56 protein-coding genes and 3 pseudogenes (1 of these 59 only partly in view) are annotated in these 55,893 nt (G+C 62.3%); 40 read left to right on the top strand and 19 right to left on the bottom strand.

Annotated features, from left to right (window positions below; genetic code table 11):
- The 10 genes from BC360_RS27845 to BC360_RS27800 form a co-directional block, all read left to right on the top strand.
- Positions 1–554 carry the end of an amino acid ABC transporter permease gene (locus tag BC360_RS27845; RefSeq protein ID WP_065785691.1) on the top strand. Its footprint begins 1,102 nt before the window's first position, so only the last 554 of its 1,656 coding nucleotides appear in the window; its start codon lies off the left edge, out of view; its stop codon occupies positions 552–554.
- 25 nt (positions 555–579) lie between these two features.
- A complete protein-coding gene (locus tag BC360_RS27840) occupies positions 580–1,242 on the top strand; it encodes an SDR family oxidoreductase (RefSeq protein ID WP_065785849.1) in 663 nt (220 codons plus the stop codon).
- A gap of 17 nt (positions 1,243–1,259) precedes the next feature.
- Positions 1,260–4,292: an aminotransferase class III-fold pyridoxal phosphate-dependent enzyme gene (locus BC360_RS27835; protein ID WP_065785690.1), complete on the top strand. Its 3,033-nt coding sequence runs from the start codon at positions 1,260–1,262 to the stop codon at positions 4,290–4,292.
- 202 nt (positions 4,293–4,494) lie between these two features.
- Positions 4,495–5,643: an ABC transporter ATP-binding protein gene (locus BC360_RS27830; protein ID WP_065785689.1), complete on the top strand. Its 1,149-nt coding sequence runs from the start codon at positions 4,495–4,497 to the stop codon at positions 5,641–5,643.
- 20 nt (positions 5,644–5,663) lie between these two features.
- Positions 5,664–6,896 carry an ABC transporter substrate-binding protein gene (locus BC360_RS27825; protein ID WP_065785688.1) on the top strand — a complete coding sequence of 411 codons (1,233 nt, stop codon included), beginning with the start codon at positions 5,664–5,666 and terminating at the stop codon, positions 6,894–6,896.
- 19 nt (positions 6,897–6,915) lie between these two features.
- Entirely contained in the window at positions 6,916–7,872 is a 957-nt protein-coding gene (locus BC360_RS27820; RefSeq protein WP_065797626.1) for a carbohydrate ABC transporter permease, read from the top strand.
- The gene (locus tag BC360_RS27815) at positions 7,865–8,677 is read left to right on the top strand and encodes a carbohydrate ABC transporter permease (protein ID WP_065797625.1); all 813 of its coding nucleotides are present in this window, start codon (positions 7,865–7,867) and stop codon (positions 8,675–8,677) included. The genes BC360_RS27820 and BC360_RS27815 overlap by 8 nt, the downstream gene beginning before the upstream one ends.
- A 3-nt stretch (positions 8,678–8,680) precedes the next feature.
- Positions 8,681–10,429 (top strand): amylo-alpha-1,6-glucosidase, encoded by a 1,749-nt coding sequence (locus BC360_RS27810; protein WP_065797624.1) that lies wholly within the window; start codon positions 8,681–8,683, stop codon positions 10,427–10,429.
- 80 nt (positions 10,430–10,509) lie between these two features.
- Positions 10,510–11,544, top strand: a complete 1,035-nt coding sequence (locus BC360_RS27805) for a LacI family DNA-binding transcriptional regulator (RefSeq protein WP_065797623.1) — start codon at positions 10,510–10,512, stop codon at positions 11,542–11,544.
- A 128-nt stretch (positions 11,545–11,672) separates the two neighbouring features.
- Positions 11,673–13,685 (top strand): beta-galactosidase, encoded by a 2,013-nt coding sequence (locus BC360_RS27800; protein ID WP_065797725.1) that lies wholly within the window; start codon positions 11,673–11,675, stop codon positions 13,683–13,685.
- Between the two features lie 45 nt (positions 13,686–13,730).
- Here the strand turns inward: BC360_RS27800 and BC360_RS27795 are convergent, their stop codons facing one another.
- From BC360_RS27795 to BC360_RS27775, 5 genes are all read right to left on the bottom strand, one after another.
- Positions 13,731–14,225 (bottom strand): SRPBCC family protein, encoded by a 495-nt coding sequence (locus tag BC360_RS27795; RefSeq protein ID WP_065797622.1) that lies wholly within the window; start codon positions 14,223–14,225, stop codon positions 13,731–13,733.
- A gap of 1 nt (position 14,226) precedes the next feature.
- Positions 14,227–14,610, bottom strand: coding sequence for an ArsR/SmtB family transcription factor (locus BC360_RS27790; RefSeq protein ID WP_065797621.1), 384 nt, complete (start codon positions 14,608–14,610; stop codon positions 14,227–14,229).
- Between the two features lie 342 nt (positions 14,611–14,952).
- The gene (pcaF, locus tag BC360_RS27785; RefSeq protein WP_065785682.1) at positions 14,953–16,158 is read right to left on the bottom strand and encodes a 3-oxoadipyl-CoA thiolase; all 1,206 of its coding nucleotides are present in this window, start codon (positions 16,156–16,158) and stop codon (positions 14,953–14,955) included.
- Entirely contained in the window at positions 16,159–16,941 is a 783-nt protein-coding gene (locus BC360_RS27780; RefSeq protein WP_065797620.1) for a CoA-transferase subunit beta, read from the bottom strand.
- A 10-nt stretch (positions 16,942–16,951) separates the two neighbouring features.
- Positions 16,952–17,812 (bottom strand): CoA transferase subunit A, encoded by an 861-nt coding sequence (locus BC360_RS27775; protein ID WP_065797619.1) that lies wholly within the window; start codon positions 17,810–17,812, stop codon positions 16,952–16,954.
- Between the two features lie 252 nt (positions 17,813–18,064).
- On the opposite strand from BC360_RS27775, the gene BC360_RS27770 reads away from it, so the two are divergent.
- A complete protein-coding gene (locus BC360_RS27770) occupies positions 18,065–18,820 on the top strand; it encodes an IclR family transcriptional regulator (protein WP_065797618.1) in 756 nt (251 codons plus the stop codon).
- A gap of 26 nt (positions 18,821–18,846) precedes the next feature.
- Positions 18,847–19,002 (top strand): annotated as a pseudogene (locus tag BC360_RS32905) (sulfite oxidase-like oxidoreductase); the annotation flags it as partial.
- A gap of 80 nt (positions 19,003–19,082) precedes the next feature.
- Here BC360_RS32905 and BC360_RS27765 read toward each other — a convergent pair.
- From BC360_RS27765 to BC360_RS27755, 3 genes are all read right to left on the bottom strand, one after another.
- Positions 19,083–19,286 (bottom strand): hypothetical protein, encoded by a 204-nt coding sequence (locus BC360_RS27765; RefSeq protein ID WP_065785680.1) that lies wholly within the window; start codon positions 19,284–19,286, stop codon positions 19,083–19,085.
- Between the two features lie 426 nt (positions 19,287–19,712).
- Positions 19,713–20,174 (bottom strand): acyl-CoA thioesterase, encoded by a 462-nt coding sequence (locus tag BC360_RS27760; RefSeq protein WP_065797724.1) that lies wholly within the window; start codon positions 20,172–20,174, stop codon positions 19,713–19,715.
- A 196-nt stretch (positions 20,175–20,370) separates the two neighbouring features.
- Positions 20,371–20,649 carry a GNAT family N-acetyltransferase gene (locus BC360_RS27755; protein WP_065797617.1) on the bottom strand — a complete coding sequence of 93 codons (279 nt, stop codon included), beginning with the start codon at positions 20,647–20,649 and terminating at the stop codon, positions 20,371–20,373.
- Positions 20,650–21,041: 392 nt separating this feature from the next.
- Here BC360_RS27755 and BC360_RS27750 point away from each other — a divergent pair, with 392 nt between their 5' ends.
- The 6 genes from BC360_RS27750 (at position 21,042) to BC360_RS27725 (ending at position 27,088) form a co-directional block, all read left to right on the top strand.
- Complete coding sequence (locus tag BC360_RS27750) at positions 21,042–22,301, top strand: ABC transporter substrate-binding protein (protein ID WP_065797616.1); 1,260 nt, start codon at positions 21,042–21,044, stop codon at positions 22,299–22,301.
- 190 nt (positions 22,302–22,491) lie between these two features.
- Entirely contained in the window at positions 22,492–23,415 is a 924-nt protein-coding gene (locus tag BC360_RS27745) for a carbohydrate ABC transporter permease (RefSeq protein WP_065797615.1), read from the top strand.
- Between the two features lie 2 nt (positions 23,416–23,417).
- Positions 23,418–24,287 carry a carbohydrate ABC transporter permease gene (locus BC360_RS27740; protein ID WP_139110235.1) on the top strand — a complete coding sequence of 290 codons (870 nt, stop codon included), beginning with the start codon at positions 23,418–23,420 and terminating at the stop codon, positions 24,285–24,287.
- Positions 24,288–24,292: 5 nt separating this feature from the next.
- On the top strand, positions 24,293–25,354 hold the full coding sequence (locus tag BC360_RS27735) for an ABC transporter ATP-binding protein (protein WP_065797614.1): 1,062 nt from the start codon (positions 24,293–24,295) through the stop codon (positions 25,352–25,354).
- Positions 25,355–25,361: 7 nt separating this feature from the next.
- Positions 25,362–26,111, top strand: coding sequence for a formylglycine-generating enzyme family protein (locus BC360_RS27730; RefSeq protein ID WP_065797613.1), 750 nt, complete (start codon positions 25,362–25,364; stop codon positions 26,109–26,111).
- Positions 26,090–27,088, top strand: a complete 999-nt coding sequence (locus BC360_RS27725; RefSeq protein ID WP_065797612.1) for a ScyD/ScyE family protein — start codon at positions 26,090–26,092, stop codon at positions 27,086–27,088. The genes BC360_RS27730 and BC360_RS27725 overlap by 22 nt, the downstream gene beginning before the upstream one ends.
- A 131-nt stretch (positions 27,089–27,219) precedes the next feature.
- Here the strand turns inward: BC360_RS27725 and BC360_RS27720 are convergent, their stop codons facing one another.
- Positions 27,220–28,455 carry a sugar MFS transporter gene (locus BC360_RS27720; protein WP_208858223.1) on the bottom strand — a complete coding sequence of 412 codons (1,236 nt, stop codon included), beginning with the start codon at positions 28,453–28,455 and terminating at the stop codon, positions 27,220–27,222.
- A 411-nt stretch (positions 28,456–28,866) separates the two neighbouring features.
- Complete coding sequence (locus tag BC360_RS27715; RefSeq protein ID WP_065797723.1) at positions 28,867–29,754, bottom strand: helix-turn-helix domain-containing protein; 888 nt, start codon at positions 29,752–29,754, stop codon at positions 28,867–28,869.
- A gap of 114 nt (positions 29,755–29,868) precedes the next feature.
- Here BC360_RS27715 and pobA point away from each other — a divergent pair, with 114 nt between their 5' ends.
- Entirely contained in the window at positions 29,869–31,041 is a 1,173-nt protein-coding gene (gene pobA / locus BC360_RS27710) for a 4-hydroxybenzoate 3-monooxygenase (RefSeq protein ID WP_065797610.1), read from the top strand.
- Here the strand turns inward: pobA and BC360_RS27705 are convergent.
- Together BC360_RS27705 and pcaQ are read right to left on the bottom strand one after the other, a co-directional pair.
- Complete coding sequence (locus BC360_RS27705; RefSeq protein WP_083222762.1) at positions 31,020–31,574, bottom strand: GNAT family N-acetyltransferase; 555 nt, start codon at positions 31,572–31,574, stop codon at positions 31,020–31,022. The two genes, pobA and BC360_RS27705, sit on opposite strands and share 22 nt — an antisense overlap.
- 87 nt (positions 31,575–31,661) lie before the next feature.
- Positions 31,662–32,588, bottom strand: a complete 927-nt coding sequence (gene pcaQ, locus BC360_RS27700; RefSeq protein ID WP_065797721.1) for a pca operon transcription factor PcaQ — start codon at positions 32,586–32,588, stop codon at positions 31,662–31,664.
- A gap of 93 nt (positions 32,589–32,681) precedes the next feature.
- Between pcaQ and pcaD the strand changes: the two genes are divergently transcribed.
- The 5 genes from pcaD to BC360_RS27675 all read left to right on the top strand — a co-directional run bounded on the left by pcaD (position 32,682) and on the right by BC360_RS27675 (position 36,439).
- Positions 32,682–33,494, top strand: a complete 813-nt coding sequence (gene pcaD, locus BC360_RS27695; protein WP_065785669.1) for a 3-oxoadipate enol-lactonase — start codon at positions 32,682–32,684, stop codon at positions 33,492–33,494.
- Positions 33,487–33,891: a 4-carboxymuconolactone decarboxylase gene (pcaC, locus tag BC360_RS27690; RefSeq protein ID WP_053250145.1), complete on the top strand. Its 405-nt coding sequence runs from the start codon at positions 33,487–33,489 to the stop codon at positions 33,889–33,891. The genes pcaD and pcaC overlap by 8 nt, the downstream gene beginning before the upstream one ends.
- A 12-nt stretch (positions 33,892–33,903) precedes the next feature.
- Positions 33,904–34,653, top strand: coding sequence for a protocatechuate 3,4-dioxygenase subunit beta (pcaH, locus tag BC360_RS27685; protein WP_065797609.1), 750 nt, complete (start codon positions 33,904–33,906; stop codon positions 34,651–34,653).
- Complete coding sequence (gene pcaG, locus BC360_RS27680; protein ID WP_065797608.1) at positions 34,653–35,267, top strand: protocatechuate 3,4-dioxygenase subunit alpha; 615 nt, start codon at positions 34,653–34,655, stop codon at positions 35,265–35,267. Before pcaH ends, pcaG begins: the two co-directional genes overlap by 1 nt.
- Positions 35,268–35,383: 116 nt before the next feature.
- Positions 35,384–36,439 (top strand): 3-carboxy-cis,cis-muconate cycloisomerase, encoded by a 1,056-nt coding sequence (locus tag BC360_RS27675; protein ID WP_065785666.1) that lies wholly within the window; start codon positions 35,384–35,386, stop codon positions 36,437–36,439.
- 122 nt (positions 36,440–36,561) lie between these two features.
- On the opposite strand, the gene BC360_RS27670 is transcribed toward BC360_RS27675, so the two are convergent.
- The 3 genes from BC360_RS27670 to BC360_RS27660 are packed head-to-tail and all read right to left on the bottom strand — an operon-like array spanning position 36,562 to position 38,184.
- Positions 36,562–36,891, bottom strand: coding sequence for a tetratricopeptide repeat protein (locus BC360_RS27670; RefSeq protein WP_065785665.1), 330 nt, complete (start codon positions 36,889–36,891; stop codon positions 36,562–36,564).
- 33 nt (positions 36,892–36,924) lie between these two features.
- Positions 36,925–37,515 (bottom strand): flavin reductase family protein, encoded by a 591-nt coding sequence (locus BC360_RS27665; protein WP_065797607.1) that lies wholly within the window; start codon positions 37,513–37,515, stop codon positions 36,925–36,927.
- Between the two features lie 60 nt (positions 37,516–37,575).
- Positions 37,576–38,184, bottom strand: coding sequence for a superoxide dismutase (locus BC360_RS27660; protein ID WP_065797606.1), 609 nt, complete (start codon positions 38,182–38,184; stop codon positions 37,576–37,578).
- Positions 38,185–38,289: 105 nt separating this feature from the next.
- Here BC360_RS27660 and BC360_RS27655 point away from each other — a divergent pair, with 105 nt between their 5' ends.
- Positions 38,290–38,976, top strand: a complete 687-nt coding sequence (locus BC360_RS27655; protein ID WP_083222761.1) for a helix-turn-helix transcriptional regulator — start codon at positions 38,290–38,292, stop codon at positions 38,974–38,976.
- 114 nt (positions 38,977–39,090) lie between these two features.
- Here the strand turns inward: BC360_RS27655 and BC360_RS27650 are convergent, their stop codons facing one another.
- Positions 39,091–39,858, bottom strand: a complete 768-nt coding sequence (locus BC360_RS27650) for an SDR family NAD(P)-dependent oxidoreductase (protein ID WP_065797605.1) — start codon at positions 39,856–39,858, stop codon at positions 39,091–39,093.
- The gene (locus BC360_RS31965) at positions 39,852–40,061 is read right to left on the bottom strand and encodes a hypothetical protein (RefSeq protein ID WP_139110234.1); all 210 of its coding nucleotides are present in this window, start codon (positions 40,059–40,061) and stop codon (positions 39,852–39,854) included. Before BC360_RS31965 ends, BC360_RS27650 begins: the two co-directional genes overlap by 7 nt.
- Before the next feature lie 103 nt (positions 40,062–40,164).
- Between BC360_RS31965 and queC the strand changes: the two genes are divergently transcribed.
- The 9 genes and pseudogenes from queC (at position 40,165) to BC360_RS27610 (ending at position 47,539) form a co-directional block, all read left to right on the top strand.
- The gene (gene queC, locus BC360_RS27645; RefSeq protein ID WP_065797604.1) at positions 40,165–40,875 is read left to right on the top strand and encodes a 7-cyano-7-deazaguanine synthase QueC; all 711 of its coding nucleotides are present in this window, start codon (positions 40,165–40,167) and stop codon (positions 40,873–40,875) included.
- Positions 40,875–41,231, top strand: coding sequence for a 6-carboxytetrahydropterin synthase QueD (gene queD / locus BC360_RS27640; RefSeq protein WP_065797603.1), 357 nt, complete (start codon positions 40,875–40,877; stop codon positions 41,229–41,231). Before queC ends, queD begins: the two co-directional genes overlap by 1 nt.
- Positions 41,228–41,956: a 7-carboxy-7-deazaguanine synthase QueE gene (queE, locus tag BC360_RS27635; protein WP_065797602.1), complete on the top strand. Its 729-nt coding sequence runs from the start codon at positions 41,228–41,230 to the stop codon at positions 41,954–41,956. The genes queD and queE overlap by 4 nt, the downstream gene beginning before the upstream one ends.
- A gap of 96 nt (positions 41,957–42,052) precedes the next feature.
- Positions 42,053–42,301 (top strand): annotated as a pseudogene (locus BC360_RS32900) (glycosyltransferase family 2 protein); the annotation flags it as partial.
- A gap of 460 nt (positions 42,302–42,761) precedes the next feature.
- The gene (locus BC360_RS27630) at positions 42,762–43,934 is read left to right on the top strand and encodes an ABC transporter substrate-binding protein (RefSeq protein WP_065785658.1); all 1,173 of its coding nucleotides are present in this window, start codon (positions 42,762–42,764) and stop codon (positions 43,932–43,934) included.
- A 276-nt stretch (positions 43,935–44,210) separates the two neighbouring features.
- Positions 44,211–45,077, top strand: a complete 867-nt coding sequence (locus BC360_RS27625; RefSeq protein ID WP_065797601.1) for a branched-chain amino acid ABC transporter permease — start codon at positions 44,211–44,213, stop codon at positions 45,075–45,077.
- Positions 45,074–46,078 carry a branched-chain amino acid ABC transporter permease gene (locus BC360_RS27620; protein ID WP_413813791.1) on the top strand — a complete coding sequence of 335 codons (1,005 nt, stop codon included), beginning with the start codon at positions 45,074–45,076 and terminating at the stop codon, positions 46,076–46,078. Before BC360_RS27625 ends, BC360_RS27620 begins: the two co-directional genes overlap by 4 nt.
- Positions 46,078–46,842, top strand: a complete 765-nt coding sequence (locus tag BC360_RS27615; RefSeq protein ID WP_065797600.1) for an ABC transporter ATP-binding protein — start codon at positions 46,078–46,080, stop codon at positions 46,840–46,842. Before BC360_RS27620 ends, BC360_RS27615 begins: the two co-directional genes overlap by 1 nt.
- Positions 46,823–47,539: an ABC transporter ATP-binding protein gene (locus BC360_RS27610; RefSeq protein WP_065797599.1), complete on the top strand. Its 717-nt coding sequence runs from the start codon at positions 46,823–46,825 to the stop codon at positions 47,537–47,539. Before BC360_RS27615 ends, BC360_RS27610 begins: the two co-directional genes overlap by 20 nt.
- Before the next feature lie 179 nt (positions 47,540–47,718).
- Here BC360_RS27610 and BC360_RS27605 read toward each other — a convergent pair whose 3' ends face one another.
- Positions 47,719–48,405, bottom strand: a complete 687-nt coding sequence (locus BC360_RS27605; protein WP_065785839.1) for a GntR family transcriptional regulator — start codon at positions 48,403–48,405, stop codon at positions 47,719–47,721.
- A 205-nt stretch (positions 48,406–48,610) separates the two neighbouring features.
- On the opposite strand from BC360_RS27605, the gene BC360_RS27600 reads away from it, so the two are divergent.
- From BC360_RS27600 to BC360_RS27575, 6 genes are all read left to right on the top strand, one after another.
- A complete protein-coding gene (locus BC360_RS27600) occupies positions 48,611–49,654 on the top strand; it encodes a 4-hydroxythreonine-4-phosphate dehydrogenase PdxA (protein ID WP_065785654.1) in 1,044 nt (347 codons plus the stop codon).
- A 74-nt stretch (positions 49,655–49,728) separates the two neighbouring features.
- Positions 49,729–50,715, top strand: a complete 987-nt coding sequence (locus tag BC360_RS27595) for a tripartite tricarboxylate transporter substrate binding protein (RefSeq protein WP_065785653.1) — start codon at positions 49,729–49,731, stop codon at positions 50,713–50,715.
- A 105-nt stretch (positions 50,716–50,820) separates the two neighbouring features.
- Positions 50,821–51,321 (top strand): tripartite tricarboxylate transporter TctB family protein, encoded by a 501-nt coding sequence (locus tag BC360_RS27590; protein WP_065797598.1) that lies wholly within the window; start codon positions 50,821–50,823, stop codon positions 51,319–51,321.
- Between the two features lie 35 nt (positions 51,322–51,356).
- Complete coding sequence (locus BC360_RS27585; protein WP_065797597.1) at positions 51,357–52,913, top strand: tripartite tricarboxylate transporter permease; 1,557 nt, start codon at positions 51,357–51,359, stop codon at positions 52,911–52,913.
- Positions 52,914–52,954: 41 nt separating this feature from the next.
- A complete protein-coding gene (locus BC360_RS27580; protein WP_065797596.1) occupies positions 52,955–53,893 on the top strand; it encodes a sugar phosphate isomerase/epimerase family protein in 939 nt (312 codons plus the stop codon).
- Between the two features lie 13 nt (positions 53,894–53,906).
- Complete coding sequence (locus tag BC360_RS27575; protein ID WP_065797595.1) at positions 53,907–55,625, top strand: dihydroxyacetone kinase family protein; 1,719 nt, start codon at positions 53,907–53,909, stop codon at positions 55,623–55,625.
- A gap of 87 nt (positions 55,626–55,712) precedes the next feature.
- Here the strand turns inward: BC360_RS27575 and BC360_RS27570 are convergent.
- A pseudogene (locus BC360_RS27570) lies at positions 55,713–55,893 on the bottom strand (acetyltransferase); the annotation flags it as partial.

Genomic DNA, 55,893 nt, shown 5'->3' with positions numbered 1-55,893 from the left:
GCTATCTGCACCAACGCCACCCGCTGGCCGTCGGCTCCGAATTCATCGTCGATACCATTCGCGGCATTCCGATGCTGGTCATCGTGCTTTATGTCGGCTTGCCGCTCAGCGGCGCTTTGAAGGACGCCACGCAAGGCGTGCTCGATCCGCCCAATCTGGTACGCGGCATCGTCGCCATGGCGCTGGCCTATTCGGCCTATCTCGCCGAAATCTTCCGCTCCGGCATCAACGCCATCCCGGTCGGCCAGGTGGAGGCGGCGCGCAGTATCGGCCTCAATCGCTGGCAGACGGCGCGGCTCGTCATTCTGCCGCAGGCTTTCAGGATCATCATTCCGCCGCTCGGCAACGAACTGATCGCGATCCTCAAGGACACCTCGCTGTTGTCAATCCTGTCGATCCGGGACATCACCCAGCGCATGCGCGAGTTCCAGTCGGCGAGTTTCCTGCCGTTCGCGCCCTATAACTCCGCCGCGATCTTCTACATCTTCCTGACGCTCGCCGCGGCAAGCCTCGTGAACATGGTCGAGAGAAAATATGACATCAAGCATCGATAAAGCGGCGAAACAGACCCGCCGCACCGTGCTGATCACCGGCGCCTCGCGTGGTCTGGGTCGCAAACTCGCGGAGCTTTATGCGGCCGGTGGCTGGCGGGTCATTGCCTGTGCCCGAGGGGAAGCGACTTTCGACGGTGCGATTGAAGCGCTGTCGCTCGACGTCTCCGACCCTACGTCAATCGCAGCCCTCGGCAGCGCGCTTGAAGGCGTGGCCATCGACGTTCTGATCAACAATGCCGGCATCCGTGGCGACATCGGCGGGCTGGCAACGCTCGACTGCGACGATTTCGTCGCGGTGATGCGCGTCAACGCGCTGGCGCCTCTGCTTCTGGCGCGCGCCCTGCATGCGAACCTCCTTGCCGGCGAGAGCCGGATCATCGCCAACATCTCCAGCCGCGCCGGCTCGCTTGCCGAAGGCACGCTCGACGACGATGACGGCGACTACGCCTATCGCTGCTCGAAGGCGGCGTTGAACATAGCGACGGTGAAGCTGGCGCAAGACTTCCGCAAGGACGGCATTGCCGTTTTGTCGCTGCATCCCGGCTGGGTGAAGACCGACATGGGCGGGGACGAGGCGAATGTTCCGGTGGCAACCAGTGCCGCCGGGTTGAAAGCAATGATCGACGAAGCGGACATGGCCGATAGCGGCAGCTTCCGCAGCTACGACGGACGACGGATTTCATGGTGACGGGACAAGCAGCGGGCATGACACAGAATGACTTGAACGCAGAGCAGGAACTGGCGGCAATCCGGGCACTGCTCATCGAGGCCTACGGCATTGAAGGGGACGTGTCGCCACTGCCGGGCGAACACGACCTCAACTATCGCATTCGTGCGCAAGACGGCGAGCAATATCTCCTGAAGCTGCACGCGCCAGGCGATGCCGATGACCTCGACATGCAGGTCGCGGTGCTCGACCAGCTTGCGAAAACGGCGGCCGACCTGCCGGTCTCGCGGCCAGTGCCTAGCCGCGCCGGTGCGGCAACCGTCAAGGCGACGGTCCGCGGTGAGCGCACCGCGCGGCTCCTGACCTGGTTGCCGGGCGATATCTGGGCGAAATCTGCCTCCCGCGGTCCGGCGAGCGCGGAAACGCTCGGACACCTGCTCGGTCGGCTCGATCACAGCCTCAAGGGCTTTGCCCATGCCGGCACGAAACGCGTCTATGCCTGGGATATCGGCCGCGCCGATATGCACTTGCAGCATGTGGATCTGATCGAAGGCGACGACAAGCGGGCCGCGGTTCGCGCCATCCTCGAACGGTTCGCTTCGTCGGTTCTTCCGAGCCTCGAAGGCTGCCCGCGTCAGGTCATCCATAACGATGCCAACGACTACAACGTGCTGCTGGTCGATGAGGGGCATGTCAGTGGGCTCCTGGATTTCGGCGATATGGTCGAGACCTGGCGCGTCGTCGAGATTGCCGTCGCTGCGGCCTATGCGCTGATCGGCACGGCGGATGCGGTCGGCACCATCGTGGTGCTCGCGGGCGCCTATCACCGCCCGAACCCGATCAGCGAGACCGAGGCCGGCCTGATCTTCGACCTCGTTCGCACGCGCTATGCCGTCAGCATGTGCATGGCGGCCAAGCAGATCCGCGACAACCCTGAGAATACGTACCTGCTCGTCAGCCAGGAGGATGTCTGGCGCGAGCTTCAACGTCTGGAGCGCGAGAACCGCACGATTGCCATTGCCCGCATCCGCGACGCCTGCGGCTTTGCGCCGATCGCACATGCGGCTGCCGTCGCGCGCTGGCTGGAGCAGAATGCCCATCACTTCTCCGCCATCGTCAAGCCGTCGGTCGCCAAGCCCGAAGTCGCCGTCTTTGATTTCTCTGCATCCGGTCCCGAGGCAGCGCAGTGGGCGACACTGGACGCCAGGGGTGCCGAGGCGCGGATTGTGGCCCGTATCCGCGAGCAGAACGCGGATTTCGGCATAGGCCTTTATGGCGAGGATCGCGCGATCTATCAGGGCGAGGCCTATGAAACGGCAATCGCCGGCGAGCGCCGTTCGATCCATCTCGGCGTCGACATCTTCGCGCCGGCATTGGAGCCGGTACATGCGCCATTCGCCGGCAAGGTCGCCTTTCTTCACGACGATGCCGTCGCCTTCGGTTTCGGCCCGACGGTCCTGCTGGAACATGCAACCGATACAGGCGACATCTTCTGGACGCTCTACGGCCATCTGTCGCGCGACACTATCGCCACGTTGGCGATCGGCCAGCGCATTGCCACAGGCGAGAGGTTCGCTACGCTTGGTGCCACTGAGGAAAACGGCAACTGGGCGCCGCATCTTCATTTCCAGCTGGTGACTGACCATCTCGGTCTTGAGGGACGCATGTTCGGCGTCGGTGTCCGCGATCAGTGGCAGGTCTGGCGCGATGTCAGCCCCGATCCGAGCGTCGTGTTTGGGTTGCCTGTACCAGCCTCCGTTATCGTGGCGCGCGACAAGGATTTTCTCGTGCGCGAGCGTCATCGGCGCATCGGCCGTTCGCTCAGCATCGCCTATAGAGCGGCACCTCTGAAGATCGTCGGCGGCGAAGGCGCCCACCTGATCGACGAGGATGGCACACGCTGGCTCGACATGGTCAACAATGTCTGCCACGTCGGCCATTGCCATCCGCGCGTCGTCAAGGCGGCGCAAGCGCAGATGGGGCGGCTCAACACCAATTCCCGTTATCTGCACGATTCGCTGGTCGAATATTCGCGGCGGCTAGCCGCACAGTTCCCCGACCCGCTCAACGTCTGCTTCTTCGTCAATTCCGGCAGCGAAGCCAATGACCTGGCGCTCAGGCTTGCGCGCGCCTACACGGGAAACCGTGACGTCATCACCGTCGATCACGCCTATCACGGGCATCTGTCGAGCATGATCGACGTCAGCCCCTACAAGTTTGCCGGCAAGGGCGGCGAAGGGCGTCCCGCCCACGTGCAGGTGGCGGAAATGCCGGATCTCTATCGCGGCCGTTATCGCTACGGCGACGTTGAAGCCGGCCATAAATATGCCGACGATGTACGCAATCAGGTGCTGGCGCTGGCCGCCACCGGCCGTCGCCCGGCGCTGTTCTTCAGCGAAGGCATTCTGGGGACCGGCGGGCAGCTGACATTGCCGGAAGGCTATCTGCACGAGGCCTATGCCCATGTGCGCGCCGCCGGCGGCCTGTGCCTGGCCGACGAAGTGCAGGTCGGCTTCGGCCGTGTCGGCAGCCATATGTGGGCGCACCAGACGCAAGGGGTGGTCCCTGATATCGTCACGATGGGCAAGCCGATCGGCAACGGACACCCGATGGCCGCCGTCGTCACCACCGAGGCGATTGCCGCATCCTTTGCCAACGGCATGGAATACTTCAACACCTTCGGCGGCAATCCGGTTTCGGCCGAGATCGGCCTTGCGGTGCTGGACGTCATTCGCGACGAGCGGTTGATGCACCATTGCCAGGTCGTCGGCGACCGGCTGATGGACGGCGCCCGTGCGCTGGCAAAGCGCCATGCCATCATCGGGGACGTACGCGGCTACGGTCTTTTCAACGGCATCGAATTGGTGCGCAACCGCGAGACTCTGGAACCGGCCGCAAGCGAGCTTGACTTCGTCATCGCCGAAATGAAGCGCAGGCACCGGATCCTGCTCAGCAGCGAGGGGCCGCACCACAACGTGCTGAAGGTCAAGCCGCCGGCACCGTTCAGCGCCGCCGATTGCGACCATTTCCTTGATGCGCTCGACGAGACGCTCGGGCGCCTAAACCATTGATCCAGAAGCGGTACGGCCGGTCATGCACCGGCCGTATCGGTTTTATGCCCCTTGTCGTGCACAGCAATTTCCCCGGGGTCGATTTTTCCTCTTTACAACGAAGTTAAACGTTTTTATCGTTCATATAAACGTTTAACACGAGCGTGTGGTAAGTTGGCCGTCGAGCCTTGTGCCGCAACGTTCGCCATCAGGGGAGGGCCCGTTGGCAGCTATCCGTATTGAAAATCTGCGCAAAGGCTTTGGTTCGCTCGAAGTCTTGAAGGGCATCAATCTCGATATCGCCGACGGCGAATTCGTCTGCTTTCTCGGGCCGTCGGGTTGCGGCAAGAGCACGCTTCTGCGTTCGATCGCCGGCCTGGAAGAACTCGATTCCGGCTCGATCCGTCTCGGCGATCGCGATATCACCGATCTGCGCTCGGCCAAGCGCGATATCGCCATGGTCTTCCAGAATTACGCGCTCTATCCACACATGAACGTGCGCAAGAACCTGTCCTTCGGTCTGGCGCTGAACGGCATGAAGCGCGACGAGATCGAGCGCCGCGTCAATAACGCTGCCGACATTCTGCGCATCTCCGAGCTTCTGAACCGCAAGCCCCGCCAGCTTTCCGGCGGCCAGCGCCAGCGCGTCGCCATCGGCCGTGCGATCGTTCGCGAGCCGAAGCTGTTTCTGCTCGATGAACCGCTGTCGAACCTCGACGCCGGCCTGCGCGTCACCATGCGCGTCGAGCTTGCCGCACTCCATGAGCGCCTTGGCGTCACGATGATCTACGTTACCCACGATCAGGTCGAGGCGATGACGCTCTCCGACCGCGTCGTCGTCCTGGACAAGGGCAAGGTCAGCCAATTCGGCACGCCGCTCGAACTCTTCTACCAGCCGGCGAACCTCTTTGTTGCCGGCTTCATCGGCTCGCCGCGGATGAATTTCGTCACCGCAAATCTGGTCCGTCAGGACCGTTCCGAATTGACGCTTGCCAGTGGCGGCCTGGTGCGGGACCTGGCGCTCGAAACCCTATCCTCGGCCGTCATCGCCAAGGATAAGCCGGTGACGATCGGCATCCGCCCGGACAAGCTCGAGCTGGTTTCGCCTGAGGAAGCGCACTTGATCGGCGATGTCCGCCTGGTCGAGCGCCTCGGCACCGAGAGCCATGTTCACATCGGCCTTGAGAACGGCGCTGACATGACGGCAGTCGTGCGCGGCACGCACCCGGTCGCCAACCGCGAGCGCATCCATCTGCGCATTCCGCCCGAGCATTGCCATCTGTTCGATGCGGACGGGAAGGCCATTGCCAGGGCGCTCGATCCCGAGACGCAGATGCTGATCAATCAGGAAAAGAGCAAAAGGGTCGCGTGACCCGAATGAGGAGGAGAAGCATGCAGAACAAGACGAAGTCGCTCATCGGCTCGCTCATGGTATTGGCGATGACCGGAGCTGCCACGGCCCGCGCGGAAGAGACCTTGCGCTTTGCCACCTGGGACACGGATGAAAGCCTGGCCATCCAGCAGGCGATCGCCAAGAAGTTCGAGGAAACGCACCCGGGCGTGAAGGTTCAGGTCGAGCCTTACGCGGATGGTTACGATCAGAAGCTGATCGCCGCCTTCGGTGCCGGCAGCCCGCCCGACGTCATGTATATGTGGAATTTCCCGCAGTATTACACCTCGCTGATGCCGCTCGACGACCTGATCGCGCGCGACGCCGCCGAGGTGAAACCCGACGACTTCCCCAAGGGTCTGATGAACACGACGCGCGTCGAAGGCAAGACCTACGGCATGCCGTCGGGCTTCACCACCCAGGTCGTCTTCTACAACAAGGACATGTTCGCCAAGGCCGGCGTCGAAGAGCCGAAGGATGGCTGGACCTGGGACGACCTGCGCGCCAAGGCCGCCAAGTTCCGTGACGAGAAGAACAAGGTCTACGGCTTTGCCGTCGACGCCAAGCCCGATCCTTACGATTTCGAGCAGTTCCTGTGGTCGAACGGTACCAAGTACATCTCCGACGATGGCAAGCAGATCGACGGCTACATGAACAGCGATGCGGCCGCCCAGGTCCTCGACATGTTCGGCGACATGGCCAAGACGCAGGAAGCGATCACGCTCAACCTCGGCGACGACACCTCGGGCAGCACGCTGTTCAAGGGCGGCAAGATCGCCATGTTCCAGAGCGCCATGTGGTCGAAGGCAGGCATCGATACCGCCGGCTTCAAATATGGCGTCGCACCGCTGCCGAAGTTCGGCGACAAGACGGCGCATTCCGCGCTTGGCGTCTCGGCGATCTCGATCGCCAAGGATGCGGCGCATGCCGACCTCGCCTGGGAGTTCGTCAAGTTCTTCTCCTCACCTGAAGCCGTTGCGATGCGCACCAACGACCTGCCGGTTCGCACCAGCGTTGCCGAAGAAAAGGGCATGACCACGGACCCGATCTACAAGCCGTTCTTCGACGTTCTCGCGACTTCGAACACCGAAACCCATGCGTTCCTGAAGAACGCCAACTGGGGCAAGGTGCAGGACAATCTCGCGCGCGCCATCGAAGCAACGATGATCGATCAGGGCAACGCCAAGCAGCATCTGGATGATGCGGTCAGCCGTTCCAAGCGGTTGATCAAGTAAGCGAAGGGAGTACGGGGAGATGGATATGACCTATGCCGGGGCAGAGCCCAAGGTGGCAAGGCGCAAGCGCTCCGCCATCGCGCACTATGCAGCGCCCTATCTGTTCATCTCCCCGTGGATCCTCGGGTTCCTGTTCTTCACGCTCGGCCCGCTCGTCTTCTCCCTGACGATGAGCTTCTACGATTGGCCCGTGGTCGGCGAGCGAACCTTCGTCGGTCTCGACAACTACCGTTCGATGCTGTTCGACGATCCGCAGTTCTGGGAGAGCCTCTGGATCACGGTGAAGTTCGCGGCGATCTATGTGCCGTTCAACATCATCATGTCGTTCCTGCTGGCGCTGATGCTGCACAACATCACCTTTGCCAGCGGTTTCTTCCGCACCGCCTTCTATCTGCCGAGCGTCATTTCCGGCGTCGCCCTGGTGACGATCTGGAGCTGGATCTACAGCAAGGAATACGGCCTCCTGAACTTCATGCTGTCGCTCGTCGGCATCGACGGGCCGAACTGGCTCGGCGACCCGAACCTGGCGATCGTCGCGATCATCATCGCCAGCCTCTGGGGGCTCGGCGGCACCATGCTGATCCTTCTGACCGGCCTGAAAGCCATCCCGAAGGAGCTGTACGAGGCGGCGACTGTGTCGGGCGTTCCGGGCTGGGCGCAGATGCTGTTCATCACCCTGCCGATGCTCGGGCCGATGCTGCTCTTCACCTTCATCACCTCGATCATCTCCGCCTTCCAGCAACTGACCATCGCCCTGCTTCTGACCAAGGGCGGCCCGCTCGGCTCCACCTATTTCTTTGCCATGTACATCTACGACAACGCCTTCAAATATTTCGACATGGGTTATGCCGCCGCCGGCTCGTGGGTGATGTTCATCATCGTGCTGTTGCTCAGCCTCGGCGTCATGCGCTGGTCAGCCGCCTGGGTCTACTACGAAGGCGAAGTTCGCCAGAACGATGGAGAAGGCCATGCGTAAGACGCTGCTCTATTCCGCGCTGATCCTGCTCTCGGCGCTCTTCATCGCGCCGTTCTACTGGACCTTCATGACGGCGATCAAAAGCACCGCCGACCTTTACCAGTTCCCGCCGGTCTTCTGGCCGTCGGAATGGCATTGGGAGAACTTTGCCGCCGCCTGGAACAAGCAGCCCTTCGGCACCTATCTCACCAACTCGGTCATCGTCGTCGTATTCTCGACCATCGGGCAGCTGATCTCGAGCTCGCTGGTTGCCTATGGCTTCGCCCGCTTCCGCTTCCCCGGTCGCGACCCGCTGTTCATCGTGCTTTTGGCCACCATGATGATCCCGTGGGACGTGAAGATGATTCCGCTCTACATGGAATTCAACATGCTGGGCTGGATCAACACGCTGAAGCCGCTGATCGTGCCGGCGTATTTCGCCGACGCCTTCTTCGTCTTCCTGCTTCGCCAGTACATCATGACTGTGCCGATGGAGATCGACGAAGCGGCGCGTATGGATGGGGCCAACGCCTTCGACATCTATTGGCGCATCCATCTGCCGCTGATGATGCCGGCGCTGGTGCTGGTCGGCACCTTCCACTTCATGAACGCCTGGAACGACTATCTCGGTCCGCTGATCTTCCTCAACGACCAGTCGAAATACACGCTGACGCTCGGGCTTTCGATGTTCAAGGGGCTGCATGAGGTCGACGTTACCTCGATCGCCGCGATCACGGTGGTCCTCTGCCTGCCGCCGCTCGCGCTCTTCTTCGTCGCCCAGCGCTACATCATGGACGGCGCGGTCGGCTCGTCGGTGAAGGGATAAACGATGCTGTTCGATATCGATCATATCCCCTTCAGTCGGAGGGGGCGGTTTCTGACGCTTTCGATGATGAAGGTGCCGGGTGGCGACGGCGCGCGTGCGCTTTATCTCCGCTTCGTTGCCGGCGGTGACGAGCGGCCCTCGCTTGGGCGCCTCTGCCGGGTCGAGTTCCTCGACGCTTCGGGCAAGCCGGCGCAGGCGACCTTCGAATTGACGCCGGAGCGCCTGGTTGCCCGCATCGGCACGGGATCGCTGACCTTCGTCATCGGCGAAGGCGAGCGGCTGCATGTCCGTGGTGAGAACGCCGGTGTGCGCTTCCATCTCGAAGGGTCGCGCTATGACTATGTTTATCGCACGCCGGCGGGCGTCGATTGCCTGGTGGCCGCCGTCGAAAACGTCAAGTTCATCCCCCGCGCGGTGTCGGGCGCCCTTGAAGTCTCCGGTGCCTGGCAGCGCGACCACTCGGCCGACGTCTCCTTCGCCTTCACGGGCACAGGCGTTTTCGAGGGCAATGTCGACTTCTTCCGCACTGTGCCGCCGACAACGCCGCTTGAGAGCTTCGCCGACGCGCTTTCCGGCGTCACTGTCGAGTTCGAGCAGTGGCATGGAAATGTGCCGAGCGGCGCGCGCGGACAGGACGAGGCGCATCGGCTGGCAAGCTATCTGCTGTGGGCAAACGGCGTTCCGGTCGGCGGTCAGCTGACACGGCCGGCGATCTACATGTCCAAGAACCACATGATCAACATCTGGAGCTGGGACAACGCCTTTTCAGCATTGGGTGTGGCGGCTGTTGATCCCGAACTCGCCTTTGATCAGTTCGCCGCGATTTTCGACCATCAGGACGCTTCCGGCCTTCTGCCCGACTACATCAACGATCGCGACGTGCTCTTCGCCTTTACCAAGCCGCCGGTGCATGGCTGGGCGGTGTCGCTGATCGCGGCAAGGCACCCGGATTTCCTGACGGCGGAGCGCAAGGCCTATCTGCGCGATGCGATCGGCAGGCAGGTCGATTACTGGCTGACCTACGCCCGTGCGAACGCAACGTCGCTGCCGAGCTATTTTCACGGCAACGACAGCGGCTGGGACAATGCGACCTTCTTTGCCGAGGGCGGTCCGGTCATCTCGCCCGATCTGCCGGTGTTCCTCATTCTAGCCTGCGAGGCGCTTGCGACCTTGCTTGAGAGCGATCCGGCGCGTGGCGCGGAATGGAACGCCAAGGCGGATGCTTTGCAGGCGCTGCTGTTTGATCGCCTCTGGACCGGTGAAACCTTCGGCGCCCGGCTCGCCGGTGCACCGGATCGGGTTCTGCCGGGCGAAAATCTGATCCAGTTCATGCCGCTGCTGCTTGGCACGCGTCTGCCGAACGAAATGCGCGAAAAGCTTGTTGCCCGTCTCGTCGCGGGCGGTTTCTTCACCGCGTGGGGACCGGCAACGGAAAGCCCGAAAAGTTCGTTCTATGAGGATGACGGTTATTGGCGCGGACCGATCTGGGCACCGACGACATTGCTCCTCTGGGATGGTCTTCGTCGGCAAGGGGAGATTGAGCTGACGCGCGAAATCGCGGAAAAGTTCTGTTCACTTGCCAGCAAAAGCGGTATGGCCGAAAACTTCGATGCGCGGTCGGGGAGGGGCCTTCGCGATCGGGCGTTCGCCTGGACATCCGCAGTCTATCTCCTGCTGGCGGCATCGCTCAGCACAGAGCGGGATGAGGAAAGTGTGTGCGGTTTTCCGCCCGCATCCCGCTCTAACTTATGAGGATCGATCACGTTTATGATTTTGGGTCGAGCCGACCCAAAATCATCGTGATCTAGCAACCCGTGACGAGCCAAGACGCCATGCAGAGACCGACGATCAAGACCATTGCGCAGGAAACGGGGCTGTCGATTGCCACCGTTTCGAAGGCCCTGAAGCATTCGCCTCAGGTTCGCCCGGAGACGCGCGCGATCGTGATCGAGGCCGCGGAGCGCGTCGGCTACGAACTCAACATGCATGGCGTGCAGTTGCGCACCGGCAAGACCTATCAGGTCGCGGCGATCATGACGGCGCCCGGCCCGAAGCAGAACGAGTGGGAAGGCGTGGAATACGCCCAGCTCTTGAGCGGCATTTCCTGGGCGCTGGAAGACAGCCCCTATCGGGTCTCGCTCTATGCAGTCAGGAATTTCGAGGAAAGCCAGGCGGTCATTAAGCAGATCGTCTCGCTGAAGAAGGCCGACGGCATCATCATCTCGGGCACGCGCGCCGACGATCCGCGTATCCGCACGATGCAGGCGGCGGACTTTCCCTTCGTCACCTATGGCACGAGCATTCACAACGCGCCGCATGCCTATGTCGATGCCGACAACGAGCAGATGATCCGCGTTTCGATGGCGAGACTGATCGAGCGCGGCCACCGCCGCATTGCCCTGCTCAACCCATTGTCGGATCTAAGCTATGGCATAACCCGGTTTGAAAGCTACAGGCGCGCGCTCGAAGTTGCCGGCCTGCCCTTCGACCCGGCTCTGGTCGCGCATGGGCGGCTGACGCCGGCCTTCGGGCGGGAAAACGTGCTGACAATGTCGGATCTTTCCAATCCGCCGACCGCCTATATCTGCGCCAATGAGGCCTCCGCGCTCGGCGCCTTCTCGGGCTTCCACGAACGCGGCCTCGTGCACGGCCGCGATGCAGTCATCAATGCTACCGACGATCTGAACGTCAGCCAGTATTTCGCGCCGCCGATCACCACCTACTACCTGCCGATCAGCGAACCGAGCAGCCTGCTCGGAACCTACATCCTTCGCCGGATGGAGGGAGAGCCGCCGGAGGCGCTGCAGACGCTGCTGATGCCGAAGCTGATCGAGCGTTGCGACGACCGCCTGACCCCGAGACGCTGAAGACGAAGAACGACCCGACGGCAACACGACTGCGCCTGGTGATATAAACGTTTATATCTCCAAGGGCGCTCGCATCGAAGACGAAGTGCCGGGTGAAACCGGCCAAAAGCATGACGAAGGACCCGATCTTGCATATGCCCCTGACGAGACCGAACCGTTTCAACGCCGACCAGCAGGAGACCGATATGCTCGAACTCGGCGTCTGCTACTATCCGGAGCAATGGCCGCGCGAGAAATGGGAAGAGGACGCCCGCCGCATGGTCGAGCTCGGCCTGACTTGGGTGCGCATCGGCGAATTCGCCTGGGCGAAGATCGAACCGAGGTCCGGTGAGTTTCATTGGGAGTGGCTCGACGACGCGATCGACGTGCTCGGCAGCGCCGGCCTGAAGGTCATTCTCGGCACGCCGACCGCCGCGCCGCCGAAGTGGCTGATCGATCGCCACCCCGACATCCTGCCGGTCGACGTCAAGGGCGTGGTGCGCAAGTTTGGTGCCCGGCGCCATTATTGCTTCTCCAGTCGCACCTACCGTGCCGAGGCCGCACGCATCTGCGAGGCCATGACTGAGCGCTACGGCAAGAACGCCTTCGTCCATGCCTGGCAGACGGACAACGAATATGGCGACCACGATACGATCTACAGCTATTCGGACGAGGCCGAGCGGGCGTTTCGCCTGTGGCTCGCCGAGCGCTACGGCACGACGGACGAGCTGAACCGGGCCTGGGGAACGGCTTTCTGGGCAATGAACTACAACAGCTTCGACGAAGTCGAGCTGCCGAACAATCTCGTCGAGGAGCCGAGCCCGACGCATATCGTCGACTTCATCCGCTTCTCGTCCGACCAGGTGAAGAGCTTCAACAAGGCGCAGGTCGACATCATCCGCAAGCATTCGCCGGGTCGTCCGGTGACGCACAATTTCATGTCGCAGAACACCGACTTCGATCACTACAAGGTCGGCGAAGACATCGATGTCGCGTCCTGGGACGTTTATCCGATGGGCGGGCTGTTGAACGGCCGCCTCTCGCCGGAGGACAAGGGGCGCTATCTGCGTGTCGGCGACCCGGACCAGCCGGCCTTCAACCACGATCTCTACCGTGCCGTCGGCCGCGGCCGCGTCTGGGTGATGGAACAGCAGCCGGGACCGGTCAACTGGGCAGCGCACAACCAGTCGCCGGCCGACGGCATGGTGCGGCTCTGGACCTGGCTTGCCTATGCGCATGGCGTCGACATGGTCTCTTATTTCCGCTGGCGGCAGGTGCCGTTTGCGCAGGAGCAGTTCCATGCCGGCCTGCTTCTCCCCAACAGCGAGCCCGACCAGGGCTATCTCGAAGTGGCTCAGGTTGCAGAGGAGATGAAGCGGCTGCCGAAGGGCGAGGCCCGCGGCAAAGCCAAGGTCGCGATCCTGCTCGACTACAACTCGCGATGGGCGACGCGCGCCCTGCCGCAGGGCCGGACCTACTCGGCCTCGGCGACGGCGCTCGACTGGTATTCGACCGCCTCGCGCCTCGGCGTCGACGTCGATTTCATCGGCCAGCACTCCGACCTCGACGGCTACCAACTGGTGCTGGCGCCAGACCTTGTCATCGCCACCCAGACCTTCGTCGAGAAGCTGGCGAGGTCGCAAGCCAAGGTGTTGTTCGGACCGCGCAGCGGCAGCAAGACCGAGAACATGCACATTCCCGAGGGATTGCCGCCGGGACCGCTCGCGGCACTCATCGACGTCAGTGTCTCCCGTGTCGAGTCGCTGCCGGAATTCCATGGCGAGGCGGTGCTTTACGGCAACGAGACCTATCCGGCCGGCATCTGGCGGGAAACCGTGCGCACGAGCGAGACGGTGCTGGCGACCTTCGAAGGGGAGTACCGCAATGGCGCACCGGCACTCGTCGGCAACGACAAGGCACGCTATATGGCAGCGGCTGCCCGTGGCGATCTGCTCAAGAAGGCGATCAATGACGCGCTGGGCTGGGCTTCGGTCGAAGCGCTCGCCGATCTCGGCGATCTGCGCATCGCCCGCCGCGGCAAGCTCAACTTCGCCTTCAACTACGGCAAGGGGGTGGCCGAAGTGCCGGCCGGCGCCGGCGCGACCTTCCATGTCGGTGCACGCAAGCTCGGTCCCGTCGACGTCGCGATCTGGACGGAATAAATATCGGGCCGTGGGCGGATCACTCCGCCCACGGCCGTTGCATGACTATTTTGCAAACTCGGTGGTGAGAATTCCTTCGAGGCGGTCATAGCCTATGGCAATGCCGCTCTCCATCGGCGACTTGAGGACGGCATCGCGCGTCTCCGTCGAGGAGTAGACGACGGCAGTCGTCACCGTGGTGCGCCCGCCGTCCTCGACGAAGTGCGTGGTCACCAGTGTCTGACCACCGGTCCAGTCCTCGTCAAAGAGTTCCTCATGCACGATCCGGTCCGGCGCATCGATCTCGCGATAGGTACCGCCCATGCCCATCTCGGTGCCTTCGGTGTTCTTCCAGACATAACGGAAGGTTCCGCCGGGTCTGAGATCGATCTCGCAGACGGGCAGGGACCAGCCGTCCGGGCCGGTCAGCCAGCGCTTGACGAGAGCCGGCTTGGTGAAGGCGTCGAAAACCAACCGACGCGGTGCGTCAAAAGTGCGAATGATGCGAATTTCGCGGTCGCCATGGGCGGTGACGGTCAGTTTGTTCGAGGCGGCATTCATGTCATTCCTCCTTCGTGGTGAAATCGGTGGGTTGCGCGGCCGACGCCTGTGTCGCGCCGCTGGCCTTCAGTTCCTCAAGCAGCGTGTCGAGCCGGGAAAAATTCGCCTCCCAAAGCTTGCGGTATTCCGCCAGCCAGTCGGTCGCCTCAGTGAGCGGATGGATCTCGATACGGCAGGGCCGGCGCTGCGCGTCGCGGCTGCGCGAAACCAGCCCGGCGCGTTCCAGGACCTTCAGGTGCTTTGACACCGCCGGCTGGCTCATGGCGAAGGGTTCCGCAAGTTCCAGAACCGACGCCTCGCCTAGTGCAAGACGGGCAAGGATGGCGCGCCGTGTCGGGTCGGCGAGAGCCGCAAAGGTTGCGTCGAGGCGTTCGGATGGGGTCATTTATATAACCAAATAGTTTTAGAACTTATTGGTTATCTTATGATGTTGTACGAGAGTCAATACGCAGCCTGGGAACGCGATGACACAGGTCCCGCCTATGGCGGGCCAGGTTCATATCAGGTTCTGGCGAATGGTTCGGTTTGTGGATGTCGAAACAACGGAACCGCGTTCCGCTTCTTCGTCACGATGCCACTGCAGCTGATCGTCATGGCGCGGCGCGAAGGAGGGTCGTGTGAGGGGAAAAGGGGAGCCGTCATCGAACGGCTCCCTGTCTGACTTTCAGTTCCGCTTACTGCGCATGCCGTTGCCGCAAAACCGCTGCGCACTTTTGCGCGATATGCTTCAGACTCGCTCGAGCGCCACCGCGATGCCCTGGCCGACGCCGATGCACATGGTTGAAAGGGCGTAGCGGCCGCCGGTTTCTGCGAGCTCAAGCGCCGCTGTTCCGGTGATCCGGGCGCCGGACATGCCGAGCGGGTGACCCAACGCGATGGCGCCGCCGTTGCGGTTGACGCGGCCATCGTCGTCGGCAATGCCGAGATCGCGCAGCGTCGCCAGCCCCTGCGAGGCAAAGGCCTCGTTGAGTTCGATGACATCGAACTGCTCCTGCGTCAGGCCGAGACGCGCCATCAACTTCTTCGAGGCTGGAGCCGGGCCGAAACCCATGATGCGCGGCGCAACGCCGGCGGTTGCTCCGCCGAGGATACGGGCGATAGGCCTGAGACCGTATCTTTTGGCCGCCGCCTCGGAGGCGATGATCAGTGCCGCTGCGCCGTCATTGACGCCGGATGCATTGCCTGCGGTGACCGTCCCGCCTTCCTTCTTGAAGGGTGTGCCGAGCTTGGCAAGCGCTTCCATCGTCGTGGCGCGAGGATGCTCGTCTCGCTCGACGACAGTCGGATCGCCCTTGCGCTGTGGGATGGTGACGGCGACGATCTCCTTTGCCAGGCGGCCGTTGCTCTGGGCGGCCGCTGCCTTCGCCTGGCTGCGCAGCGCAAAGGCATCCTGGTCTTCGCGGCTTACCTTGAAGTCTTCGGCGACGTTTTCGCCGGTCTCCGGCATGGAATCGACGCCATATTGCTTCTTCATCAGCGGGTTGACGAAACGCCAGCCGATAGTGGTGTCATAAATCTCGGCGTTGCGCGAAAAGGCGCTTTCCGCCTTCGGCATGACAAAGGGCGCCCGCGACATGCTTTCGACGCCACCGGCGATCATCAGCTCGGCTTCGCCCGACTTGATGGCGCGCGCGGCCGTGATGACGGCATCCATGCCTGAACCGCAGAGGCGATTGATGGTCGTGCCCGTTACGCTTGCCGGCAGCCCGGCCAGAAGCAGCGACATGCGCGCGACGTTGCGGTTGTCTTCGCCGGCCTGATTGGCGCAGCCGAAGATGACGTCATCGACCGCTTCCCAATCGAGTGACCGGTTACGTTCCATCAGCGCCTTCAGCGGGATTGCGCCGAGGTCGTCCGCCCTGACCGAGGAGAGCGCGCCGCCGAAGCGGCCGATCGGTGTGCGGATGTAATCGCAGATATAGGCATCGGCCATTTATGCGGCCTCCTTGTTGCCCTGGTGGGCCTTCTTCGTGCGGGCATTGATGTCGCGAAGCGTCGCCAGTTCGATCTCGGTCGGCACCGGTGTATCGATCACGTCTTCGGCGAACTTGATCGGCCAGCCGCAGTTGTCGACGATCTGCTCGCGCGTCACCCCTCGGTGGATCGAAACGACCGTCAGCTCCTTGGTTACCGGATCGGGCTCCAGAATGCAGAGGTCGGTGATGATGCGGGTCGGCCCCTTGGTCTTCATGCCGAGGCGTTCGCGATGATCGCCGCCTTCGCCATGGCCCATCGAGGTGATGAAGGGCAGTTTTTCGACAAAGCCGCGTTTGGAGAGCGCCATGGTGATGAAGATGCGGCCGCAATTCGACGCGATCTCCGGAGCGCCGCCGCCACCCGGCAGGCGGACCTTCGGATGGTCATAGGGACCGACGACCGTGGTGTTGAGGTTGGCGAATTTGTCGATCTGCGCGCCGCCGAGAAACCCGGTGGTGATGCGGCCGCCCTGCAGCCAGTAGCGGAACATCTCCGGCACGGAGACGGTGAAGAGTGCCGTATCGCAAAGCTCGCCGTCGCCGATCGACAACGGCAGCACATCCGGCTTGGTGCCGACGGTTCCGCTTTCGTAGATCAGGGTGATATCGGGCGCGTGTGTCAGCCGCGCCACGTTGCAGGCGGCCGATGGCGCACCGATGCCGACAAAGCAGACGTCGTCGTTGGAGAGCTCGCGAGAGGCCGCGATGGTCATCATTTCGTTGGGGGTGAAATCGGTCATCTTCGCCTCCTTAAGCGGCTTTCGCCGGCTTCTTGCCGGCGTGTCGTGCAAAATCTTCCGGCCCAGCCTCGAGCACGTTCTCCTTGATCCAGGCGGTAAAGCTTTCGCGGTCGCGGGCGATTTCATCCCAGCCGATGTAGAAGGCATTCGAGCGTGGATAGTAGCCGTGGGCGTAGGAGGGGAAGGCGCCGCCTGGTACCTGTGAGACCGCGGTGACAGCCCAGGTGGGCAGGACAACCGAGTTGGGCGACGGTGGTGCAAGCTCGTCGACGATTTCCTCGACCGTGACGATAGAACGCCTGGCCGCAAGCACCGCCTCCTTCTGCACGCCGACGATCCCTTCGATGAGCACATTGCCCTTCCGGTCGGCACGCTGGGCATGGATGATGGTCACGTCGGGCCGGATCGCCGGAACGGCGGCAAGCACTTCTGAGGTAAACGGGCAGGTGACCTGCTTGATGTTCGGGTTCACCTTCGGCAGGTCGGCGCCGATATAGCCGCGCAGCATCGCAAACGGCAGGTTGGCGGCACCAGCCTCGTAGGCATTGGCCATCGCCGCATGGGAATGTTCTTCGATTTCCAGCGGGCGCGGCCACTGGTTTTCAACCGCATCGCGGAAGCGGTGCAGGGAGCCGACACCCGGATTGCCGCCCCAGGAGAATTTCATGCCACGCGCAGCGCCGACGCCGATCAGCTGATCATAGAGAATGTCCGGCGTCATGCGGACGAGAAACAGGTCCTTGCGACCCTGGCGGATCACCTCATGTCCAGCGGCATAGGGGATCAGATGGGTGAAGCCCTCCATGGCAACGGTGTCGCCATCTCTGACATTGTCGCCGACGGCCTCGGCGAGTGAAACGATCTTCGCCATGTTTCCTCTCTTCTGATTTGAGCGCTGCCGCCAAGTCGGCGGGAGCATGGTTGTCTGCCGACGGATGGAAAGAGCCGTCGCGTCGTCTCCGGTGGTCTCCATTGCTCGAGCGTGAGCCGGCGGGAGGCCTCCCCTTGCCTGCGATGGCCCGAAATAGGCTCTCAAAAAAGCCGAGCGTCAAACACTTTGTGCGTTATTTGACATTTGTTCGTATATCGCACACGATGAATGCTGTTAGATTGGGGAAGAACGATGAGAGAAACCGATTTCGTCAGCGGTTTTGCCCGCGGGTTGACCGTCATCGAGGCATTTGGCGAGACGCAGCAGAAGTTGACGATCACCGAGGCGGCAAAGATCACCGGACTGGACCGGGCGACCGTACGCCGATCGCTGCTGACGCTCTCGGAACTCGGCTATGCCGACTACGACGGAAAGTTCTTTTCGCTGACGCCGAAGATCCTGCGGCTCGGGCATGCTTATCTCTCGGCGACGCCCTTGCCGGCGATTGTCCAGCCCTATCTCGACCAGCTCTCGGAAAGGGCCGGACAGAGTGCCTCTGCCTCGGTGCTCGACGGCACGGAGATCGTCTACATCGCGCGCGCCTCGCAGAGGCGGGTGATGTCGATCAGCCTGATGCCGGGCTCCCGGCTTCCCGCCTATTGCGCCTCGATGGGGCGCGTGTGGCTCGCCGCCTTGCCCGAGCCGCAGGCGAGGGAGGTGCTCGCCCGCTCCGACCTCAAGGCGAACACGCCTTACACGAGGACTGACACGGAGGAACTGATGGCCGAGATCGGCCGCGTGCGTCACCAAGGCTATGCCATCATCGACCAGGAGCTGGAAATCGGCCTTTGCTCCATCGCCGTTCCGCTTCAAAACGACCGCAACCAGATCGTGGCGGCACTCAACATCGGTGCGCCGGCCGCCCATGTGCCGGCTGCCGAAATGGTCGAGCGCTATCTGCCGCTCCTCAAGGAGACGCAGGCGGCTTTGCGGATCGTGCTGCGCTGAAGCGTGTCGCGCAAAAGTGTTCAGCGGTGCGGCTCGTCGTGCCGCATCGCTATCTCTGGAAGGGCGCGAAATAGCGGACGCGCATTGATTTTCGAGCCGGCGACGAGGCCGGCTTCTGGGAGCGCAATGGTTACCACATGCGTGGCGACCCCTGGCTTGAGGAGCGTTATTCCGCTGACTGACGACCGGGCGTTGTTCTCGGTTTAGCGAGGCGCCCGTTGCGCTCCGCTATCCGCCGCAACCGGGGGCGAGGTAGCAGGCTTTACTTCATCAAATCCATATGCTGTTCGGCCCGGGCCTTGATCAAAGGGTCAAGGTCCGACTTGTAGGGCCCGTATTTCGTGAACATCTCGTAGGCCTCGCGCGGCGGAATGCCGGACGCCCGGATGAAATCCTCCAGATCGTAGCGGACCTCGCCGTTGGCGACACCCTCTGTAAACTGAAGTCCCGTCTGCGATGTGGACATTTGAATCTCCTATATCTGGAGCCCGCAACGACGGTGTTGGTTTCCCGCGGCGGCAGGCGTTGCTAGGTGGCTTCGCTTGTTCACGAAAACGGCGCCAGATGCAGAACTCGGCGCGATGACTTTGAACGCGTCACTGTGGTCTTCAGAATGCGGTGGCGTGCTCTCGGCAAATATACGCGGGAACCACACCGCCGAAGACGCCGAACATACACTAAGGGCTTCAGCAGGTTTGAGGGGCCAGCCGCCTGCCCATGCGCAGGCTATGAGGCGTGCCACTCCGCCTGGCATTCAACTTCGGCCGGCGAAACATACACCATCAAGCTGCCGGCCCAAACTCAGGAGTGGCCTTTACAGGGCATTGTTGCAAAAAGTGACCTTGGCTCCGACGCAGGGCGAAACCGATAAGTCAGGACACGGAATGGGCGGTCAGCATTCGGTGGGCGAACCGGCGGCTTGAAAGCGGGCCTCGAACTCACGCCGCAAATTTCTCCTGACCTCCGCCGCACGCTGGCGTCGTCTTCGGATGCTGGTTGCGGGATTATAAGGCGGAACATTGGTCGGACGCCCCTCGGCATCGACGGCAACCATGGTGAAATAGCAGGAGTTCGTGTGTCTGCGCTCGCCGGTCCGGATGTTTTCTGCTTCGACGCGGATCCCGACTTCCATCGAGGTTCGCCCGGCATGATTGATCGAGGCGCGAAAGGTCACCAGTTCCCCGACGTGGATTGGCTGGCGAAAGACGACCTGGTCCACCGACAGGGTCACCGCATACTCCTGCGAATAGCGCGAGGCGCAGGAAAACGCGACGCGGTCGAGAAGATTGAGCAGGGCGCCGCCGTGGACCTTGCCGCTGAAGTTGGCCATGTCGGGCGTCATCAAGACGACCATTTCAAGCTCGCTGGTGTCATGCCCGGCTTCCACGGCAACTCCCTCTAAGATAATCGCAGCCCTTCTGGACCGATGCACGGGCGACGATGCCAGCATTCCAAGCCATGGTCCAGCGGTCAGTGAGGCGTCCGGCTCGCTCGGCAACCGTAGGACCGAAGCTGGCCAATCGCACGCGGCGGGCCAGCATGGTCGACATCTAACCGTCGAGCATCGTGCTATATTCCGGATGCTTTACCGCGAAGGCGGCCATGAACGGGCATTTGGCGATAATGCGAGCTTGCCTTTGGCGGAGCGTCTCGAAGACCTCACGGGCCAGCCGTGTGCCGAAGCCCTGTCCGGAAAGCGCCGGCGGAACCTCCGTATGGGTCAGGACGATCCTGCCGTCCTCCTTGCGATAATAGGCAACAGCCATCTCGCCGCCGATGGCAAGCTCGAAGCGTGATGCCGCGACATTTTCCCGAAGTTGATCGTGCATTTCCTATCTCCAATCGCACCGGGGATGATCCGGATCTCGGCCGGTACAGTCCCTGCATTCCTATCGATTGAGATCACATTCCGACCTGGGCGAACGTAAGACGGTGTTCGGGAATTGAGAATTGCGATGTTGTCCTGCCAATTCCGAACCTCCTTGATCACGCAGGATGCAATCGTAGCGAACGCTAATGCAACCTCTCTAATTAATGCTCCTGATGTGGTAAAATCGGCTTTGGGAGCAGCGTCGGCACGAGGAAATGCCGGACAACGTTTCAACTTGTCGCATGTCGGTTCGCATGGACGTTGAGATCGCATCTCCGCCATGCCGGATAGGGTGAGGCCCCCCTACGCGAAAGTGGCCTTTCGATAACAACTGGGAATGGGAGGTGTACAATGGTTCGCAAACTGTTTCTCACCTTGGCTGCTGCAGCGTCTGCAATTGCAATCGCTGGAGCCGCGTGGGGCGACATCACGATCCTCGTGCCGTCGGGCAGCGAGGGCGACGGCCTTAGAGCCGCCGCCGCCGACTACTCGAAGATGAAGGGCGCAAAGGTGGAGGCCGTCCAGGCGCCTTATGCCAATGTTTTCGAACAGGGCGCCAATGCTGGCGCTACCAAGTCTGGCGTCTTCGATATCATCCTGATGGACGACCCGTGGATTCCGTTTTTTGCCGAGAACGGACATCTCGAGGATCTGACGGTTTTCTTCAAGAACGCCGGAATGGAGGGACCGGACAGCGATTTTCTTTCGAAGTCGCTAGCGGTATGCCGCAACCCCTACAATACAGGACCCTATGTGTGCCTGCCCTATGTCGGGAACGCGCAGATGTTCTTCTACGACGCCGCCAAGTACAAGGAAGCCGGGGTCGAGGCCCCGAAGACCTGGGATGACGTGCTGAACGCAAGCCGCAAGCTGACCGAAGGCGGAGGTGGCCGTTACTTCGGCTACGTCTTCCGCGGCGGCCAGGGCAATCCCGTGGTTGCCGATTTCATGCCGATCTTCTGGTCCTATGGCGCCGATCTGTTCAATGCCGACCGAACCAAGGTAACGATCGACACGTCCGAAGGGGCCACGGCCATGAAGACATTCATGGCGCTGCGCGACGTCTCGCCGAAGGGAGTCGAGAGCTACAATGCCAACGAGGTCGGCACGGCGCTTGCCGCCGGTGCGGCCGCCTCATCGATCAACTGGCCGAATTGGGTTGCGACCTTTGAAGATCCTAGCCAGTCGAAGATGGTCGGCAAGATCTCTTACAGCCCCATTCCCGCTGGAACGAAACCGGGCAGCTCGGAAATTGGCCACTGGACCATGGGCATAATGGCGGCCTCCAAGAACAAGCAGGAAGCCTTCGACTTCATGGTGTGGGCGACCTCGCCTGAGCAGATCAAGATTTCCGCCACGCGCGGCAATCCGCCTGTCCGAGCCTCGGTCTTCACCGATCCGGAACTGACCTCGCAGGAACAGTTCCGGCATTATCCGGTCTTGATGGAGGCGATCCAGGCCTCGACGCCTCGTCCACGTCATCCGAAGTGGCCGGAGATCGAGAATGCCTTCGGCATCGAGCTTTCCAAGGCCGTCGCGGGTACGATCACACCGGAAGAGGCCCTTAAAAACGCCCAGGCGGCAGTCGAACAGATCACCGGGCTTAAATAGGCAGCGGCTCATGCGGAGCGGGGTCTTCCGACCCCGCTCTCGTGTCACGGCGCCGGCAATCGTCTGCGGTGAGCATACCGCTTTCAAGTGGAATGATTGAAAGCGGATGAGATGCCCTAGATTCAAGGTGCCCGATCGTCCTCAGCGCGTTCAATTGAACGCGCTGAGGACGATCGGGCGGGAGGGACCAATGTTGAAGTCCGAAAAGGAAACATTGGCCGCGCAGCTTCGACCAGGTGGTGGTCTGGAGCGGTGGGCAGAGCGCCATTTGCGCTTCCTCATGCTTGCGCCGACGGTCCTGATATTGCTCGGGCTGACGATCTTTCCCAGCCTCTACATGTTCTATGCCGCGGTTCACAAAATCAGCCCGAACCCCGATCTGCCCTGGGAGTTCGTCGGCGCCGACAATTTCGCCCGACTTCTTTCCGACGCCCAATTTCACGTCGCGCTCTGGAACACGACCGTCTTCACAGTCGTGGCAGTGACGACCGAATTCCTCCTCGGTCTCGGCCTGGCTCTGCTGCTCGATAAATTCATCCGCCGGCTGACCTTTCTGAAAACTGTCCTGATGGTTCCCATGATGCTGCCGCCGGTCGCCGTCGCGATCACATGGAAGCTCATCTATGAGCCTCAGTTCGGCGTCCTCAACGAAATCATGTATCGCCTTGGCCTTCCATTGCAGGCCTGGGCGGGTGACGTGAACCTCGCGATGTTCTCGATCATCGTCGCCGATGTCTGGCAATGGACACCGTTCATATTCCTCCTGATGTTGGCGGGGCTAGCCAGCCTGCCGGTCGAGCCTTACGAGGCCGCCGCACTCGACGGCGCCTCGTCCTGGCGGCAGTTCTGGGATCTGACGCTGCCCTTCCTCAAACCGGTCATCGCCATTGCCTTGCTCCTGCGCGTCATGGATGCGCTGCGTCTGTTCGATCTGGTCTTCATTCTGACGGGAGGAGGCCCGGCCGACCGGACCAAGGTCTTGAGCCTCTATATCTATCAGGTTGCCTACCGTTTCGCCGATCCCGGCTACGCGGCGGCGATATCGCTGTTCGTGCTGTTCGTGACGATCGTTCTCAGCACCTGGTTCATGAAGCGCATGCGGCTGGCGGAATAACCATGACGATAGCGACAACCATACAAGCACACAGCCGCGCCAGGGAGGTGTTCATCCGTCTGGCGGCCTATCTGACGATCCTTGCCGCGCTGGTCATCACGCTTTTTCCCGTCTATTGGATCGCGGCGAACTCGTTCAAATTTGATATCGACATCTTCGCCGTGCCGCCGGAGTGGCTGCCCCGGAACCCGACGCTGAAGCACTATGACGAGGCGTTCATCCAGCGCCCGTTCTTGCGCTACGCACTGAACAGCTTTCTCGTGGCCGTTGGAACGACCATTGTTTCCGTGGTCTTCGGCACCATGGCCGGCTATGCCTTGGCGCGGTTCAGTTATCCATGGCAGTGGCGAAAGCAGATCTCGTTCTGGATACTCTCGACGCGCATGATGCCTCCTATCGTCAGCATCATTCCGCTCTACCTGTTCTTCAACTACTTCGACATGCTCAACACGAAGTCGGCGCTCATTGTCGCCTACACCGCCTTCAATCTGCCGTTTGCGACCTGGATGATGAAGAGCTACTTCCAGGACCTGCCGGTCGAGCTGGAGGAGGCCGCGATCGTCGACGGTGACACCCGGTGGGGCGCGTTCCTGCACGTGGCGTTGCCTCTCGCCAGGCCGGGGCTTGCGGCCACCGCCATCTTCTGCCTGATCATCTCGTGGAACGAGTTCCTGCTTTCCCTCATCATCACGCTCACCGAGCAGTCGCAGACCCTGCCGATCGGCATTGCCGGGCGGGTGACGCAATACAGCACCTATTGGGGCGAAATCAGCGCGGCGGGCTTCATGGCCTGTGTGCCGATCGTCATCTTCGCCTTCATCGTCCAGAAGCATCTCGTCCGGGGACTGTCCCTGGGCGCCGTCAAAGGTTGAGACCTATGGCGTCCGTCACGTTCATCAACGTCTCTAAGAAGTTCGGCGAGTTCGTCGCCGTGAGCAATTTCAACCTCGAGATCAAAGACAAGGAGTTTCTCGTTCTGCTCGGACCCTCCGGTTGCGGCAAGACGACGACAATGCGCATGGTCGCGGGTCTCGAGGAGGCCACGTCCGGCGATATCTACATCGAGACCGACCGCATCAACGGTGTCCTGCCCAAGTACCGCGACGTCGCGATGGTCTTCCAGTCCTATGCCTTGTATCCGCACCTCACTGTCGAGGACAATATCGGCTACCCGCTGAAGATCCGCAAAGTGCCCCCGGCCGAATACAAGCGTCGAATAGCCGAGGTCGCGCGGCGCGTGGAACTCGACTCGATGTTGTCGCGTCTGCCGAAGGAGCTCTCCGGTGGCCAGCGCCAGCGCGTCGCACTCGCCCGCGCCATCGTCCGCACGCCACGTGTCTTTCTGATGGACGAGCCGCTTTCCAATCTCGATGCCAAGCTTCGCACCCAAATGCGTGCGGAGCTGAAACACCTACAGCATGAGCTGCAGGTTACGACGATCTATGTCACCCACGACCAGATAGAGGCGATGACACTCGCTCACCGCGTGGCCGTGATGAACAAAGGCGTGATCGAGCAGCTCGGAACGCCGAAGGAAATCTACAACGATCCGCGCACCCTCTTCGTTGCCGGGTTTATCGGCTCGCCGCCAATGAATCTGATTCCGGGGGAAGTGAAAAACGGTGTGTTCGTTAGGGCCGGCCTCAGGGTGGCGGGTCTCGGCCGGGCAGACATCTCGCGCGCCGTCCTCGGTGTCCGCCCAGAGGATGTCCATGCGGCCGGAGCCGAGGATGCCGACATCAATCTGGTCGCGCCGATCTATTCGGTGGAGCTCACCGGCGAGAACACGCTTGTCAGCCTGCAATTGGGCGGCCAGCTGATGACCTTGCGCGCCGACAAGAACTTCGCAGGCCAGATCGATCAGCGGATCGGCGCGAAGGTCGCGACAGACCGCGTGTTTCTGTTCGACGGAGAGACTCAATACCGTGTCGACTTCTGACATCTGGATGGTGATCGTGATCACCGTGACATTCCGCGCGGCCGCGGCCGATGCCGGCGGCCCCATCGACGGCAATCCGCTGATCGAAATTCCTGCCGGCGCGTTCGTCTTCGGTCGCGACGACGGCCCCGAAAACGAACGCCCGCGCCGCGTGCTGGAGGGTCGGGCGTTTGCGATCAACCGTACCGAGATCACGAACCGGCAATACGGACGCTTCGTCGGTGAGACCGGTCACCGCCCGGCCTTCTACGCAAATCACCCGGTTCTGGGATTGGACAACCGGCCGGTCGTCGGGGTGAACTGGGGAGACGCCGATGCTTTTTGCCGTCACTACGGGTTGGCGCTGCCGTCGGAGCAACAATACGAGAGAGCGGCACGCGGAACGACGGGCAGCGCATTTCCGTGGGGCTCGGCCCCTAGGGACTTGGTGCGGGCAAATTCCGGCGCAGATATCTGCTGCTCCGGCGACGCGCGCGACGGTTATCCGATGACCGCGCCAGCGGAGTCCTTCGCTGATGGCGCAAGCCGAGAGGGTGTCCTCAATCTCGTCGGCAATGTCTGGGAGTGGACCAGCGATATTTACGCGCCCTACGAAGGTTGGCCCGCCGCGAAAGGTGCGGGACTATACCGGGTGCTTCGCGGTGGCTCCTGGAACAGCGATGCACGCCACCTTACGACGACCTATCGCCTCGCCTATAATCCGGAATTCCGTTTCTCGGCCAATGGTGGCTTCCGATGCGCCCGCTCCGCGACTTGATATTCGCTGCTGGTCTTCTGCTCCTGGCAGCCGGCGCCGGCGCCGAGCCGGCAGTGGCGCCCGGCTACCGGCTAGAAACCGCCCGCGTGCCGGGCGCCGCGTTCGCCGGCATGTCACGCGACGGCGAGGCCCTGCTCGTCACCGATCTCGCCAGCGGCCGGCTTTACCGCCGCGGCGCCGAGGGCAAGCTCGTCGCATTCGGTCCGGTCTTTTCGCATGGCCTCGACGTGATCGGCGACCCGACCGGTCCCTACCGTGTCGTGCGCGCCGGCGACGTCCTCGTCGTCGCCCAGGGGTGGACGCCTGCCAACTCCGACGCAGGCCCCTATGACCACGCCCTCATTGCGATTGATGGTGCTGGCGCGGTCCGCGTCATCAGCAGCGATTTCTGGAACCCGTTCGACTTCATCGTGGCGGGCGGTACCTACTACGTGATCGATGCCGCGCGAAACAGTGTCGAGCGGGTGCAACCGGACGGCAAGAAGAACACGATCATGACGTTCCGCCGCATGGACGAGGCGGCGACGGCGCTGCAGGATCTTTCACCGACGGAGTTCGCGAAAGGGAACAGCTATGAGGTCGATGCGGTGCCGACCGGAATCGCGCTGCGTGACGGGCGCCTCTATGTCGCGCTGTTTGGCGGCTTTCCCTTTCTTGCCGGTGCCGGAAAGATCGTCTCGATCCCCGAGGCCGGCGGCGCGTCAAGGCCGCGGCTCGACGTCGAAGGGTTGAATGCGCCCGTGGCTGTCGCCTTCGACAGCGATGGGGAGATGCTCGTTCTCGAACACGGTGTCTACGATCAAGGGGAAGGCTTCCGGAAGGGCAGCGGTCGATTGGTCAGGCTCGACACACGGACGGGAAGCCGAAAGATCATTCTCGACGCCCTGACCCGACCGGTCTCCGTCCTTGTCTGGGACGAGCGACGGCTCGTCGTTTCCGATCTGGGCGGCAACCTCCATTTTCTGACACGTGAATAGGCGCACTGACCACCAGAAAATGCTCATCGGCCGATGCGGCCGCACCACAGACGGCCGGGCACCGAGCATTGAAGAGATGGTGGCAAAGACGTGTCGCCGTCAGTGCGGCGACACGTCTTTGCCCGTTCAAATCAGGTGGGCCTGTGTCCCCTCAGTCCGTAGAAGGCGATATAGGCATAACAAGCTACGGGCATCAGGAAGGCGAGGTGAATGCCGATCGTGTCGGCAAGGGCGCCTTGCAACAGCGGGAGCAGTGCGCCGCCGACGATCGCCAGGCACAGGATTCCGGAGCCTTGGCTGGTGTATTTTCCAAGTCCGTAAAGCGCGAGGCTGAAGATCGTCGGAAACATGATCGAATTGAAAAGCCCGATCGCCAGCACCGACCACATTGCAGTGTCGCCATTTGAAAAGACCGTCAGCAAAAGCAGGGCAATTGCCGCTGCCGCGTTGAGGGCGAGCGCTTTGCCGTCGTTGACATAACGCATGGCGATCGCGCCGATAAAGCGACCGACCATGGCGCCGCCCCAGAAATAGGACACGTAATGCGCGGCCTCTGCCTCGGAAAGACCGGCGATGTCAGGCTGGCTGAGGAAGTTGACGAGGAAGCTGCCGATACTCACTTCGGCGCCCACATAGAGGAAGATGCCCACTGCGCCGAGCACCAGGTGACGATACTGCCAAGCCGATTTACCATCCGTAATGGGCTCGATCTCGTCCTGAACGTCGACGCCTGGCAGCTTCAAGGCTGCGAAAAGGGCGGCAAGTAGCAGAAAGGCGGCGGCCAGCAGCATGTAAGGCGCTTTGACGGCATTTGCTTCCGCCAACCGTATCACGCCGAGCTGCTCAGGCGCGAGATCTGTCGTGGCAACGGTCGCGGCCGACAGTATCAGCAATGCGCCGAACATCGGCGCGAGTGTCGTACCGAGCGCGTTGAACGCCTGGGTCAAGGTCAGACGGCTTGCGGCGGTATCCGGCGGGCCAAGGACGGTCACGTAGGGGTTGGCCGCGACCTGCAACAAGGTGATGCCGGATGCGAGCACGAACAAGGCGCCAAGGAAGAGTGTGTAGAGTTGATAGCTCGCGGCTGGAACGAAGAGCGCGCAGCCGATCGCCGCAATCACCAGGCCAAGGACGATGCCCCATTTATAGGAGATGCGTTTGACCAGCGCGCCAGCAGGCAAGGACACGATGAAGTAGGCGCCGAAGAAGCAGAACTGAACCAGCATCGACTGTGTGTAGTTCAGCGCAAAGACATTCTTCAGGTGCGGTATGAGAATGTCGTTCAGGCACGTGATGAAGCCCCACATGAAAAAGAGGGACGTAAGGGCGAAGAGGGCGAATTTGTAACCGGTTGCGCCGGATTCCATGGGCGGAGCCGCGCCCGCGGCTTGAGCGCCGGTGGTGATGATACCTGCCACTGTGATAACCTTCTGTTGTTGTTGACGCCGGGGACGTTGCTTGGGAACCGTCGAAGGACGAGCCGGCGGCAGCCCGGGAGACGCTTGGGAGGCATGAAGACCCCGGGGCTGCGGGGCGCTATATACAGCGAGATATCGATTTTGGTAGCGTTTAAGCGATTTCTGCTGCGTATTATGATCGACTTTTGAACGGGCGACACAAGTGCCGAACGGATATTAAGCCGGTGCTGCCGCCGCGTTGTATCGCGGTTCTCCGCATCGGCGAGATCATGCCAGCGCTCCGTGCCACCAGTGACACAAGTCTTGCGCGACCGCCTCATTTGACGGTGCCCCGGGATGGTCGCACCATTTGGTCAGCGCTCAGGCTCCCAGTTTCTCCCGCTCTGCAAGCCGCCAAGCCCTGGGCGTCATTCCGGTCTGGCGCAGGAAGAAGCGAGAGAAATAGGCGGGATCGGCAAAGCCGAGCCGGAAACTGATCTCCTGCACGCTGCCACGGGTGAAGACGAGCTCGCGCCGTGCTTCGTCGGTCAGCTTGCGCGCGATGATCTCGTGGGCGCTTTGGCCGGTGACGCTGCGGGCGATACGATTGAGATGCGTCGGCGAGAGGCCGAGTTCGCGCGCATAAAATGCGGCCGGCTTGTGCGAGCGATGGTGTTGCTGGACGAGGCCCAGGAAATGTTCGACGCGTCGTTCGTTCTCCGTGTCGGCGGCATCATCCTCGACGGGGTACGCTTCATCGAGGCGGGCGCCCAGCGTCAACGCCGACGTCAGATAGGCATCGAGCAGGTCGGTGCGGTGGCTCCGGCTGGCTTCCCATTCTGCACCCAGCCGGGCTAGGGTTAGCGCCACATAGCGGCCGTCGTCGCTGCCGTCGAGGCGGGTAAGACGCGGCGTCGCCATCCAGGCGCCGAGACGGCTGCGTTCGCCGGGCGATACCCTGAGATGTGAGGCGAGAACGGTGAACACGAAGCCGTCGATATCGCGGGAGAAACGGAAACCATGGCTGGTCGATGGCGGCACGGTGATCATCACCGCTGGGCGAATAGCGTGCACCCTTTCGCCGAACACCGCATCTCCCGATCCGCCGGCAATGTACAAGATCTGAAAGAAGCTCTCGTGCCGATGCAGCCCGATCTCCCAATGATGCAGGCTGCTGCGCGACGGGATCGTTTCGCAATGCAGCCAGAAATCGGGCCGTTCTCGCAACTTTTCGCCGTAAAGCTCGTAGGTCGGGACCGCTCTTTTCATCACGTGCATCCATTGGCGCTGTTCGATTAGTGCAATTTCTTGACCGAAATGTCCATTGAGCCGGATGGCTTGCCCGCGCAGAGTTTTGTCAAAAGCCAGTTTCGGGAGGAAAGCATGCGCACACAGGTTGTCATCATCGGTTCGGGCCCATCGGGTCTTCTCCTCGGGCAATTGCTAACCGGTGCCGGCATCGACAACGTCATCCTCGATCGCGTCAGCAAGGATTACATTCTCGGGCGCGTGCGGGCTGGCGTGCTCGAGGAGGGAACCGTCGGCCTGATGGACCGGGCGAAGGCCGGCGCCCGCATGCATGCCGAAGGCCTGCCGCATGACGGCTTTTCGTTGGCCTTCGATGGTCGGGATCATCGTATCGACCTTTACGGCCTGACCGGCGGCAAGCGTGTGATGGTCTACGGCCAGACGGAATTGACGCGCGACCTGATGGAGCAGCGGGCGCTGACCGGCGCGCCATCGATCTACGCGGCGGCAAATGTCGCACCGCATGATTTCGATGGGCAAAACCCCTATGTGACCTATGAACGGGATGGCATAAACCAGCGTATCGATTGCGATTTCATTGCCGGCTGCGACGGATTTCACGGGATAAGCCGAAAGTCCGTTCCTGAAAAGGCGATCCGCACCTTCGAAAAGGTCTACCCCTTCGGCTGGCTCGGCATTCTTGCCGATGTCGCGCCGGTCAGCCACGAACTGATCTATGCCAATCATCCGCGCGGGTTTGCCCTTTGCTCGATGCGCTCGCAGACCCGCAGCCGATATTACCTGCAGTGCGCGCTCGACGAGAAGCTCGAGGACTGGACGGATCAGCGCTTCTGGGACGAACTCAGGCGGCGGCTGCCGGCCCACCACGCCGAGGCGCTCGTAACCGGGGCGTCGTTCGAAAAGTCGATCGCGCCGCTCCGATCCTTCGTTAGCGAGCCGATGCGCTTCGGTCGGCTGTTCCTGGTCGGAGACGCCGCCCATATCGTGCCGCCCACCGGAGCCAAAGGCTTGAACCTCGCGGCAAGTGACGTGCACTACCTCTTCGAAGGGCTGCTGGAACACTATCAAGACCGTTCGAATGCCGGTGTCGACGCCTATTCCGCGCATGCGCTGGCGAGGGTGTGGAAGGCGGTGCGTTTTTCCTGGTGGATGACAACCATGCTTCACCGTTTCCCTGATACCGGCGATTTCGACCAGAAGATCCAGGAGGCCGAACTCGATTATCTCACCCATTCGCGCGCGGCCGCGACGGCACTTGCCGAAAACTACGTCGGGCTGCCGTTCTGAGGCAGGCTCTTCGCGGAGAGATCGCTGCGCAGCATGCCGTAGATGGCGGTGTCCCACCTGACATCGCCAACTCTCGCTGAAGACCGCCGAACACCTTCCTCGACAAAACCCAGTTTGAGATAGGTGCGGATCGCCGCCGTGTTGAACGTATAGACGTTGAGTTCCAGCCGCTCGAAGATCGGGTCGGCGAAGAAGCGCTCGATAATGCATTGGAGAAAAGGGTGGGCGAGGCCCAGTCCGCGAAGCCGTGGGTTGATCGCCACGCGGCCGAGACGGCCGACGCCATTTTCCCAATCAAGTGCGACCTGGGCGTGGCCGGCAAGATTGCCATCGACAATGCCGGAAAACACCCATCGCGCCGGCTCGTTCCCGGAGGTCGAAGCCTGCATCTCCTCGAGCTGCGTCGCGTCAAGTGGAAAGCGAAGTCCCGGTCCACCCCATTGGGTGAGCGCTGCGGCGGTCGGGAACCAGTCCAGCATGTCGGCAATGTGGTGTTGGGCGAAGATTTCGAGCTGGACTGGAGCGGTCGGCATGGTGTTTCAGCAAAATGATTGGGGCCGCAATCTCGGCTGACGAGGAGGTCTTGTAAAGGGCGGCGGGTGTCGAATGCCGGACCGCCGTCACGGTTTCGGGGCGATGTCCGATGCCGCCTCGCGGATGGTCTGCATCAGGATGGAAAGCGGCAGCGATGGAACGGCGTCGGCGCGCATCGTCAGGCCGACCGGGCCTTTGGTTTCGCTGGTGTCGATCGGCAGGACCGCCAGCGTGCCATCCTCGATATCGCTGGCGACGACACCCGCAGAAATGATCCAGATTGCATCGCTGGTGCGCACGAAGGCGCGGCCGAAGGCATCGGAAACCGTTTCGATCTGGTTGGGCAGGCCCGGTATACCATTGGCGATCAGAAAGTGTTCGACAAACGGGCGGATGATGGAGGCGCGCGTCGGCATCAGCACCGGGTAGTCACCAAGATGGGCGAAGGCCGATTGCGCGTCCGAAAGCAACGGGTGTCCCGCACGCACGGCGAAGACCACCTGTTCGGAATAGAGATGCTCGAAAGAGAAGCCGGTCATCTTCTCCGGCGCCGCCAACCGGCCGACGACGAGGTCGAGGTCGCCAACCCGCAACTGTTCGAGGAGGACGGCATTCTCGCCGGTGACGATCTTGATGCGGGCGCCGGTGTCCTCCTCCAGGAAAAGCGACATCGCCCGCGGCATGATGCGCGTCGAGACCGTCGGCAAAGCGCCGATCCGCACCGGCACGCCATCGCCGGAGCGCTCCTGCGAGACGGAATCGAGGCCCTGGCGAAGCGCCGTCAGCGCGGCACCGGCGTGGCGAAGAAAGACCTCGCCATAGCGGGTGATCTTGATGCCGCGCCCCTCGCGCTCGAAAACGGCAACGCCCAGAACCTCTTCCAGCTCGCGGATCGTCTTGGTGACGGCGGGTTGGCTGACATGCAGGAGTTCTGCCGCCTTCATGACGCTCTTCTGCCTCGCGACCTCGACAAAAGTCTGCAGATGACGAAACTTGACCCGGGCGTCGTTCATGGAATTCATAACTCTTGAGTTAATGGAATGCCGTGAAATATCATTTTACCTAACCAGATTAAACATACAATTTGGTTGCAGAGGAGAAGTGCCGTGCAGTTTGCCCGCATCAACGACATCACCATCCATTATCAGGTCATCGGCGCGACGGCCGAGCGGCCGGTGCTGGTCTTCGCCAATTCGCTCGGCACGGACTTTCGTATCTGGCGTGATGTCATCGTGCGTCTTGCCGGCGAATACGCCATCGTCCTCTACGATAAGCGCGGCCACGGTCTCTCCGATATCGGCCCTGTCCCTTACGCGATCGAAGACCATGCCAATGACCTTGCCGGCCTTCTCGACATGCTCTCGGTCAGCCAAGCGATCATCTGCGGTCTTTCGGTTGGCGGATTGATCGCCCAGTCGCTCTATCAACGGCGCCCGGATCTCGTGCGCGCCCTCGTTCTCTGCGATACCGCCCACAAGATCGGCACGCCGGAAATGTGGGCGACGCGCATTGCCGCCATCGAGGAGCACGGCATCGAGGCGATCGCCGACGGTGTGCTGGAGCGCTGGTTCACGCCGGCTTTTCGCAGGCCCGAGAACACCGCGCTCCCCGGCTACAGAAACATGCTGATCCGTCAGCCGGTCACCGGCTATGTCGCCACCTGCGGCGCGATCCGCGACGCCGATTATACCGAGGCGGCGGCCCGTATCGCGGTGCCCGTCCTTTGCGTCGTCGGCGACCAGGACGGTTCGACGCCGCCGGACGTAGTGCTTGCCACGGCGCGCCTAATCCCCGGCGCGCGCTACGAAGTCATCCGCGATGCAGGGCACATCCCTTGCGTCGAAAACCCGGAAGCCCTGACCGCGGTGCTGCGCGCCTTCTTTGAAATAGCAATGCATGGAGACAAGAGCCATGAGTGATGCCTTCGCGCCCTCCGACCGCTATCGCCAGGGCATGGCGACGCGGCGGGCCGTCCTTGGCGACAACCATGTGGACCGCGCGCAATCGGCCTCGACCGATTTCGACCGGCCGTTCCAGGACCTGATCACCGAGGCCGCCTGGGGGCACGTCTGGTCACGGCCGACCTGGACGAAAAGGGAGCGATCGATCGTGACGATCGCGCTTCTGGCCGCCCTCGGCCAGGACGAGGAGGTGGCCATGCATGTGCGCGCCACCGCCAATACCGGTGCCAGCCGCGACGACATCTGCGAGGCGCTGCTGCATGTGGCGATCTATGCCGGCGTTCCGGCCGCCAACCACGCGATCAAGATCGTCAAGCAGGTCTTTGCGGAAATGGACGCCGGCAAGGCGGCCTGACGGGAGTAGCAGATGTCCGACAGAGCAAACAGGAAGCCCGAAACCGGCGCCTTCTTTCCCCGCGACAGAAACTGGCATGCCCCGGCGCTGACGCCCGGTTACAAAACCTCCGTGCTGCGCTCGCCGCAGAAAGCCCTGCTGTCGCTCGATGGCACGATCTCCGAAATCACCGGACCGGTGTTCGGACATTCGATGCTGGGCGAACTCGACAACGATCTCATCCACAACTTCGCCAAGCCGGGTGAAAGCGCGATCGGCGAACGCATCATCGTTCACGGACGGGTTCTAGACGAGCGTGGACGGGCCGTTCCGGGCGCTTTGCTCGAATTCTGGCAGGCCAATGCCGGCGGGCGCTACCGCCACAAGAAGGAAAGCTATCTCGCTGCACTTGATCCGAATTTCGGCGGCTGCGGCCGCACGATCACCGACGACGATGGGTTCTATTCCTTCCGCACGATCAAGCCCGGCCCCTATCCCTGGCCGAACGGCGTCAACGACTGGCGTCCGGCCCACATCCACTTTTCGGTTTTCGGCCACGGCTTTGCGCAGCGGCTGATCACCCAGATGTATTTCGAGGGCGATCCGATGATCTGGAAGTGTCCGATCGTCAACACGATCGCCGATCGCCGCGCGATCGAGCAACTGATCGCGCCGCTCGATTGGGCAAACACCATCCCGATGGACGCGCGGGCCTACAAATTCGATATCGTGCTGCGCGGTCGCCGCTCGACGATGTTTGAGAACCGCATGGAGGGCAACTGATGGTCCAGGCGCTCGGCACTCTCAAGGAAACGGCGTCGCAGACCGCCGGTCCCTATGTGCATATCGGCCTCACGCCGAATTTCTGCGGCATCGACGGCGTCTACGATGCCGACCTCGGTACAAAGATGGTCAGTGAGCGGACGCTCGGCGAACGCATCACCGTCAGCGGCCGTGTGCTCGATGGTACCGGAACGCCGCTTAGGGATGCGCTGGTCGAAATCTGGCAGGCGGATGCCGCGGGTCTCTACAATTCCCCGTCGGAAATGCGTGGCGCGGCGGATCCGACGTTTTCCGGCTGGGGACGGTGCGCGACCGGTGCCGAAGACGGCCTTTTTCGTTTCGATACGATCAAGCCCGGCCACGTTCCCTTCAAAGACGGCCGGCCGATGGCGCCGCACATCACGTTCTGGATCGTTGCGCGCGGCATCAATATCGGCCTGCACACGCGGATGTATTTCCCCGACGAGGCGGAGGCGAATGCCGCCGATCCGCTGCTTTTGCGCGTCGAGCATCGCCATCGCGTTGCAACGCTTGTCGCAGCCGGCAGCGCCCCTAATTATATCTTCGACATTCACCTGCAGGGTGAGAAGGAAACGGTCTTCCTCGACATCTGAAACCGGAATGTCACGCAGAGGCTGATCCGCTGCATCCTGGTGCATGGACGTCTCGAAGCAGAACGTGGCATTCCGTCTAAACGCGAACGGGTATCGCGACAACCATCGGGGGGACTATGACCTATTCCGCTTTCGATCATCCCTATCTCTCCGGCCTTCTGGGCGATGAGGCGGTGGCTGCCGAGTTTTCGACTGCTGCCGACATTCACGCGATGCTCTCCTTCGAGGCGGCGCTGGCGCGCGCTGAGGCGATCCACGGCGTCATCCCGAAAAGTGCCGCTGATCGCATCACCGAGGCCTGCCGCGGCTTTTCTCCCGATGTGGCCGCGCTCCGGCGGGCCATGGCCATCGACGGCGTCGTTGTTCCCGAACTGGTTCGCCAGTTGCGGGCAGTCGTTGGCGGCGAAGCAGCGGCGCACGTGCATTATGGCGCCACCAGCCAGGACGTCATCGATACGAGCCTGATGTTGCGCATGAAGGCTGTTGCCGAACTCTTCGCCACCCGTCTTGGCGATGTCGTGTCGGTGCTGGAGGAATGCGACGATCAATGGGGCGAGCGGATGTTGATGGGCCGCACGCGCATGCAGGCGGCGATACCGATCACGGTGTCCGATCGGTTGCGCACCTGGATCGAGCCGCTGCTCGATCACAAGGACCGGCTCGAGGCGATGGACCGTGACCTCTTCGCGATCCAGTTCGGCGGCGCCGCGGGCACGCTCGACAAGCTGAAGGATAAGGCGGACGATGTGCGCGCCACGCTTGCCGAGGAACTGGCGCTTGCCGATTTTCCGCAATGGCACAGCCAGCGTTCGGAAGTCGCCGATTTCGCCAACGCGCTGTCGCTTGTCACAGGCAGCCTCGGCAAGTTCGGGCAGGACATTGCGCTGATGGCGCAGCAGGGTGACGAAATCGAACTTGCGGGCGGCGGCGGATCGTCGGCGATGCCGCACAAGCAGAATCCGGTCGCTGCCGAGGTTCTGGTGGCGCTTGCGCGTTTCAATGCGACGCAGCTTTCCGGCGTCCACCAGGCGCTGGTGCACGAGCAGGAACGCTCCGGTGCCGCCTGGACGCTCGAATGGTTGATCATGCCGCAGATGGCAGGAGCAACCGCGGCGGCTCTGCGCCTCGCAGCTGAGCTTGCCGGCAACATCAGGCGGCTCGGCTCCGCCTGACGCTTAAAGCGCGTTGCGATCCCTCAGATTCGCATTCTGCGCTTTAAGCTATTGTTTTTTGCGCATGTCTTCCTCGCAAAACCGCTGCACACTTTTGCGCGACATGCTTTGAGTGGTTACGGCTACCCTTTGTTCGCAGCCACGCACTGCTTGTCCAGCCGCTTGAGGAAGACCGTGATTTCGCGCGCGACCTGCAGGTCGCCTTTGTTCTCGGCGACGGCGCGTCCCTCTGTCCAGATGCGCCGCGCTTCGTCGATACGATTGAGTTTCAGCATCGCGGCCCCGCTCAGTTTCCAGGCGGCCGAATAGGTGGGGTCATGTTCGATCGCGCGCCTGAGATGGACAAGTGCTGTCTCGGCATCCGCTTCCTGCAGACAGATGCTGCCGAGGGTAAAGCGCAGCAACGCATCGTCACGACCGTCGTCCAGAAGTTTTTCAAGCACCTGTCGCATGGCAGCTCCCGCATGGGTATCCGTTTGCACCGTTCAGATCGTCGGGCACGAGGTGCCCGACGGCAATGGATGCCCGCTTGATGTGGCGGCAAAGGGCGGCGATCTCTCAAGTGCCTGGTATTGCCGCTCGCTCCAGAGCAGCGGGTCGGCATAGGTGGCGGTTTCGGTAGCAATGATCGTTCCGACAAAGAGCCGGTGGTCGCCGACAAGGATAGAGGCGCTGAGCACGCAGTCGAGCCCGGCGGCAGCGCCGAGAAGACGCGGTCGGCGGGACGGCCACTCCGCCCAAACGCCGACGAGATAGCGGCTGGCTGCCGCGACCCTGCCGGCGAATGCGTCAGCAACCAGTTCCTGTCCCTGAGCGAGCATCGCCAGCGAAAAACCGCCATGTCTGGAAATGGTGCCCGCCAGCGCGCTGTCGGCCTTGATCGAAACGACGATCGATGGCGGGCTTGCGGAAAGCGAGAAGACGGCCGTCGCCGTTCGACCCAGGCATTCAGCGCCGCTGCCCGAACTGACGACGCAGACGGTCGACGCCAGTCGCGCCATCGTGTCGGCGAACTGCGGTCTGGGAACGGCGCGCTCGGCATGGGCGGTGATATCGACGGCGGCAAGCTTGGTCATGGGTGCAATCCGGCTGAGATATGGTCGGGGCGCCGCCGGTGCGGCGCCACGGCAGGCGTGTCAGGCAGACTTAAGCTCCGCCTCAGCGAACTCGTAGTTCGCCAGTCGGTCGAGGAAGTTGCTGACATAGTCGGGACGGCGATTGCGGTAGTCGATGTAGTAGCTGTGCTCCCAGACGTCGAGACCGAGCAGCGCCTTACCCTCGTTGGTGGCAACCGGGTTTGAGCCGTTGGCGGTCTTCGTCACCTTGAGCTTGCCGCCGGCGTCGAGCACGAGCCAGGCCCAGCCGGACCCGAACTGGCTGGTCGCCGCCGTCTTGAACGCGTCCTTGAAGGCGGCGACGCTGCCGAAGTCTTCTGTGATCTTCTTTTCAAGACTGTCCGGGATGCGTCCGCCCTTGGGGGAGAGATTGTTCCAGAACAGGATGTGGTTCCAGTGCTGCCCGGCATTGTTGAAGACCGGCGCCAACTCGGCCTTGCCATTGGCATGCCGAATGATGTCTTCGAGTGAAAGCCCGGCAAGCGCCTGGTTCTTTTCGACAAAGCCGCTGAGTGCGGTGACGTAGGCCTGGTGATGCTTGCCGTGGTGGAATTCCAGCGTCTCGGCGCTCATGCCGCCTTCGGCCAAAGCGCCGATGGAAAAGGGAAGGGAGGGGAGTTCGAAAGGCATGGTTGAAATCCTTTTCAGTCGGATGGAACACAGCGAATGTCTTGTGCGCCAACCATCAGACGTGTATTTAACAAGATAATTCTTTGTAAATCTCCGGGCGATAATATGTCAAGCGATCACTTGTTAAATCCGGATCAAAGCCAGGGTCGTTCGCCGGGCGAGCGGATACTGCTGGCGCTGAAGCTGCATGGACCGCAGACGTCGCCGGCGCTTGGCAAGCGCCTGTCGATAACCGGCGAGGCAGTGCGTCAGCAACTGGTGCGCCTTGCGGAGGACGGGTTTGTAAACTCCTGGTCGGAGGCACGCGGCGTCGGGCGTCCCTCGCAGTTCTGGGGACTGACCGCTTCGGGCCATGCCGAGTTTCCCGATACCCATGCGGAGCTGACAGTCCAACTGCTGCGCACCATCCGCCAGACGCTGGGGGATACGGCGGTCGATCGCATCATCGCCGCTCGCGAGGAGGAGACGCGAAACGGCTATCGTGCGGCGCTCGCTGGCGCCGGAAGCCTGCGGGACCGGGTGGAAAAGCTCGTTCGCTTGCGAACGGCCGAAGGGTATATGGCGGGATATGAGGAGGCCGGCGACGGCACCTTTCTCTTCGTCGAGAATCATTGTCCGATCTGCGCCGCCGCGGCCAGTTGCCAGGGCTTTTGCCGGGCGGAGATCAATATCTTCCGCGATATTTTGGGCCAGGACGTTGCGGTCGAGCGCACCGAACATATTCTCGCCGGTGCGCGCCGTTGTGCCTATGTCATTGCGCCTGCGGCGCAAGGCGATCATCCAGGCGCTTGATTTCCCGGCTGGTTTGCCGGGAAATGCCGACGGTGCCGTGCTGACGCCGTAACGCTCGAAACTCGCGCACGGGCAAGGAATCGCGCAGGGGCGCAGCCGGCCGGGCGTCAGATCTCAGCGCGCGCCCATTCGCAACGCGCCGTCGAGGCGGATGACTTCGCCGTTCAGCATCCGGTTCTCGCAGATATGCTGGACAAGGGCGGCAAACTCCTCGGGTCTGCCGAGACGTTGCGGGAAGGGAACGCTCTTGCCGAGCGTTTCCTGGACGTCCTGCGGCATGCCGGCCATCATCGGCGTTTCGAAGATGCCCGGTGCGATCGCCACGACACGGATCCCATGCCGTGCGAGTTCGCGGGCAATCGGCAGCGTCATGGCGACGACACCACCCTTCGAGGCGGAGTAGGCGGCCTGTCCGACCTGGCCGTCGAAGGCGGCAACAGAAGCGGTGTTGATGATGACGCCACGTTCGCCGTCTTCGCCCGGAGCCTCCTTTTCCATCACAGCAGCAGCCAGTCGGACCATGTTGAACGTGCCGACAAGATTGATCGCGACCGCACGCGCAAAGCTCTCGAGCCGATGCGGGCCGTCGCGCCCAAGCACCTTTTCGCCCGGGGCGATGCCGGCGCAATTCACCAGCCCATGGAGATGGCCGAACATATCGACGGCTGCGGAGACTGCGGCAGCGCCATCGGCCTCGCTGGTGACATCCGTCTTGACGAAAAGGGCGTTGCGTCCAAGCGCTTCGGCCATTGCCCGCCCGGCGTCTTCGTTGATATCTGCAAGGACGACACGAGCGCCCATGCCGTGCAACAGGCGGGCAACGCCGGCACCAAGGCCAGAGCCGCCCCCTGTGACAATGAAGACTTTCCCGTCGATCAGCATTTCAGAACTCCTCCAATACCAAACTCCGCCGCCGATCGGCGCTTGCCGCCAAAGGCGCGGCAACGGAGTTCACTGCCATCGGGCGTGAGGTTAGCGTCTTTGAAACGCGGCGGAAATCGGCCGGAGCGATTTTTGATTTTGCGCCGCGGATAAAATCGCCCGTCCGTCTTTCCCATCGTCTGGAAAGGCTGCGCCTCCGCCATGCGCAAGGCTCGCCGCTAAGGGCTGGTCAAAAGGGCGCCGATGGCTTAGAAGTGGTCCGCATCCGGTCGCAGCCCACCCGGTCAAAACAAGGGATCCACAATTATGAGAACTATCGTCATCTGCTCCGGCGGATTGGACTCCGTTTCGCTCGCCTATAAGATCGCGGCGGAACACGAACTCGTCGGCCTTCTTTCCTTCGATTACGGCCAGCGCCATCGCAAGGAACTCGACTTCGCCGCCGCCTGTGCGCGGCGGCTTGGCGTCCGACACCAGATCATCGACATTACGGGCGTCGGCCGGCACCTGACCGGATCGGCACTGACCGATGATGTCGAGGTGCCCGATGGCCATTATGCCGAGGAGACGATGAAGGCGACGGTCGTGCCGAACCGAAACGCCATCATGCTGGCGATCGCCTTCGGCCTTGCCTCGGCGCAAAAGGCCGAGGCCGTTGCCGTTGCCGTCCATGGCGGAGACCACTTCATCTATCCCGATTGCCGGCCGGGTTTCATAAACGCGTTCCAGAAAATGCAGGACGAGGCGTTGGACGGCTATGGCAGAATCCGGCTGCATGCACCCTATGTCGATGTTCCGAAAGCGGCGATCGTTGCCGATGGCGCGAGGTACGGCACGCCCTTCGGCGAGACCTGGTCCTGCTACAAGGGCGGTGCGCAGCATTGCGGTCGCTGCGGCACTTGCGTCGAGCGGCGTGAGGCCTTTCATCTCGCCGGCGTCGATGACCCGACCGAGTATGCCGATCCGGATTTCTGGCGGGCCGCGACCCGCCGCTTCTCGGCAAAGGAGCTTCGCTGATGTACCGCATTACCAAGGAGTTCCACTTCTCCGCCTCACATCAGTTGAGCCATCTGCCCGCCGATCACCAATGCGCGCGGCTGCACGGCCACAACTACATCGTCGAGGTCGAGCTTGCCGCCGCCGATCTCGACGATAACGGCTTCGTGCGGGACTATCATGACCTGGCTCCGCTCAAGCGCTACATCGATGGCAGCTTCGACCACCGCCATCTCAATGAGGTGCTTGGTCACGACCGGGTGACGTCGGAGTGCCTTGCCCGGCATTTCTACGACTGGTGCAAGGAACGGCTGCCGGAAACGTCGGCCGTTCGCGTGAGCGAGACGCCAAAGACTTGGGCGGAATACCGGCCATGACGGGCGCGGCGATCCGCGTCAGCGAGATCTTCGGGCCGACAATCCAGGGGGAGGGCGTGTTGATCGGTCAGCCCACGGTGTTCGTGCGCACCGGCGGCTGCGACTATCGCTGCTCCTGGTGCGATACGCTGCACGCCGTCGACAGCGACTATCGCGAGCAGTGGCGGCCGATGTCGGTCGAGGAAATCTGGGGGGAGGTGAGGCGGCTCTCGGGCGGCGTGCCGCTGACCGTCTCGCTTTCCGGCGGCAACCCTGCCATCCAGCCGCTCGGCCCCCTGATCGATCGCGGCCATGGCGAGGGCTATCGCTTCGCGCTCGAGACCCAGGGCAGCGTCGCCAGGGATTGGTTCGCCGACCTCGACGTCCTGGTCCTCAGCCCGAAGCCGCCCTCGAGCGGCATGGAAACCGATTTCGCAAAGCTCGACGACTGTCTTTCGATGGCGATCGGGCGGCCCATGACGGTGCTCAAGATCGTCGTTTTCGACGATCGCGACTATGTCTATGCCAAAGACGTGGCCCGGCGTTATCCGTCGCTGCCGGTTTACCTGCAGCCGGGAAACCACACCCCGCCGCCGCCGGAGGACGACAGCGCGACGGTGGACATCGACGGTGTGATGAACCGCATGCTCTGGCTGATCGACAAGGTGACCGGCGACAAATGGTTCGATGCAAGGGTGCTGCCGCAGCTGCATGTCTTGCTGTGGGGTAATCGACGAGGCGTCTAGAGCGCGGAAAGCAGCGTCCATAAATCGGGCGGCCTTCGGTCGCCCGCCTCTACCAGTCAATGCGTGGCGCCGACCTATCACCGCTCACACCGGAATATGTTAAAAATAACTGCCATATTGCCCGCCAAGCCGATAGTCCCCTTGAACAGCATTGATGTCCCGCTCGTGTTCATCACGCACAACGACATGGCGCTCCTGCCTTCCTTCCTGAAACACTATCGCAAGATCGGGGTAACGCGCTTCATATGCGTCGACGATGTTTCGAATGACGGCACGAAGGAGTATCTGCTCGAACAGCCAGACATCGACGTGTGGACGTCGAACATCAGATTGATTGAAGGACGATCCGCGTGCCCAGGTACGACGGGTCCCTGCCTAGTCTATCCTGAGACCATTTCGATCTTCAAAACATGTCGATACCCTATCGCGTGCGTCGCACCTTCCGGCCCGTCTCCAAGCACGCGGAGACCCGCGCATCGAGCAATGAGCAGGAAGCGCAACCTGCCGCACATTGCATCGGGAGGTCAGCGCCACCCCATGGGCTTCCGCCCAAACGGCACATGATAATGTTCCCATGCCTATTTTGGGATCGTGGCTTTAACGAGCGTATTTTTGTGCATCAGCGCGCACCACGTTTAACAACGTGGCCAAGATCAAGACGAAACATAACTTCTGAATTATGGTTTGCCGCCCATTTTTCATTTTTACATCACCGTTTCGCGTGACAAACTGACAGGCATCAAATTCGGATTGCTTTGCAATGACGGTGCCGGGTCGGGAGTGGACGGTGCCATAGGGAGGAAACATGAAACGAACCATTCTGGCCGCGCTTGCGGCCTTGGCAATGAGCGGCGCGGCCTATGCGGACACGATCAAGATCGGTGTCGTCGGACCCTTTTCCGGTCCCTTCGCGCTGCAGGGCAAGAACTTCAAGGCTGGTATCGACGCCTATATGGCGGTCAACGGCAGCAAGGTCGGCGACGATGATATCGAGATCATCTATCGCGACGTACCGCAGGCCGACCCGGCGCAATCCAAGGCGCTCGCGCAGGAACTGGTCGTTAGGGAAGGCGTGCAATATCTGGCCGGCTTCTATTTCACGCCCGATGCAATGGCCGTCACCCCGCTATTGGAGCAGGCGAACGTGCCTCTCGTGATCATGAACGCTGCGACCTCGGCGATCGTAACGAAGAGCCCGCTGGTGGTGCGTACCTCGTTTACGACCTGGCAGACGTCTACGCCGATCGCCAAGGTGGCGAAGGATGCCGGCGTCTCCAAGGTCATCTCGGTGGTCAGCGACTATGGTCCGGGCGTCGACGCGGAAAACGCCTTCAAGGCCGGGTTCGAAGCTGCGGGCGGCGAGGTCGTCGAGGCGATCCGCATGCCGCTTGCCACCAACGACTTCTCGCCGATCATGCAGCGCATCAAGGATTCGGGCGCCGAAGGCGTCTTCGCCTTCCTGCCGTCGGGTCCGACCACGCTCGGTTTCGTCAAGGCCTATAATGAAAATGGCCTGAAGAGCGGCGGCATCAAGTTCTTCGCTCCGGGCGATCTGACGCAGGAATCCGACCTGCCGGCGCTCGGCGAAGCGGCTCTTGGTGTTCAGACGACGTTCCACTACGCCGTTTCGCACGTTTCGCCGGAAAACAAGGCCTTTGTCGAAGCGGCCTCGAAGGCCATCGGCAATCCGGCCGAACTCTCCTTCCCCTCGGTCGGCGCCTATGACGGCATGCATGTCATCTACAAGATGATCGAGGCAACCGGTGGCGAGCAGGACGCACAGAAGGCTGTTGATGCGGTCAAGGGGCTTTCCTGGACGAGCCCGAGAGGGCCGGTTTCCATCGATCCCGAATCGCGCCACATCACGCAGAACATCTATCTGCGCGAAGTCGCCAAGGCTGATGACGGCACCTACTACAACAAGGAAGTTCAGACCTTCGAGAAGCAGGGCGATCCCGGTCTCGCGGCCCTGAAGTAGACGCTTTGGCAGATGCGGGCGCCGGTCGAGCGCCGCCCGCATTGCCTGCAACATACCGGGCGGCCGGCGGCTTGACCGATCGGGACGCCCCGAAGCATTCCCGCGAACGGTGCGATTGCGGTTTTCCATCCGGGAGTGCCAAATAGAGAGATGGAGCGTTTCCGTGCCGCCGTTTAAAGCGGAACGATCCAGGCGCGCGCGGTTGTTTGTTGGTGACGGGGCAGACCCGTCTCGCCGCGCCACCGCCAGCGATAACGAAAGGCATCGGACAGCCCCATGCAAACAGTCTTCAGCATAGCGATCGATGCCCTTGCCTACGGCATGGTGCTCTTCGTCATTTCCATCGGGCTTTCCGTGACAATGGGGCTGATGCGTGTCGTCAATCTCGCCCATGGCGCCTTTGCCATGATCGGCGGTTACATCGCCTCCTATGCAGCGCGCGATCTCGGCCTCGCCTATGGCTTTGCCATCGTGCTTGCCGTCTTCGGCACGATCCTGATCGCCATTCCGATCGAGCGCCTGCTTTACCGGCGCATCTACGGCGCGCCGGAACTGACCCAGGTGCTGATGACGATCGGCATCACCTTCTGCATTATCGGCATCGCCAACTACGTCTTCGGCCCGACGCTGAAGACCGTGCCGCTACCCGCGCAACTGCAAGGCTCCGTCGATCTCGGTTTCCGCGCCATCGCCACGCATCGGCTCTTTGCGATCCTATGCGGTCTCGCCGTAGCGGCAGCCCTCTGGTATGCGATCGAAAGGACTGCGTTCGGCGTGAAGCTGCGCGCCTCAGTGGACAATGCGGCCATGGCCGCCGCCCTCGGCGTGCGCACCGAGATCGTCTACGCCGTGAGTTTCGCGGTGGCGGTCGGCCTTTCCGCCTTCGGCGGGGTTGTGGGCGCTGAACTTCTGCCGGTCGAGCCCTATTATGCGCTTCGTTACATGGTGACATTCCTCGTCGTCGTGTCCGTCGGCGGTGCGGGCTCGATCCCCGGCGCGCTCGTCGCCTGCCTGCTGCTTGGCGGCATTGACACGACCGGCCGTTACCTGATGCCCGAGTTTGGCGAATTCTTCTTCTATCTGGCCGTCATCGCGATCATCTGCGTCTTCCCACGCGGACTTGCCGGGAGAGCCAAGGGATGACCATGACCACAACCAACGACTTGACCACGCAGACACCGGCCAAGCGCCGCTTTGGCGGGAGCGACCTGATCGGCCTTGGCGTCATCCTGGCGCTCGCCGTTGTCGGTTACTTCCTGTTCCCGACCAATCTGGCGCTGCTCACGCGCATCATCGCCCTCGCGCTCTTGGTGCTCTCGCTCGATCTCGTCACCGGCTATTGCGGCGTCGCAACGCTCGGGCATGCAGCCCTGTTCGGCGCCGGCGCCTATGCCGCGGGGATTGCCTCGGCGCATTACGGCATCAACGATCCGCTTTCGATGCTCGCCTTCGGCATCGTCGCCGGCGCCGTTGCCGGCCTCGTTTGCGGCGCGGTGATCCTGCGCGCCCACGGCCTGCCGCAACTGGTGCTGTCGATCGCCCTCATCCACCTGTTCCATGAGTTCGCCAACAAGGCGTCGTCCTGGACCGGCGGCAGCGATGGCCTCTCCGGCATTGCCCCGAGCGCGCTGCTTGGTCTCTACGAGTTCGACCTGTGGGGCCGCACGGCTTACGTCTTCGCCGTCGTGCTGCTGGCGTTGGTCTTCGCGCTCCTACGGCTGATCGTGCGTTCGCCGTTCGGCATGCTGTGCCGGGCGATCAAGGAAGATCCGATCCGCATCCGCTCGATGGGAGCATCGCCCAAGGCAGCACTGATGAAGATGTATGTCATCTCCGGTGCCGTCGCCGGCGTCGGCGGGGCGCTCAACGCCATCTCGACGCAGGTTGTCGGTCTCGACAGCTTGTCCTTCACCATGTCGGCAGAAAGCCTGGTGATGCTTGTTCTCGGCGGAACCGGCTCGCTCTTCGGTGCGCTGACGGGCACCATCGTCTTCATGTTCTTCGAAGACGTCGTTTCCGCCGCGAACCCGTTCCATTGGCTGACGATGGTCGGCGCTCTGCTGATCGCCGTCGTCCTCTTCGCGCCGAAGGGGCTTTACGGAACGGCAGCCGCCATCGTTGCCCGCCGCCGGGAGGCAAAGTGATGCAGCCCATCTTTGAAGTTCGCAACCTCAAGCGCGCCTTCGGCGGCCTGGCGGTCACCAATGACGTGAGCCTCAGCATGGCGCCGGGTGACCGCGTGGCACTGATCGGCCCGAACGGCGCCGGCAAGACCACGTTCGTCAACCTGGTGACCGGCAACCTTGCCCCTGATTCCGGCGAGGTTCGCCTTGGCGGCGAGGCGGTCACCGGCATCGATGCCATCGGTCGGGTGAGGAGGGGGCTCGTGCGCTCCTTTCAGGTCACGCGTCTGTTTCTCGACATGACGCCGGCCGAGCACGTTGCGCTCGCCGTGCTGCAGCGTGATGGCCGCTCGGGCCGCCTGTTCGGTAATTTCCTCTCGATGCCTGATGTGATGGATGAGGTCGGTCAACTGCTCGGCAAGCTCGGCCTTCGCGATCTGATGCATCGCAAGGTCAGCGAAATCGCCTATGGCCAGCAGCGCCTGCTTGAAATCGCCGTGGCGCTTGCCTTGAAGCCGAAGGTTCTTCTGCTCGACGAACCGGCAGCCGGCGTGCCACAGAGCGACACAGGGCGCATCGAACAGGCGCTTTCCGACCTGCCGGCGGATCTCGCCGTGCTGATGATAGAGCACGACATGGATCTGGTTTTCCGCTTTGCCAAGCGCGTCGTCGTCCTGGCGGCCGGCGTCATCATCTTCGACGGTTCGCCGTCGGACGTCACCCAGGATCCGCGGGTGCGAGAAGCCTATCTGGGGAGCTATGCCAATGCCAGCCACGCCGCTTGAGGTAGAAAACCTGTCGGCCGGTTATGGACCGACGCGGGTGCTCGAAGACATTTCGTTCTCGGTTCCATCAGGTGCGCGCCTTGCCGTTCTCGGCCGCAACGGCATGGGCAAGACCACGCTGCTGGCGACGCTTGCCGGTCAGACGAAGCGCTATGACGGCCGCATTCGCATCGGTGATACGGATGTGACCGGTATGCCGAGCGCTTCACGTGCCCGCAAAGGCCTGGGCTTCGTGCCGCAGGCGCGCTGCGTGTTTCCGACGCTGACGGTCGAGGAAAACCTGTTCGTCGGCCTCAAGGACCGGCCGAAGGCTGCGCTGCAGGAAGCCTACGATATGTTTCCGCGGCTTCACGAGCGGCGGCGCAACCTCGGCAGCCAGCTTTCCGGCGGCGAACAGCAGATGCTGTCGACCGCCCGCTCGATCCTCGGCCGTCCGTCGATCCTGCTGCTCGACGAGCCGCTCGAGGGTTTGGCTCCGGTGATCTGCGAAGAGCTGATGAAAGCGTTTGCCGAACTCGCCAAGACCGGCGACATGACGATCGTGCTGGTCGAACAGCGCATCCAGAGCGCCCTGGATTTTGCCGATCAGGTCATCGTGCTTGAGCGCGGACGCGTCGCCTGGGCCGGCACGCCGCAGGCGCTGTCAAGTGACCACGACGCCGTTGAGCGATTGCTTGGCGTCGGCGGGCTTCACTGAACCAGTAGGGCCAAATCTCTCTTCGGACTTAGATCTTTGCCGATGCGACAACTCTATGTGTCTCATGTCGGCACGCTGCCTATTGCCGCACGTTGATCGCATCGGCGCACGCGGTAATAGCGAACGGGCCTGCCGGACCGAACCGGACGGCGTCAGCCGATCATCGCGTGCTGGCGCCGTTATACCGAGGCACGCACGCGCTCCCAGGCGTTCATCAGGTGGCGGCCGAGCACTTCGGATAGTTTGGCCTTGTCGCGGGCTTCGAGCGCGACGATCATCTCATCGTGCTCGGCGACGGCGGCCGCCCACTTTTCCGGGCCCTCGTGGCCGATGAAGCGGATGCGCTTCAGCCGTGTCTGCAGGACGCCATGCATGTCGGCGAGCGCCGCATTTTCGGCGAGCTGGACGATCGCCGAGTGTATCTGCTGGTTGAGCTTGTAGTATTGCAGCCGGTCGCCGACCTTGTAGCGGCGGACCATTTCGTCATGCAGAGCGCGAACCTCGGCAATGCCGGCGTCGCTCGCTGCTTCGCAGGCGAGCTTGCCCGCAAGTTCTTCCAGTGTCTGCAGCACCGTCAACATGTCGTGCACGTCCTTGGCGCTGAAGCGCTTTACGACGGCACCGCGACTGGGCACGAGTTCCACTAGCCCCTCGCTCGCCAAGTATTTGATGGCCTCGCGCAAGGGCGTGCGGGAAACGCCGAGCTGCTCGCCGAGTTGGCCCTCATGCAGGCGCGTGCCGGGCGAAAGGTCACCTTCGATGATCATGTCGCGCAGGTGGCTGACAAGCGTGTCATGCAGAGCCGTCCGCCTGATCGGGCCGGGGCCACCGTCGGCGCGTCTCTCCAGTGGTGTGATTTCGTTCATCATTTCGCTTCTGCACTTGGCGGCCGCGTGTCGGCCATCCGTTCCCCGTGAGTGCCGATTGAATCAGCACTGTCTGATTGAAGCATGGCGACAGGGCTCGCCATCGTCAACAGAAAATGCTGCATACAGAATACAAAAGACTTGATGCAGAATTTTGAATAACGTATGACAGCCTGCGAAAAGCATGAAGTGGAGGACATCTCACATGACGACCAATGGTGCTGCCGGTAACGGCGCGCGTCCTGTCATCGCGCTCGCCATGGGCGATCCTGCCGGCATCAGCCCCGAGCTGACGGCGCGGCTGCTGGCCCTTCCCGATATTCGCGAAGCGGCGCACATCATCACCATCGGAGATCGCCGCATTTTGGATGAGGGCGCCAAGGCCGCCGGCCTGACGCTTGATCTTGAATCTTCGACACTTGAGGATCTCGACAAGGCCGGAACCGACCGCCACGTCTTCGTCGATCTCGGTCATCTCGATCCGGCAGATGTCGATCGCGGCGAAGCGACGCTCGCCGGCGGCACGTTTGCAACGCGCAACTTCCGCACGGCGCTGGAGCTTGCGCACGCCGGCAAGGCCGAGGCCGTCTGCTTCACACCCTTCAACAAGAAGGCAATGCGCTTTGCCTATCCCGGCTATGACGACGAGATCCGTTTCGTCGCCGACGTGCTCGGCTTTACCGGCAAGGTTCGCGAATTCAACGTCCTCGAGAAGGTCTGGAATGCGCGTGTCACCTCGCACATCCCGCTCAAGGAAGTGGCCGACAATCTCTCGGTCGAGGGCATTCTTGCTGAAGTCGAGCTGACCCAGGCCTGCCTCAAGGAGGCCGGCTACGAAGAGGCGAAGATCGCGATTGCGGGTCTGAACCCGCATGCCGGCGACGGCGGCAGCTTCGGCATGGAAGAGATCGACATCATCGAGCCGGCGGTCGAGAAGGCCAAAGCGCTCGGCTACAACGTCGATGGTCCGTTCCCGGCTGACACCGTTTTCGTTCGTGCGCTCAAGGAGGGCTTCAATGCCGTCCTGACGATGTACCACGATCAGGGCCAGATCGCGATGAAGCTGATGGGCTTCGACAAGGGTGTGACGATGATGGGCGGTCTGCCGTTCCCGCTCTGCACCCCAGCTCACGGCACTGCCTATGACATTGCCGGCAAGGGTATCGCCGATGTCGGCGCAAGCCGCGAGGCACTTCTGCTCGCAGTCCGCATGGCGAAGAAAAAGGCTGCCCTTTCGGCTGCCGCCTGAATTCGCACGCTTTCAAGCACTACCGGCGCAGGAGGAGGTCTTGCGCCGCATTTCACTCAACGGGAGGATTGGACATGAAGAAATCCGTTTCTATCGCATGCATCATGGCAGCCGCATTCGGCGTTGCCGCTCCGGCGTCGGCCTTCGAGCCCGACCGTCCGGTTGAATTCGTCGTCACGGCTGGCCCGGGCGGCGGCACGGACATCTTCGCGCGCACGATTCAGGCGATCATCGGCAAGTACGAACTGATGAAGGCGCCGGTTGTCGTCACCAATAAGGGCAGCGCCGGCGGCGCCGAAGGCTTCGTCTACACGGCGACCAACAAGGGCGACGCCTACAAGCTGGCATTCGGCACCAACAATGCCTACCTGCTGCCGGTCCGCGCCAAGGTGCCTTACAAGGCCGGCGACCTGACACCGGTTGCAGCGCTTGCTTCCGACGAGTTCATTCTCTGGGTCAACGGCAAGGCGCCTTACGCAACGGCTGCAGACTTTGCTGCCAAGGCCAAGGAAGGCGGACTGAAGATCGGCGGAAGCCAGTCGAAGGACGTCGACCAGATCCTCACCTCGATGATCAACGAGGCGACCGGCGCGACCATCAACTACATCCCGTTCAAGAGTGGCGGCGAAGCGGCTGTTCAGCTCGCCGGCGAACACCTCGACGCCAACGTCAACAACCCGAGCGAAAACCTCGGTCAGTGGCAGGCCGGCATGGTCAAGCCGCTTTGCGTCTTCAAGAGCGTCAAGCTGACGAACGACGCCAAGGTTGCCGGCGACAAGGGCTGGAGCGACATCCCGACCTGCAAGGAATCGGGCATTGCCATCGACAACTACTCCATGCCGCGGACCGTCTGGCTGCCGGCCGGCGTTGAACCCGATGCCGTCAAGTTCTACGCGGACCTGATGCGCAAGGTTTCCGAGACGCCGGAGTGGGCGAAGTATCTTGCCGATACCTCGCAGTCTCCCGCTTACATCGCTGGCGACGACTTCAAGGCCGCCATCGAGATGGACGGCGCCGCAGTCGGCGAAGTTCTGAAGCGCGAAGGCTGGCTCGCCAACTAAAATAGGCGATATATCGGGACGGGCGCTTCTATAGCGCCGCGCGTCGAGTCTGACGCCTAGAGGACGCTTCAGAGCGCCCGTCAACCGGTTCGAAAGGTCACGATCATGAGTGAGAACAGTGCGAATGGGCTTTCCCGCTTCGCGGTGGAGCTTGGCGTCGCCACGTTAACGGGTATCTTTGGTGCTGCCATCTGCTACGGCGCCGTCGATATCGGCGCCGGATGGAGCGATTTCGGCCCCGAAGCCGGCTACTTTCCCTTTTACATCGGCGTTCTGATCATTATGGGAAGCGTTGCGAATGCAATCGGTGCATTCGTGAAGCACCGCGGCACGGGCGATATCTTCATCGATGGTGCCCGCGCGCGCGTCGTTGCCTCATTCCTCTTGCCGCTCGTCGCCTTTGCCGGCGTCTCCGCCTGGCTCGGGCTTTATGTCGGAACCGCGCTCTACATCGCCGGCGCGATGCTCTTCCAGGGGCGTTACAAGTGGTGGATCGCGCTGCCTTCAGGCGTTGCCGTTTCGCTCTTCTTCTTCATCGTATTCGAGATCGGCTTCAAGGTTCCGCTTTTGAAGGGACCGGTCGAGGCCTGGTTCGGGATCTACTGATCCCGCCCGCTTAAAGTTTCCCCGGGAGGAATGACATGGAAAATATCGGTCTTCTGATCGATGGCTTCGGCCACATCCTCAGCTGGAATCACATCCTGCTGATGATGGTCGGCGTCACGCTCGGCATTCTCGTCGGCGTTCTGCCCGGCCTCGGCGCGCCCAACGGCGTATCGCTGCTGTTGCCGCTGACCTTCTCCATGGATCCGATCTCCGCCATCATCCTGCTCTCCTGCATGTATTGGGGGGCGCTGTTCGGTGGCTCGACGACATCCATCCTGTTCAATATTCCAGGCGAGCCCTCGTCGGTGGCGACCACCTTCGACGGCTATCCGATGGCCAAGGCAGGTCAGGCGAGCCGCGCATTGACGCTGGCTTTCGTCTCGGCCGGCATCGGCGCGCTTGCCGGTGTGGTGATGATCACGCTCCTGTCGGGCTGGGTCGCGAACTTCGCGCTGCGGTTCTCCTCGCCCGAATATTTCGCGGTCTACTTCCTCGCCTTTGCAAGCTTCATCTCGATGGGTGCGCAATCGCCGTTCAAGACGCTCGTCTCGATGATGATCGGTTTCGCACTCGCTTCCGTCGGCATGGACACGATCTCCGGCGATCTGCGCCTGACCTTCGACATCCCGACCCTGATCAAGGGCGTCAGCTTCCTGATCGCCGTCATGGGTCTCTTCGGTATCGGCGAACTGCTGTTGACGACAGAAGAGGGCCTGCGCTTCGAAGGCATCAAGGCGCGCGTCAAGCTCGCCGAAATCGGCCGCACCCTGGTCGAGATCCCGCGCTACTGGTTCACCATTGCGCGCTCGACCATCATCGGCATCTGGATGGGCATCACGCCAGCCGGCCCGACCGCCGCATCGTTCATGAGCTACGGTGTTGCCCGTCGCTCGGCGCGCGACGGCTCGAAGTTCGGCAAGGGCGACCCGCGCGGTATCGTTGCGCCTGAAACCGCCGACCATTCGGCCGGCACCTCGGCGCTGCTGCCGATGCTGGCGCTCGGCGTTCCCGGTTCGGCCACGGCCGCCGTGATGATGGGCGGCCTGATGATCTGGGGCCTCACGCCCGGCCCGATGCTGTTTACCGACCGGCCCGACTTCGTCTGGGGCCTGATCGCCTCGATGTATCTCGGCAACGTCGTCGCCGTCATCCTGGTGCTTGCCACCGTGCCACTCTACGCCTCGATCCTGCGCGTGCCGTTCTCGATCATCGGCCCGATCATCGTCGCGGTGATCTTCTCCGGTGCCTATCAGGTGGCAAATTCCGTCTCCGATGTCTTTATGGTCATCGGCTTCGGTGTTCTGGGTTACGTCTTCAAGAAGCTCGATTATCCACTGGCGCCGCTGGTTCTCGCCATGGTGCTCGGCGACAAGGCCGAGGATGCCTTCCGCCAGTCGATGCTTCTGTCGGGCGGGTCGCTCAATATCTTCTGGTCGAATGCGCTGGTCTCGTCCTTGATGGCGCTTGGCCTGGCAATGCTGCTGTCGCCTGTCGTCTTCGGACTGATCGGCCTGGTTCGCAAGCGCAAGCACGATGATGCAGCATCGCAAAACGATGCAACATCGCAGGGCGACGGTAGCGCGGCGGCTTGACGGAGCCGCCGCACCAAACTTCAAGAAATCGGGGAAACGCCATGGCAAATATGCCGCGCAAATGGAACCGTGACACCTGGCCGATCGCGGCTGCGATGATCCAGTATCCGAACCTGCTGGCAGACGGTCGCTCGGTTCAGGATCAGTCGATCGAGGAATGGGCGCTGACGCTTGATGACGTCGTCGATGCCGGCTTCACCGAACTCGACCCGACCGACAGCTGGATCCGGCTTGCGGATCTGTCGCCGGCACGGCTTGAGAGCTTTGTCGCCTTGACGCGTGATCTCGGCCTGACCATGCCGGCGATCTCCACATCGCGCCGTAGCGTCATCGATCCGGATCATGGCGACGACTATCTCGCCTATGGCCACCGGGTGATCGAAACGGCTGCGGCGATCGGGGCAGGCTCGGTCTCCTTCGGGTTCTTCGGTCCTTTGACCGATGCGCAGAAGAAGGCGCTGTGGTTCTGGACGGTCGACGGCGTCAAAAACCCTGATGACGCCGCCATCTGGCAGAAGGGCGTCTCGCGCATCCGCGAACTCGGCCGCCATGCCGAGGAACTGGGCATCGAGCTGGCGCTCGAAATGTATGAAGACACCTATATCGGCTCGGCCGACAGCACCGTGCGCTTCGTTACCGACGTCGGCCTGTCGAATGTCGGCATCAACGCCGACCTCGGCAACCTGATCCGCCTGCATCGTCCGGTCGAACATTGGCAGGAGATGATGGCGAAGGTTGCACCCTTTGCCAAATACTGGCACGTCAAGAACTACAACCGCACCGAGGACGAAACGTCGGGGCTGATCGTCACCCATCCGGCTCCGCTGGAGTTCGGCGTGATCAACTACCGCTCCGCCATTCGCATGGCGCTTTCCCACGGGTTCCAGAGCCCGTTCCTCTGCGAGCATTATGGTGGCGATGGCCTTTCCGTCAGCGCAACCAACCGGGACTATCTGAGGCGCATTCTGCCTCGCGACTAAGGAACAAGTAGCGATGACCACGATCTTTGACGCACCGGAAGATTTCGCCGCAACCGCGCTCGCCGGCTTCAGCTCCATCTATGCCCGCAATGTCCGTCTGGTGAAGGGCGGCGTCGTGCGCTCGACCAAGGTGCCGAAGGGCAAGGTCGCCGTCGTTATCGGTGGCGGCTCCGGCCATTATCCCGCCTTTGCGGGTTATGTCGGTCCCGGCATGGCCGATGCGGCCGTTGCCGGTGACGTCTTTGCCTCGCCGTCGACCGCTGCCGTTGCGCGCGTCTGCCGCCATGCCGACCAGGGCGGCGGCGTCCTGCTCGGCTTCGGCAACTACGCCGGTGACGTGCTCAACTTCGGCGTTGCCGCCGAGCGGCTTCGGGCCGAAGGCATCGACGTGCGCATCGTGCCGGTGACCGATGACGTCGCCAGCGCCGCGGCTGAAACGGCGCCTAAGCGCCGCGGGATTGCCGGCGATCTCGTCGTGTTCAAGATTGCCGGTGCGGCAGCGGAAGCCGGCCTGTCGCTGGACGAGGTCGAGCGCGTCAGCCGCCTGGCGAATGACCGCACCGTCTCCTTCGGGGTCGCTTTCGGCGGCTGCACCTTGCCGGGTGCCAACCATCCGCTCTTCACCGTGCCTAAGGGCAAGATGGCGCTCGGCCTTGGCATTCACGGCGAGCCGGGCATCAGCGAAGAAAAGATCGTTTCGGCAACCGAACTTGCGAAATTGCTTGTCGGCAAGCTGCTGGCGGAACGCCCAGCTGGAACGGAGAAGGTCGCGCCGGTGCTGAACGGCCTGGGTTCGACCAAGTACGAAGAGCTTTTCGTTCTTTGGGTCGCGGTCGAGAAAGAGTTGAAGGCGGCGGGCCTCGAAATCGTCGATCCGGAATGCGGCGAGTTCGTCACCAGCCTGGACATGCAGGGCTGCTCGCTGTCACTGCTCTGGCTCGACGAAGAACTTGAAAGCTACTGGTGCGCGCCATGCGATGCACCGGTCCTGCGCAAGGGCGCGATCATCAGCGCCGCGCCGGCGACCGACACGATTTCCGACGAGGATGGCCCGGCGACCTTCGCGCCTGCCTCACAGGCATCCCGGGAAGGCGGCAAGTGCATTGCCCGGTTGATCGGCAAGGTTGCCGATGCGCTGAAGGCGGCTGAAGACGAGCTTGGCCGCATCGATGCCTTTGCCGGCGACGGTGACCATGGCCAGGGCATGCGCCGCGGTTCGGCGGCGGCGCATGAGGCTGCAAATGTGGCGGTCGCAGCCGGGGCTGGTGCTGCCAGCGTGCTGGCAGTGGCGGGCGATGCCTGGGCTGACCGCGCGGGTGGCACGTCGGGCGCGATCTGGGGACTGCTCCTTCGCTCCTGGAGCAACGTGTTTTCCGACGACGACAAGCCCTCGGATGCGGCCATCGTCGAAGGCGCGCGGCTCGCGCTCGAGGGCGTCACCCGTCTCGGACGGGCCCGCGTCGGCGACAAGACCCTGGTCGATGCGCTTGTGCCGTTCGTCGACATGCTGGAGCGGGAGTTCGAAAGCCACAGATCGTTGAACACGGCTTGGGAGGCAGCGGCCAAGGCCGCCACCGATGCGGCCGAAGCCACCTCGAGCCTGACGCCGAAGCTCGGCCGAGCACGGCCGCTTGCCGAAAAAAGCATCGGCCATCCCGATGCGGGCGCCGTGTCGCTGGCGCTGACCGCCCGCGTCGCTGCTGACTTTCTGAAGGAAACCGTCGACGCCTGATAGCGCCGTCCGGTCCATTCCTCGCAAAAAGGGCGCGGGTCCTCCCAACCGCGCCCTTTTTGTTGTCTTGTTCTGCTGCGTGCCAACTCACGTGTAGCGAACGAGAAATTCCTCGGCGGTCAGCTCGCGGAAATCGTCGAGCGCCTTGTGCAGGCGCTGATGGTCCCAATCCCACCAGGCGAGGTTGTCCATGCGTTCGCCAATACCGGCATTGAACCGGTCACGGATGAGCTTGGCAGGCACGCCGCCGACGATCGTATAGGGGGCG

It is taken from the genome of Ensifer sp. LC163, from assembly GCF_001695855.1.
In the GTDB taxonomy this organism is placed as follows: Bacteria; Pseudomonadota; Alphaproteobacteria; order Rhizobiales; family Rhizobiaceae; genus Ensifer.
Note: the sequence above shows the minus strand (reverse complement) of the source record. Positions and strands in the feature narration are given on the sequence as shown.

Excerpts from the sequence above, each read along its gene's own strand:
- BC360_RS27835 (WP_065785690.1), top strand. The coding sequence starts at position 1,260 with ATGACACAGAATGACTTGAACGCAGAGCAGGAACTGGCGGCAATCCGG.
- BC360_RS27825 (WP_065785688.1), top strand. The coding sequence starts at position 5,664 with ATGCAGAACAAGACGAAGTCGCTCATCGGCTCGCTCATGGTATTGGCG.
- BC360_RS27820 (WP_065797626.1), top strand. The coding sequence starts at position 6,916 with ATGGATATGACCTATGCCGGGGCAGAGCCCAAGGTGGCAAGGCGCAAG.
- BC360_RS27815 (WP_065797625.1), top strand. The coding sequence starts at position 7,865 with ATGCGTAAGACGCTGCTCTATTCCGCGCTGATCCTGCTCTCGGCGCTC.
- BC360_RS27810 (WP_065797624.1), top strand. The coding sequence starts at position 8,681 with ATGCTGTTCGATATCGATCATATCCCCTTCAGTCGGAGGGGGCGGTTT.
- BC360_RS27805 (WP_065797623.1), top strand. The coding sequence starts at position 10,510 with ATGCAGAGACCGACGATCAAGACCATTGCGCAGGAAACGGGGCTGTCG.
- BC360_RS27795 (WP_065797622.1), bottom strand. The coding sequence starts at position 14,225 with ATGAATGCCGCCTCGAACAAACTGACCGTCACCGCCCATGGCGACCGC.
- BC360_RS27790 (WP_065797621.1), bottom strand. The coding sequence starts at position 14,610 with ATGACCCCATCCGAACGCCTCGACGCAACCTTTGCGGCTCTCGCCGAC.
- pcaF (WP_065785682.1), bottom strand. The coding sequence starts at position 16,158 with ATGGCCGATGCCTATATCTGCGATTACATCCGCACACCGATCGGCCGC.
- BC360_RS27780 (WP_065797620.1), bottom strand. The coding sequence starts at position 16,941 with ATGACCGATTTCACCCCCAACGAAATGATGACCATCGCGGCCTCTCGC.
- BC360_RS27775 (WP_065797619.1), bottom strand. The coding sequence starts at position 17,812 with ATGGCGAAGATCGTTTCACTCGCCGAGGCCGTCGGCGACAATGTCAGA.
- BC360_RS27770 (WP_065797618.1), top strand. The coding sequence starts at position 18,065 with ATGAGAGAAACCGATTTCGTCAGCGGTTTTGCCCGCGGGTTGACCGTC.
- BC360_RS27765 (WP_065785680.1), bottom strand. The coding sequence starts at position 19,286 with ATGTCCACATCGCAGACGGGACTTCAGTTTACAGAGGGTGTCGCCAAC.
- BC360_RS27760 (WP_065797724.1), bottom strand. The coding sequence starts at position 20,174 with ATGGTCGTCTTGATGACGCCCGACATGGCCAACTTCAGCGGCAAGGTC.
- BC360_RS27755 (WP_065797617.1), bottom strand. The coding sequence starts at position 20,649 with ATGCACGATCAACTTCGGGAAAATGTCGCGGCATCACGCTTCGAGCTT.
- BC360_RS27750 (WP_065797616.1), top strand. The coding sequence starts at position 21,042 with ATGGTTCGCAAACTGTTTCTCACCTTGGCTGCTGCAGCGTCTGCAATT.
- BC360_RS27745 (WP_065797615.1), top strand. The coding sequence starts at position 22,492 with ATGTTGAAGTCCGAAAAGGAAACATTGGCCGCGCAGCTTCGACCAGGT.
- BC360_RS27740 (WP_139110235.1), top strand. The coding sequence starts at position 23,418 with ATGACGATAGCGACAACCATACAAGCACACAGCCGCGCCAGGGAGGTG.
- BC360_RS27735 (WP_065797614.1), top strand. The coding sequence starts at position 24,293 with ATGGCGTCCGTCACGTTCATCAACGTCTCTAAGAAGTTCGGCGAGTTC.
- BC360_RS27730 (WP_065797613.1), top strand. The coding sequence starts at position 25,362 with ATGGTGATCGTGATCACCGTGACATTCCGCGCGGCCGCGGCCGATGCC.
- BC360_RS27725 (WP_065797612.1), top strand. The coding sequence starts at position 26,090 with ATGCGCCCGCTCCGCGACTTGATATTCGCTGCTGGTCTTCTGCTCCTG.
- BC360_RS27720 (WP_208858223.1), bottom strand. The coding sequence starts at position 28,455 with ATGGAATCCGGCGCAACCGGTTACAAATTCGCCCTCTTCGCCCTTACG.
- BC360_RS27715 (WP_065797723.1), bottom strand. The coding sequence starts at position 29,754 with ATGAAAAGAGCGGTCCCGACCTACGAGCTTTACGGCGAAAAGTTGCGA.
- pobA (WP_065797610.1), top strand. The coding sequence starts at position 29,869 with ATGCGCACACAGGTTGTCATCATCGGTTCGGGCCCATCGGGTCTTCTC.
- BC360_RS27705 (WP_083222762.1), bottom strand. The coding sequence starts at position 31,574 with ATGCCGACCGCTCCAGTCCAGCTCGAAATCTTCGCCCAACACCACATT.
- pcaQ (WP_065797721.1), bottom strand. The coding sequence starts at position 32,588 with ATGAACGACGCCCGGGTCAAGTTTCGTCATCTGCAGACTTTTGTCGAG.
- pcaC (WP_053250145.1), top strand. The coding sequence starts at position 33,487 with ATGAGTGATGCCTTCGCGCCCTCCGACCGCTATCGCCAGGGCATGGCG.
- pcaH (WP_065797609.1), top strand. The coding sequence starts at position 33,904 with ATGTCCGACAGAGCAAACAGGAAGCCCGAAACCGGCGCCTTCTTTCCC.
- pcaG (WP_065797608.1), top strand. The coding sequence starts at position 34,653 with ATGGTCCAGGCGCTCGGCACTCTCAAGGAAACGGCGTCGCAGACCGCC.
- BC360_RS27675 (WP_065785666.1), top strand. The coding sequence starts at position 35,384 with ATGACCTATTCCGCTTTCGATCATCCCTATCTCTCCGGCCTTCTGGGC.
- BC360_RS27670 (WP_065785665.1), bottom strand. The coding sequence starts at position 36,891 with ATGCGACAGGTGCTTGAAAAACTTCTGGACGACGGTCGTGACGATGCG.
- BC360_RS27665 (WP_065797607.1), bottom strand. The coding sequence starts at position 37,515 with ATGACCAAGCTTGCCGCCGTCGATATCACCGCCCATGCCGAGCGCGCC.
- BC360_RS27660 (WP_065797606.1), bottom strand. The coding sequence starts at position 38,184 with ATGCCTTTCGAACTCCCCTCCCTTCCCTTTTCCATCGGCGCTTTGGCC.
- BC360_RS27655 (WP_083222761.1), top strand. The coding sequence starts at position 38,290 with ATGTCAAGCGATCACTTGTTAAATCCGGATCAAAGCCAGGGTCGTTCG.
- BC360_RS27650 (WP_065797605.1), bottom strand. The coding sequence starts at position 39,858 with ATGCTGATCGACGGGAAAGTCTTCATTGTCACAGGGGGCGGCTCTGGC.
- BC360_RS31965 (WP_139110234.1), bottom strand. The coding sequence starts at position 40,061 with ATGGCGGAGGCGCAGCCTTTCCAGACGATGGGAAAGACGGACGGGCGA.
- queC (WP_065797604.1), top strand. The coding sequence starts at position 40,165 with ATGAGAACTATCGTCATCTGCTCCGGCGGATTGGACTCCGTTTCGCTC.
- queD (WP_065797603.1), top strand. The coding sequence starts at position 40,875 with ATGTACCGCATTACCAAGGAGTTCCACTTCTCCGCCTCACATCAGTTG.
- queE (WP_065797602.1), top strand. The coding sequence starts at position 41,228 with ATGACGGGCGCGGCGATCCGCGTCAGCGAGATCTTCGGGCCGACAATC.
- BC360_RS27630 (WP_065785658.1), top strand. The coding sequence starts at position 42,762 with ATGAAACGAACCATTCTGGCCGCGCTTGCGGCCTTGGCAATGAGCGGC.
- BC360_RS27625 (WP_065797601.1), top strand. The coding sequence starts at position 44,211 with ATGCAAACAGTCTTCAGCATAGCGATCGATGCCCTTGCCTACGGCATG.
- BC360_RS27620 (WP_413813791.1), top strand. The coding sequence starts at position 45,074 with ATGACCATGACCACAACCAACGACTTGACCACGCAGACACCGGCCAAG.
- BC360_RS27615 (WP_065797600.1), top strand. The coding sequence starts at position 46,078 with ATGCAGCCCATCTTTGAAGTTCGCAACCTCAAGCGCGCCTTCGGCGGC.
- BC360_RS27610 (WP_065797599.1), top strand. The coding sequence starts at position 46,823 with ATGCCAGCCACGCCGCTTGAGGTAGAAAACCTGTCGGCCGGTTATGGA.
- BC360_RS27605 (WP_065785839.1), bottom strand. The coding sequence starts at position 48,405 with ATGAACGAAATCACACCACTGGAGAGACGCGCCGACGGTGGCCCCGGC.
- BC360_RS27600 (WP_065785654.1), top strand. The coding sequence starts at position 48,611 with ATGACGACCAATGGTGCTGCCGGTAACGGCGCGCGTCCTGTCATCGCG.
- BC360_RS27595 (WP_065785653.1), top strand. The coding sequence starts at position 49,729 with ATGAAGAAATCCGTTTCTATCGCATGCATCATGGCAGCCGCATTCGGC.
- BC360_RS27590 (WP_065797598.1), top strand. The coding sequence starts at position 50,821 with ATGAGTGAGAACAGTGCGAATGGGCTTTCCCGCTTCGCGGTGGAGCTT.
- BC360_RS27585 (WP_065797597.1), top strand. The coding sequence starts at position 51,357 with ATGGAAAATATCGGTCTTCTGATCGATGGCTTCGGCCACATCCTCAGC.
- BC360_RS27580 (WP_065797596.1), top strand. The coding sequence starts at position 52,955 with ATGGCAAATATGCCGCGCAAATGGAACCGTGACACCTGGCCGATCGCG.
- BC360_RS27575 (WP_065797595.1), top strand. The coding sequence starts at position 53,907 with ATGACCACGATCTTTGACGCACCGGAAGATTTCGCCGCAACCGCGCTC.